Source organism: Paenibacillus sp. An7, from assembly GCF_009870785.1.
In the GTDB taxonomy this organism is placed as follows: domain Bacteria; phylum Bacillota; class Bacilli; order Paenibacillales; family Paenibacillaceae; genus Paenibacillus.
The window spans coordinates 1-57671 of record NZ_WTWX01000016.1; the positions used below are offsets into that span (position 1 = coordinate 1).

The 57671-nt window shown below is 41.9% G+C and carries 50 protein-coding genes and 1 riboswitch (1 of these 51 running past the window's edge); of the genes, 42 read left to right on the forward strand and 8 right to left on the reverse strand.

Features of this window, described 5'->3' with window-relative positions; translation table 11 throughout:
* Window positions 1-340: 340 nt before the first annotated feature.
* The 7 genes from GQY27_RS15920 (at window position 341) to GQY27_RS15950 (ending at window position 7730) form a co-directional block, all read left to right on the forward strand.
* Window positions 341-1285 carry an aldo/keto reductase gene (locus GQY27_RS15920; protein WP_160036190.1) on the forward strand — a complete coding sequence of 315 codons (945 nt, stop codon included), beginning with the start codon at window positions 341-343 and terminating at the stop codon, window positions 1283-1285.
* 15 nt (window positions 1286-1300) lie between these two features.
* Complete coding sequence (locus GQY27_RS15925) at window positions 1301-2317, forward strand: zinc-binding alcohol dehydrogenase family protein (protein WP_160036192.1); 1017 nt, start codon at window positions 1301-1303, stop codon at window positions 2315-2317.
* Window positions 2318-2507: 190 nt separating this feature from the next.
* Window positions 2508-3122 (forward strand): histidine phosphatase family protein, encoded by a 615-nt coding sequence (locus tag GQY27_RS15930; protein ID WP_236570628.1) that lies wholly within the window; start codon window positions 2508-2510, stop codon window positions 3120-3122.
* Window positions 3119-3481 (forward strand): MmcQ/YjbR family DNA-binding protein, encoded by a 363-nt coding sequence (locus GQY27_RS15935; RefSeq protein ID WP_160036194.1) that lies wholly within the window; start codon window positions 3119-3121, stop codon window positions 3479-3481. Before GQY27_RS15930 ends, GQY27_RS15935 begins: the two co-directional genes overlap by 4 nt.
* 555 nt (window positions 3482-4036) lie before the next feature.
* Entirely contained in the window at window positions 4037-4783 is a 747-nt protein-coding gene (locus tag GQY27_RS15940) for a DeoR/GlpR family DNA-binding transcription regulator (RefSeq protein WP_160036196.1), read from the forward strand.
* Between the two features lie 3 nt (window positions 4784-4786).
* The gene (gene pfkB / locus GQY27_RS15945; RefSeq protein ID WP_160036198.1) at window positions 4787-5701 is read left to right on the forward strand and encodes a 1-phosphofructokinase; all 915 of its coding nucleotides are present in this window, start codon (window positions 4787-4789) and stop codon (window positions 5699-5701) included.
* 61 nt (window positions 5702-5762) lie between these two features.
* The gene (locus tag GQY27_RS15950; RefSeq protein WP_160036200.1) at window positions 5763-7730 is read left to right on the forward strand and encodes a PTS fructose transporter subunit IIABC; all 1968 of its coding nucleotides are present in this window, start codon (window positions 5763-5765) and stop codon (window positions 7728-7730) included.
* A gap of 57 nt (window positions 7731-7787) precedes the next feature.
* Here the strand turns inward: GQY27_RS15950 and GQY27_RS15955 are convergent, their stop codons facing one another.
* Window positions 7788-8516, reverse strand: a complete 729-nt coding sequence (locus GQY27_RS15955; protein WP_160036202.1) for an MOSC domain-containing protein — start codon at window positions 8514-8516, stop codon at window positions 7788-7790.
* A 126-nt stretch (window positions 8517-8642) separates the two neighbouring features.
* Between GQY27_RS15955 and GQY27_RS15960 the strand changes: the two genes are divergently transcribed.
* The 5 genes from GQY27_RS15960 to GQY27_RS15980 all read left to right on the forward strand — a co-directional run bounded on the left by GQY27_RS15960 (window position 8643) and on the right by GQY27_RS15980 (window position 12026).
* Window positions 8643-9620, forward strand: coding sequence for a GNAT family N-acetyltransferase (locus GQY27_RS15960; RefSeq protein ID WP_160036204.1), 978 nt, complete (start codon window positions 8643-8645; stop codon window positions 9618-9620).
* A 377-nt stretch (window positions 9621-9997) separates the two neighbouring features.
* Window positions 9998-10444 (forward strand): GNAT family N-acetyltransferase, encoded by a 447-nt coding sequence (locus GQY27_RS15965; protein ID WP_236570629.1) that lies wholly within the window; start codon window positions 9998-10000, stop codon window positions 10442-10444.
* A 109-nt stretch (window positions 10445-10553) separates the two neighbouring features.
* The gene (locus tag GQY27_RS15970) at window positions 10554-11039 is read left to right on the forward strand and encodes a hypothetical protein (RefSeq protein WP_160036206.1); all 486 of its coding nucleotides are present in this window, start codon (window positions 10554-10556) and stop codon (window positions 11037-11039) included.
* 25 nt (window positions 11040-11064) lie between these two features.
* On the forward strand, window positions 11065-11544 hold the full coding sequence (locus GQY27_RS15975; protein ID WP_160036208.1) for a hypothetical protein: 480 nt from the start codon (window positions 11065-11067) through the stop codon (window positions 11542-11544).
* Window positions 11545-11567: 23 nt separating this feature from the next.
* The gene (locus GQY27_RS15980) at window positions 11568-12026 is read left to right on the forward strand and encodes a hypothetical protein (protein WP_160036210.1); all 459 of its coding nucleotides are present in this window, start codon (window positions 11568-11570) and stop codon (window positions 12024-12026) included.
* Window positions 12027-12129: 103 nt separating this feature from the next.
* Here GQY27_RS15980 and GQY27_RS15985 read toward each other — a convergent pair whose 3' ends face one another.
* Window positions 12130-12813, reverse strand: coding sequence for a hypothetical protein (locus GQY27_RS15985; protein WP_160036212.1), 684 nt, complete (start codon window positions 12811-12813; stop codon window positions 12130-12132).
* Window positions 12814-13049: 236 nt separating this feature from the next.
* On the opposite strand from GQY27_RS15985, the gene GQY27_RS15990 reads away from it, so the two are divergent.
* The 4 genes from GQY27_RS15990 (at window position 13050) to GQY27_RS16005 (ending at window position 16695) form a co-directional block, all read left to right on the forward strand.
* A complete protein-coding gene (locus GQY27_RS15990) occupies window positions 13050-13724 on the forward strand; it encodes an SOS response-associated peptidase (RefSeq protein ID WP_160036214.1) in 675 nt (224 codons plus the stop codon).
* Window positions 13725-13914: 190 nt separating this feature from the next.
* Entirely contained in the window at window positions 13915-15051 is a 1137-nt protein-coding gene (locus GQY27_RS15995; RefSeq protein ID WP_160036216.1) for an NADH-dependent flavin oxidoreductase, read from the forward strand.
* Between the two features lie 105 nt (window positions 15052-15156).
* Window positions 15157-15606 carry an OsmC family protein gene (locus tag GQY27_RS16000; RefSeq protein ID WP_160036218.1) on the forward strand — a complete coding sequence of 150 codons (450 nt, stop codon included), beginning with the start codon at window positions 15157-15159 and terminating at the stop codon, window positions 15604-15606.
* Window positions 15607-15621: 15 nt separating this feature from the next.
* Window positions 15622-16695, forward strand: coding sequence for a lactonase family protein (locus tag GQY27_RS16005; RefSeq protein WP_160036220.1), 1074 nt, complete (start codon window positions 15622-15624; stop codon window positions 16693-16695).
* Window positions 16696-16781: 86 nt separating this feature from the next.
* On the opposite strand, the gene GQY27_RS16010 is transcribed toward GQY27_RS16005, so the two are convergent.
* Window positions 16782-18623, reverse strand: a complete 1842-nt coding sequence (locus GQY27_RS16010; RefSeq protein WP_160036310.1) for an LTA synthase family protein — start codon at window positions 18621-18623, stop codon at window positions 16782-16784.
* 437 nt (window positions 18624-19060) lie between these two features.
* On the opposite strand from GQY27_RS16010, the gene hxlA reads away from it, so the two are divergent.
* From hxlA to pdxK, 6 genes are all read left to right on the forward strand, one after another.
* On the forward strand, window positions 19061-19693 hold the full coding sequence (gene hxlA, locus GQY27_RS16015) for a 3-hexulose-6-phosphate synthase (protein WP_160036222.1): 633 nt from the start codon (window positions 19061-19063) through the stop codon (window positions 19691-19693).
* Between the two features lie 9 nt (window positions 19694-19702).
* The gene (gene hxlB / locus GQY27_RS16020; protein WP_160036224.1) at window positions 19703-20254 is read left to right on the forward strand and encodes a 6-phospho-3-hexuloisomerase; all 552 of its coding nucleotides are present in this window, start codon (window positions 19703-19705) and stop codon (window positions 20252-20254) included.
* A gap of 69 nt (window positions 20255-20323) precedes the next feature.
* Window positions 20324-20725: a winged helix-turn-helix transcriptional regulator gene (locus GQY27_RS16025; protein ID WP_160036226.1), complete on the forward strand. Its 402-nt coding sequence runs from the start codon at window positions 20324-20326 to the stop codon at window positions 20723-20725.
* Window positions 20726-20891: 166 nt separating this feature from the next.
* Complete coding sequence (gene pepF, locus GQY27_RS16030; protein ID WP_160036228.1) at window positions 20892-22691, forward strand: oligoendopeptidase F; 1800 nt, start codon at window positions 20892-20894, stop codon at window positions 22689-22691.
* Between the two features lie 42 nt (window positions 22692-22733).
* Window positions 22734-23192: a DUF2500 domain-containing protein gene (locus GQY27_RS16035; RefSeq protein WP_160036230.1), complete on the forward strand. Its 459-nt coding sequence runs from the start codon at window positions 22734-22736 to the stop codon at window positions 23190-23192.
* A 204-nt stretch (window positions 23193-23396) separates the two neighbouring features.
* Complete coding sequence (pdxK, locus tag GQY27_RS16040; protein WP_160036232.1) at window positions 23397-24209, forward strand: pyridoxine/pyridoxal/pyridoxamine kinase; 813 nt, start codon at window positions 23397-23399, stop codon at window positions 24207-24209.
* Window positions 24210-24311: 102 nt separating this feature from the next.
* Here the strand turns inward: pdxK and GQY27_RS16045 are convergent, their stop codons facing one another.
* Both GQY27_RS16045 and GQY27_RS16050 read right to left on the reverse strand, forming a co-directional pair.
* Window positions 24312-25184, reverse strand: coding sequence for an alpha/beta hydrolase family protein (locus GQY27_RS16045; RefSeq protein WP_160036234.1), 873 nt, complete (start codon window positions 25182-25184; stop codon window positions 24312-24314).
* A 110-nt stretch (window positions 25185-25294) separates the two neighbouring features.
* The gene (locus GQY27_RS16050; protein WP_160036236.1) at window positions 25295-26119 is read right to left on the reverse strand and encodes an alpha/beta fold hydrolase; all 825 of its coding nucleotides are present in this window, start codon (window positions 26117-26119) and stop codon (window positions 25295-25297) included.
* A 319-nt stretch (window positions 26120-26438) separates the two neighbouring features.
* On the opposite strand from GQY27_RS16050, the gene GQY27_RS16055 reads away from it, so the two are divergent.
* From GQY27_RS16055 to GQY27_RS16130, 16 genes are all read left to right on the forward strand, one after another.
* Window positions 26439-28508, forward strand: a complete 2070-nt coding sequence (locus GQY27_RS16055) for a bifunctional aldolase/short-chain dehydrogenase (RefSeq protein ID WP_160036238.1) — start codon at window positions 26439-26441, stop codon at window positions 28506-28508.
* 51 nt (window positions 28509-28559) lie between these two features.
* On the forward strand, window positions 28560-29780 hold the full coding sequence (rhaI, locus tag GQY27_RS16060; protein ID WP_160036240.1) for an L-rhamnose isomerase: 1221 nt from the start codon (window positions 28560-28562) through the stop codon (window positions 29778-29780).
* Window positions 29777-31255, forward strand: a complete 1479-nt coding sequence (locus GQY27_RS16065; RefSeq protein ID WP_160036242.1) for a rhamnulokinase — start codon at window positions 29777-29779, stop codon at window positions 31253-31255. Before rhaI ends, GQY27_RS16065 begins: the two co-directional genes overlap by 4 nt.
* Window positions 31256-31299: 44 nt before the next feature.
* Window positions 31300-32028: a (Fe-S)-binding protein gene (locus GQY27_RS16070; RefSeq protein ID WP_160036244.1), complete on the forward strand. Its 729-nt coding sequence runs from the start codon at window positions 31300-31302 to the stop codon at window positions 32026-32028.
* Window positions 32025-33536 (forward strand): LutB/LldF family L-lactate oxidation iron-sulfur protein, encoded by a 1512-nt coding sequence (locus GQY27_RS16075; RefSeq protein WP_160036246.1) that lies wholly within the window; start codon window positions 32025-32027, stop codon window positions 33534-33536. The genes GQY27_RS16070 and GQY27_RS16075 overlap by 4 nt, the downstream gene beginning before the upstream one ends.
* Window positions 33529-34254 (forward strand): LutC/YkgG family protein, encoded by a 726-nt coding sequence (locus tag GQY27_RS16080; protein WP_160036248.1) that lies wholly within the window; start codon window positions 33529-33531, stop codon window positions 34252-34254. Before GQY27_RS16075 ends, GQY27_RS16080 begins: the two co-directional genes overlap by 8 nt.
* A gap of 404 nt (window positions 34255-34658) precedes the next feature.
* Window positions 34659-37850, forward strand: a complete 3192-nt coding sequence (locus GQY27_RS16085; RefSeq protein ID WP_160036250.1) for a bifunctional cytochrome P450/NADPH--P450 reductase — start codon at window positions 34659-34661, stop codon at window positions 37848-37850.
* A 163-nt stretch (window positions 37851-38013) separates the two neighbouring features.
* Window positions 38014-38502 (forward strand): hypothetical protein, encoded by a 489-nt coding sequence (locus tag GQY27_RS16090; protein WP_160036252.1) that lies wholly within the window; start codon window positions 38014-38016, stop codon window positions 38500-38502.
* A 316-nt stretch (window positions 38503-38818) separates the two neighbouring features.
* Window positions 38819-41515 carry a pyruvate, phosphate dikinase gene (gene ppdK / locus GQY27_RS16095; protein ID WP_160036254.1) on the forward strand — a complete coding sequence of 899 codons (2697 nt, stop codon included), beginning with the start codon at window positions 38819-38821 and terminating at the stop codon, window positions 41513-41515.
* 27 nt (window positions 41516-41542) lie between these two features.
* The gene (ccpN, locus tag GQY27_RS16100) at window positions 41543-42181 is read left to right on the forward strand and encodes a transcriptional regulator CcpN (RefSeq protein WP_236570630.1); all 639 of its coding nucleotides are present in this window, start codon (window positions 41543-41545) and stop codon (window positions 42179-42181) included.
* Between the two features lie 18 nt (window positions 42182-42199).
* Complete coding sequence (locus GQY27_RS16105; protein WP_160036256.1) at window positions 42200-42988, forward strand: pyruvate, water dikinase regulatory protein; 789 nt, start codon at window positions 42200-42202, stop codon at window positions 42986-42988.
* A 74-nt stretch (window positions 42989-43062) separates the two neighbouring features.
* Window positions 43063-43983, forward strand: a complete 921-nt coding sequence (locus GQY27_RS16110; RefSeq protein WP_160036258.1) for a GNAT family protein — start codon at window positions 43063-43065, stop codon at window positions 43981-43983.
* A 20-nt stretch (window positions 43984-44003) separates the two neighbouring features.
* The gene (locus GQY27_RS16115) at window positions 44004-44774 is read left to right on the forward strand and encodes a DUF3891 family protein (protein WP_160036260.1); all 771 of its coding nucleotides are present in this window, start codon (window positions 44004-44006) and stop codon (window positions 44772-44774) included.
* Window positions 44775-44930: 156 nt separating this feature from the next.
* The gene (locus tag GQY27_RS16120; protein WP_201450740.1) at window positions 44931-46820 is read left to right on the forward strand and encodes an LTA synthase family protein; all 1890 of its coding nucleotides are present in this window, start codon (window positions 44931-44933) and stop codon (window positions 46818-46820) included.
* A gap of 78 nt (window positions 46821-46898) precedes the next feature.
* On the forward strand, window positions 46899-47369 hold the full coding sequence (gene infC / locus GQY27_RS16125; protein ID WP_160036264.1) for a translation initiation factor IF-3: 471 nt from the start codon (window positions 46899-46901) through the stop codon (window positions 47367-47369).
* 134 nt (window positions 47370-47503) lie between these two features.
* Window positions 47504-48430, forward strand: a complete 927-nt coding sequence (locus GQY27_RS16130; protein WP_160036266.1) for a manganese-dependent inorganic pyrophosphatase — start codon at window positions 47504-47506, stop codon at window positions 48428-48430.
* A 61-nt stretch (window positions 48431-48491) separates the two neighbouring features.
* On the opposite strand, the gene GQY27_RS16135 is transcribed toward GQY27_RS16130, so the two are convergent.
* A complete protein-coding gene (locus tag GQY27_RS16135; RefSeq protein ID WP_160036268.1) occupies window positions 48492-49835 on the reverse strand; it encodes a hemolysin family protein in 1344 nt (447 codons plus the stop codon).
* A gap of 247 nt (window positions 49836-50082) precedes the next feature.
* Here GQY27_RS16135 and GQY27_RS16140 point away from each other — a divergent pair, with 247 nt between their 5' ends.
* From GQY27_RS16140 to glgD, 4 genes are all read left to right on the forward strand, one after another.
* Complete coding sequence (locus GQY27_RS16140; RefSeq protein ID WP_160036270.1) at window positions 50083-50817, forward strand: DUF1836 domain-containing protein; 735 nt, start codon at window positions 50083-50085, stop codon at window positions 50815-50817.
* A 191-nt stretch (window positions 50818-51008) separates the two neighbouring features.
* On the forward strand, window positions 51009-52883 hold the full coding sequence (locus tag GQY27_RS16145; protein ID WP_160036272.1) for a PAS domain-containing protein: 1875 nt from the start codon (window positions 51009-51011) through the stop codon (window positions 52881-52883).
* Window positions 52884-53265: 382 nt separating this feature from the next.
* Window positions 53266-54420, forward strand: a complete 1155-nt coding sequence (locus GQY27_RS16150; protein ID WP_160036274.1) for a glucose-1-phosphate adenylyltransferase — start codon at window positions 53266-53268, stop codon at window positions 54418-54420.
* Between the two features lie 25 nt (window positions 54421-54445).
* Entirely contained in the window at window positions 54446-55546 is a 1101-nt protein-coding gene (gene glgD, locus GQY27_RS16155; protein ID WP_160036276.1) for a glucose-1-phosphate adenylyltransferase subunit GlgD, read from the forward strand.
* A 95-nt stretch (window positions 55547-55641) separates the two neighbouring features.
* Here glgD and GQY27_RS16160 read toward each other — a convergent pair whose 3' ends face one another.
* Both GQY27_RS16160 and GQY27_RS16165 read right to left on the reverse strand, forming a co-directional pair.
* Window positions 55642-56103, reverse strand: a complete 462-nt coding sequence (locus tag GQY27_RS16160; RefSeq protein ID WP_160036278.1) for a C40 family peptidase — start codon at window positions 56101-56103, stop codon at window positions 55642-55644.
* Window positions 56104-56107: 4 nt separating this feature from the next.
* Window positions 56108-56248: riboswitch (cyclic di-AMP (ydaO/yuaA leader) on the reverse strand.
* A gap of 285 nt (window positions 56249-56533) precedes the next feature.
* Window positions 56534-57671 carry the 3' portion of a COG1361 family protein gene (locus GQY27_RS16165; RefSeq protein WP_160036280.1) on the reverse strand. The gene runs 578 nt beyond the window's last position, so the window shows 1138 of its 1716 coding nt (coding positions 579-1716); its start codon lies beyond the right edge, outside the window; the stop codon is at window positions 56534-56536.

A 57671-nucleotide genomic window follows, 5' to 3' on the forward strand; every position in this document is an offset into this window, starting at 1 on the left:
GAAAAGGTCTTCCTTTTTGCTATTTATCTATTTACACAAAATATTTTACGCTCTCGTTTCTACAGTCTGAGATGAAAAGTAACCTTCAAATGTATTGCTTCTTATCAGGAAAAAATATATTTTGTGTAAAGGAAAATATCCTAAACTTATAGAAGATATTGGTATAGTCTATGCTTCTTATTAGCTGATTAGGGTCAGTAATTGTGATGACTGTTTATACTTTTCCTGAAAAAGAGAGTGCGCTAGAAAGTGAACCTATGTTCAGCCCGAAAATTTTCTGAACAATGTAAAGAGCAGATAAGATACATAAATATCATTAGGGAATGGAGTTGGTATTATCATGAAATACCGGAAATTAGGAAGAACGGGACTTGATGTATCCGTACTTAGTTTCGGTGCTTCTTCGCTTGGCTCTATTTTCCGTCAGACAGATGACAATGAGAGTATGCACACTGTTCATGCAGCTATTGATGCGGGTATTAATTATATTGATGTATCCCCCTATTACGGACATACCAAAGCAGAAAGTGTGCTCGGCAAGGCATTGCAGCAAATTCCTCGGGATACATTTTTGCTCTCCTCTAAGGCCGGACGTTACGGTGAGAACAGTTTTGATTTTACATCAGCGAGGATCCTAAGAAGCGTAGAGGAAAGTCTGGCGCGTCTACATACCGATTATTTAGATATACTTTTCTTGCATGATATTGAGTTTGTTCCTGCTCAAATCATTCTCGAAGAGGCGGTTCCTGCTCTTTATAAGTTAAAGAATCAAGGGAAAATCCGTTACTGCGGGATCAGTGGGTTGCCGTTGAAGCTCTTTAACACAATTCTTCCGCAAATTGAAGTTGATACAATCCTGTCATATTGTCATTATTCATTAAATGACACCTCATTGTTGGATTTACTCCCCCTCTTAACTCACAGAAATATAGGACTTGTCAATGCCTCCCCGTTATCCATGGGTTTGCTAAGCAACCGCGAGACTCCGGATTGGCATCCGGCCAGCAAGGAACTTAAAGCAACATGTTGTAAAGCGGCAGAATACTGTGCATCTCACGGCGTTGATATCGCCAAATTGGCCATACAGTTCTCAACAGAAAATGAAGACATTCCTACAACGCTCGTAAGTACTGCGAATCCAGATAATATTGTGAGAAATGCAGTATGGACTGAGGAGCCCCTCGACCGGTCCCTCTTAAAGGAAGTTCTTGAGATACTGAAACCGGTTCACAATCTATCTTGGAAGAGTGGACTAGACGAATACAATGAAACAGCTCTAGATTAAAGGAGGAACCGTGTAATGAAGGGGATTGTATGTGAAGAGATCGGAACATTAACATTCAGGGATGATCTAGAAGAACCTGTATTGAAACCAGGACATGCAATTGTACATGTTCGGCGAATTGGTATCTGCGGTACCGATTATCATGCATATTTAGGTAACCAGCCTTTCTTTCATTATCCGAGGATACTTGGTCATGAACTAGCTGGAGTAATTGAAGAGATTGGAGATAATGATTTTGGGCTTCGGCCCGGCGACCAGGTAAGTATTGTGCCCTATATGCACTGTGGCTGCTGTATTGCTTGTCGAAACGGCAAAACCAATTGCTGCCAGAACATGAGAGTACTTGGTGTTCATATTGACGGGGGAATGAGAGAGCGGATCTGCATTCCGGTCGAACATTTAATCAATACAAACAGTATGACCTTGGATCAGTCCGTTATCCTCGAACCTTTGGCCATTGGAGCTCATGCGGTACGAAGATGCGGGGCGACTGCGGGCAGTACAGTGCTGGTCATTGGTGCAGGTCCAATAGGTCTTGGGGTCATGGCCATGGCAAAATTCGCGGGTGCCCGTGTATTTGCAATGGATGTGAATGAAGAGCGTCTGGCTTTTTGCAAGTCCTGGGTTAAGGTTGAAGATACGCTGAATGCTATGCAGAATCCTAAGGAGAAACTTGCTGAAATGACAAATGGTGATCTTGCTCCTGTCATAATCGATGCTACGGGCAATGCAAAATCTATGATGAATACATTTGAGATGGTATCGCATGGCGGATCAATAACCTATGTGGGTTTGGTGAATGGTAACATTTCCTTTCATGATCCGGACTTTCACAGTCGTGAAATTACTTTGATGGGAAGTAGAAATGCTACCATGGAGGATTTCGATCTTGTAATTCAGGCGGTATCAACCGGATATATTAATCCCGGCGGTTATCTGACACATCGCTCCAGCTTCGAGAATATGATTGGAGAATTTAATAGTTGGCTTAAACCTGCATCGGGCGTCATTAAGGCAGTGGTTGAGTTATAAGCAACGGGGAAGTTGTTCTTACAAGATTGAGTTTTGTGGACGATCTTGTAAGTAATGGTATAGGCAAAAGCAGAAGGCAGTCCCATCTGAACTTCAACCCCTTGCGCGGTTAAATACTTGATACAGACCCGATGAAACGAGAAGAAGTCGTTAAGACGATCTTGGATTACATCAAAGGAGGGCACCTGACATGACATCTACCGAAAGGCATATTTATATGGTTAGACATGCAGAATCTATGTATATTCATGGAGAGGAACGTTCACGAGGCCTTACGGAGCAAGGTTTAGAGTACGCGAAGTGTGTTGCAAATGTGTTCGCCGATATTAAGGTAGATGCTGTGGTCTCAAGTCCTTATAGAAGAGCCATTCAGACGGTTCAATATGTAGCAGAGCAAAAAAGGCTTCCGATCGTAGAATACGAAAATTTGCGTGAACGTTTGATAACAGGACCCCTTTATGAGGAAGAATGGGAAGTTGTTCTCCAGGCCATCAAAAAGTCATTTGAGGACAAGGATTACTCGCTGCACGGAGGAGAGTCGACAAAGCAGGCGCAAGAGCGGTCTATTCCTGTTCTTGAACTTCTGCTGGAACAATATGCGGGAAAGCAAGTTGTCATTGGCACGCACGGGAATATTATGACCATAATAATGAACTATTATGATTCAAATTATGGGTTTTCTTTTTGGAAACAAACCACGATGCCGGATATCTACCATTTAATTTTTCGTGATATGAAGCTGACCAAAGTAGAGCGCATATGGAATACCCCTATACAACAAGAATCAAGGAGAACGATTTTATGAAGAACGATACCATTAAAGCATATTGTCTTTCTAAAAAGGGGGCAAAAGAAGATTACCCTTTTGGTCCTGCGCCCCTTGTTGTCAAAATCGGAGGCAAGATGTTTGCCTTAATAACGTTCAACGAGAAACAGGAAGCTACTGATATTTCTCTCAAATGTAATCCCGTGATTGCTGAAAATTTACGAGAACAACACGAAGAAGTAGTTCCCGGCTATCATCTCAACAAGAAGCACTGGAATTCAATATCTCTTCAAGGAAGTTTATCGCTTGAAGATGTAACATCAATGATTGATCATTCCTATGAGCTGGTACTGAACAGCCTGACGAAAAAACAACAAGAGCTAATCCTTACTTTGTAAATGGTAATTCTTTTTGCAGAAACTTTGGAGAAAAGGATATCCTCCTGATTCGCTTAAATCTTTCACGTACATCAGTTTCACGTAGACACCTAATTCGCATAGATCATTCATGTAGACCTAATTCAAGAAGGCTTGCTCCAAAACCAAGGGGTAAGCCTTTTTTTTGCTTTTTCAGCCAGAAATCAAGAGGAAATATTAATGTAATAAAATTTTTATGTACTGAACTAGATAATGCTCTGAGCACTGGTGGTAATCCTTAAGACGTCAAATATTAGGAACAGAGTCAGTGAAAAGAATAGGCAAATAATAAAATGCAATCCTATGGAAGATAAAGAACAGATCGACTAGAAAAAGGGTAATGATTATAAAAGTAAATAGTGGAAGAGAGCCGTGAGGTAGATCTCATGTTCGATTGATATTTTTGGTTGATATCCTTATTTTTTAAATAATTGTGACAGAATAAATGAGCTATGATAGATTTTGATTTTTTTTGATAGAAAGTGATTGTTTTTTGATGATTTTATGATACTATAAGAACTGTCAGGAGGAATGGGAATGCTTACTGAAGAACGATACCGTTTGATTTTAGAACGCTTACAATCACGCGGCGTTGTCAAACTGCAAGAGCTTGTAGAGTTGCTAGGTGCTTCTGAATCAACAGTTAGAAGAGATCTTATTGATCTGGAGGCAAATCGTCTGCTTAAGCGAGTCCATGGTGGTGCTTCACTAATTACACAAAAAAGTACCGAACCAGGTATGGATGAAAAAACATTCAAAAACATTCGTGAAAAAAATAAAATTGCCAGGCTCGCAGCAATGCAATTGCAAAATGGCGATTGTATCTATCTAGATGCAGGTACAACTACACTTTCCATGATTCCTTATATAGAAGCACAGAATATTACAGTAGTAACGAATGGATTGTCTCATGTGGATGCGTTAGTCTCCAAAAATATCCGCAGTTACTTGCTTGGCGGCTTGATGAAAACGCATACGAAAGCAGTCATAGGGAGTATCGCACTTCAAAATATGAATCAATTCCGTTTTGATAAATCGTTTATTGGTACGAATGGAATTGATGTAAAGATGGGGTATACTACTCCTGACCCGGAGGAAGCCTTAATAAAACGGAATGCGCATTTGTTGTCTGGTGAAACTTTTGTGCTAGCTGATTCCAGTAAATTTGGTGAAATTGCGTTTGCTAAGTTGTTTGACTTGAATGAAGCAACGCTAATTACCGATATGGTGCCTGAACCATATAAAGTTCCCATTAGTCAGAAATATAAAGTAATCGAGGGATGAACAATGATCTACACAGTGACACTGAATCCTTCCATTGATTATATCGTGGAAGTTGAACAATTACAGCTCGGTCATTTAAACCGAATGAAACGGGATTTGAAGTTACCTGGAGGAAAAGGGATTAACGTTTCTAGAGTTCTTACCCAGCTTGGTGCGGAAAATACAGCGATGGGATTCCTTGGCGGTTTCACAGGTGAATTCATTCGTGATTTCTTATCTAAGAGCACGGTTGCTTCCGACTTTGTATCGATTTCTGATGATACAAGAATTAATGTGAAGCTGAAGCATGGCGATGAAACGGAAATTAATGGACTAGGACCTGCAATTACGAATGAAGAAGCGCAAGCTCTTGTAGCAAAGCTCTCTCATTTGAGAAAAGGCGATATTCTCGTTCTTTCGGGCAGTGTACCTCCTTCACTTGGCAGTGACTTTTATGATCGATTAATTCAGGTTTGTAAAGAAGCAGGGGCTGACTTTGTTATCGATACAACGGGAGAAGCCTTGTTACAAGCACTGAAAGATAAACCTCTGCTTGTAAAGCCGAATCATCATGAACTGGCAGAACTATTCGGCGTTACCATTGATACGAAAGAGGATTTGGTGAAATATGGCCGGAAACTACTGGAAAATGGTGCTAAGCATGTGCTGATCTCTATGGCGGGTGAAGGTGCATTGTTAATTACGGATAATGAGGTGTATCACGCTAATGTTCCTGCTGGTAAAGTGAAAAATTCAGTAGGTGCTGGAGATTCCATGATTGCTGGCTTTATTGGAACGTTTGCTCTGACAGGCGATGTACTGAAAGCGTTCCGTACGGGTGTTGCTTCAGGTAGTGCGACTGCGTTCTCCGACGATCTTGCAGTGAAAGAACAGATTGAAGCACTGATCCCTGAGGTCCAAATTAATGAGTGGAAATAACATACAACATGGGTAAGGAAATTCGATTTTTCATACTTGTCTAAGTAAAGGAGTGCATACTGTGAGAATTACAGATCTAATGATCAAAGACGTAATGATAATGGATTTAAAGGCAACAACAAAGGCCGAAGCCATTGATGAACTGATTGCGAGCCTTAACAAAAGCGGAAGAATTAACGACCCGGACTTGTTCAAGGAAGCGATCTATAAGAGAGAAGAGCAATCAAGTACGGGGATTGGTGGAGGTATTGCGATGCCGCATGCCAAAACGAAAGCCGTAAATGAACCAACGGTTGTTTTTGCAAAAAGCAAAGCAGGGATTGACTATGATTCTTTAGACGGAGCACCAGCTCATGTATTCTTTATGATTGCTGCCCCGGAAGGAGCAGGGAATACGCATCTTCGTACGCTTGCTGCTTTGTCTAAGCTGTTAATTGACGCTGACTTCATTGAGCAATTGATGAATACGAAAACACCAGATGAAGTAACTGCGTTATTCGATGATAAACAACAAAGTGAAGAAGAAGAGCAAGCGAAAAAAGAAGCAGAAAAGAAAGCTGCATCTGAAGCAGCTCCTGCAGAAACAAAAGAAAAAGCAGATACAAAATCAAAAACAGAAGCAGAAACCAAAGCAGATTCTTCCGAAGATTTTGTTGTAGCCGTTACGGCTTGCCCGACGGGTATTGCTCATACTTTTATGGCAGAGGATGCATTGCTTAAAAAAGCAAAAGAGATGGGAGTAAGTATCCGGGTAGAGACAAACGGAGCAGAAGGTGCAAAGAACGTTCTGACTGAAGATGAAATTCGCCGGGCAAAAGGAGTCATTATTGCAGCTGGTAAAAAGGTGGATCTGGACCGTTTCCATGGAAAACCTGTACTTCAGCGCCCTGTAGCGGACGGAATTCGCAAGCCAGAGGAACTAATTACTAAGGCTTTAAAAGGTGATGCACCTATACTTCAGGCGGATGCAGGGTCATCCACTTCCTCTGCGGACGAAGAAAAGACAAGCATAGGAAGTACGCTCTATAAAAACCTCATGAACGGGATTTCGCATATGCTTCCATTCGTGGTAGGTGGAGGTATCCTGCTTGCTATCTCATTCCTCATTGAACAAGCAGCTGGTTCGGAAAGTCCGCTCTTCCAGTTACTACAGACCATTGGAGGCGGAGATGGAGCATTCCACTTCCTGATTCCGGTCCTTGCTGGTTTTATTGCGATGAGTATTGGAGATCGTTCAGCTCTTATGCCTGGTATGGTCGGCGGTTTAATGGCAGTAAATGCAAACGCTGGGTTCCTTGGCGGTCTTGCAGCCGGTTTTCTAGCGGGTTATGTAATTCTTGGTCTGCGTAGAGTGTTTAAATATTTACCATCAGCAATTGATGGACTGAAATCCATTATGCTATATCCTGTTTTTGGTCTTCTGATTACCGGTGCATTAATGTACTACATTCTTTCACCGATTTTCAGTTGGATTAACGTAGGTTTGGTAGACATACTGAATAACCTCGGTACAGGGAACATGGTGCTTCTTGGTGTCATTCTTGGAGGAATGATGTCCGTTGATATGGGTGGTCCGTTTAATAAAGCAGCATATACATTCTCCATTGGTGTCTTTACTTCCAGCGGGAACGAGAATGGGCTGATGATGGCAGCAGTAATGGCTGGCGGTATGGTTCCGCCGCTTGCAATTGCCCTAGCTACAACGTTCTTCAAGAACAAGTTTACGGAACAAGAACGTAAATCAGGGGTAACCAACTACGTGCTGGGACTTTCCTTCATTACCGAAGGTGCGATTCCATTTGCAGCAGCTGATCCGCTTCGTGTTCTGACTTCCTGTATTATTGGTTCCGGTATTGCAGGCGGACTAACACAATTGTGGGGAATTAACCTTCCCGCACCGCATGGCGGTATTTTTGTAGCTGCACTTGCTAACCATGCACTGCTGTTCTTACTTGCTGTAGCGATTGGTGCCGTTGTGTCTGGTTTGATTCTTGGACTTTGGAAAAAGCCAATTGAAGTAAAAGCATAAGATATGAATGATGAAACCTGGAAGGGAATAACCTTCCGGGTTTTATTATTTATAAGGCTAATCCAAAAGTACGACTTCATCCCCTTCGGTAACAATACCCGTCTGCAGTACAGAAGCATAAATACCAAACTGGTTATTCCGCTCTGTAACTACCTTCTTCAGCAGAGAGGGGTCACGCTCGGAACTTTCTGGATCAACATTAATAATGGAGCAACGCTTACAAGGACGTTTAATAAGTAAGATAACGCTCTCTCCAATCTGCATCCTTTTGCCAAACCATTCATCCTCAATAAAAGGAACCTGATGGGCAAGCGACAATACGAAGTTGGGCCGAAATCTACGTGAATCCACTTCATTATTTGCCCATAGTTTCTCAAGTTCTGAAATGGAAGCATCTGTGACAAGTTGAATCGGTTCTTCTTCGATCGCTCCTAAGGGCACATGAGCAGGCTCGAACTGGATTGGCACGATTTCTTTTTTATACAGTTCTTCTAATGTTCGATTCAGTTCCTCATCACCAAAATAATATTTCTGTCCCTGAGGGGTAATGACTTCTACACGAGGGAAATGTTCTTGATCTTCTTGATCAGTAAAATGTGCCTGAAAACTAGCCATTTGCGGCAACTGAGTAATCGTTACATATTGATTTTGATTTGATTTGTGTACAAAAGCATGACTGCGATCCCCATAGAGTCCATATTCCATCACTTGAGTACGGGGTACCCGTTCTCCTTGGAACGATTTTATAGGATGACGTACAATTTCTTTGATCCGGCCGACATACATAGCGCTTCACTCCTTCGATTTCATGAAAAGGTAGAGCAGGTGGTAGATAACACTTATAGATATATAATAACTTGATAATGGCACTTTTTGGGGTAACATTAGAAAAAACAGGGAAAGAGGATGCGAATGGGACAAATTGTCTTAAAACCATATAATGATTCATGTCATGAACAAGTTGTACAGTTGTATCTAGCGGTAACAGCAAAGTTTAAACATGCCATTTTTTGGTGGCCAGGTCCGGAAGAGAATCACAATAACGTGTATTTGGCCTTTCACGGAGAGATTCTTGTTGGCAAAGGACAAGTAGAAATTATAACCATTCAATCTCAGGATGGGGCCGGTGAATACGAAGGAACGAAAGACGGTATAGTGGCGAACTACCACCAAATCTATATGAATATAAAGGTCAGGCCTGAGGTATCTAATCAGGAGGAAGTGTTTCATTTACTTTACGGTGCATTATATGAACGTGCGCTTGTCCTCGCTCAAGATCTTCCTAAGACGCATTCTGTACAGATGTGTGTAGGAAATCACCAGGAAGAACAAGAAAATTCAGCGTTTTTTGAGAAACGTGAATTTACGCCGATGTATCGACAGTATGAAATGGAAAAAGAGCTGAATAGTGTACAGGAAGCTCCCAATTTACACATCCCTGAACTTCGGTTTATCCAAACTGCACTTGAATCTTCTGATGAAGAACAACGTTATCTGCGTACAGAAAGTACGATATGGCCGGAAAATCCAATTGGGCTACATCGTCTGCGCCGGTTAAAAGGAAGCACTGATTTCACTAGCTTTGCTGCAATAGATCTGGATAGCCAGCTCGTAGCGAGCGTAATGGTGTGTCAAGAAGATGAAAAGACAGGTTCCATTGAAGAAGTCTTTGTCGTACCGGCTTGGCGAAAAAAAGGAATTGCAACACATCTTATCCGCTATGGATTGCAATACTTACAGAAAAAAGGGTATGCTGCAGCAAGACTAAGTGTACTGACAAAGAACGAAAAAGCATTGGAGCTTTACCAATCTCTCGGATTTATGATTTCAGGTGAAGAGCATCGTTATGGAAAAGAGCTGATCAAGGCCGAATCCCTCTCACGCGGATAAGAAAATTCTTTCGTTCATAACTATCAAATTATATAATAGTAAAAACTGGAAGAACCCGAATTTCCCTCCTAGGAAAAAACGGGCTTCTTTATTTTATGGAGGAGGAAGCATGTATGATGTATACAAGCATGTAAACAAAACGCCTAGCATGTATTATCCTGAGGGGGGAAATATCATAGTTATTTCCTGTTTTCTATCCTCAAACATGAGTGTCTGGTTCTTATAAATCGATAAATGAGTGCGAGTTTTTACTCTTTTCATCAGGAGTTTCCCAAGGTTCCTGACAAGAAAACATAAACTTTGTCAAAGAAAATAATATCCTGCGATTACCCGAGAAATAACAGGGGTTACTAGCAAGAGATCGGGAGGGTAAGTACATGATGAGGGACATCGAGATTGGTGATCTACGATTATCAGAGCTTCGAGAACATCCTGAAGATTACCAAAATATTTGCCGTAAACTGTACGGGGATAATGTAAGAGCGAGTAAGGGGCTTCTGCAGAAGCCAGGGCAAAACATCCACTTGTATTTGAAAAATGCCAGTTCAGAAGTCGTGGGAGGTATTTTTTGTGAGTCATGGTTATACGGGCTGTACATTGATGTGCTGTGGATATCAGAAGATTACCGAAGAACGGGGTACGGCAGGGAGATGCTGCTTGAGGCAGAGCGAAGAGGGAAGGAGATGGGCTGCTTATTCGCACATACTTCTACGTTTTCTTATCAAGCTCCCTCCTTTTATGAGAAGAATGGATATGAAATCTACGGCGTAAATGATGAATACCCAGAGGGGATCAAACAGTATTTTTTGAAAAAAAGGCTGTAATGAATATGTAGATCTCCTCTACTGATGTTCGGTTTGGCTTTATTGATGCTCTTCGTCTATATGATGTTTCGAACCGGAATTAGGCGGGTGATTAGGAAGGGGAAACCGAGTGAGTGAACAAATACATGTGGTAAGAAGAAAAAGAGATATAGCAGTAATCATATTTACGATCCCGTTACTTTCCTCTTATATTTATTTTCTGGTCAGAAATAGTACGCTTGAGATTCCGCTATTTCTTTATGTCCTATCCGTATGTTGTTATATGTATGTTATCGGATTTTTCTCATATAAACTATTTCTAATCCTAAAGTATAGCTTTAGATACTATCCACTTCGCTTCGTTGAACTTGAATTATTACCCGGGTCATTTCGTCTAGGCTCTTGCAGTGTGAAGACTTCGGAGATTGAAGCCATTCGGATCGATGGGTACTGGAATTCCACTATAGGGGTTAAGCTGAAGGGGAGAAAACAAATTCCTCTTCATTTAAGGATGAAATATCAGAATACGTTGCAGGAAGATGAAATTATGAAGGAGCTGCGAACCTGGTCCGAAATCCACCAGATTCCTATCCAGTACAAACGCATATTTTACTAAGTTTGCAGAGAGGAAGGATACAAAAATGGAGCAGAAGCAATATGTAATTACGAAAAAAGATCGCAAATCACAGCTGGCAGCTACGATATTATTATTTTTAATGCTGTTAAGTATTAGCGTTCTTCAGTGGAAGAGTGATCATGTGTTGCTGCACGTTCTTTTATTCGCATTGATTATGGTATATATCGTGCTTATAGGGTATGAGCTTTATTATTACTTTACCTATACTCGTACTCGAAGAGAACAGTTACTGATCATCAAGGAAGATCGGCTTATATTGCAAGAAGTGGTGGTATTCCCTCCTCAGATCGATCTGATTGTCTCAGAAGGATATATCAATTCATCGATAGAAATTAAACTAAAGAAGCGCAAATGGATTCCTCAGCGTCTACAATTTATCTTTGCAGATCCTAATAAGGAACAAGAAGCGTTTGATCAGTTGCAGGAATGGGCAGATACATATCAGATTAAAATCCGGGAGGGAAAGATCAGATCGATAATATAGCATAAAAGAAAGTGGGATGATTTATGAATGAGCCTCAGATTGAAGTGATTTCGAGGAGAAGATACAGGAATCTGTTCGCCATGGGGATGTACCCCTTATTAATGGGGGGATACAAAGCCATTGCTCATATGGATCGAGATTACATAAACGTTTTCATAGTTATGACCACTGTACTATTTCTTTTTGAACTAGGACTGCTGCTATATCAATGGTCTGTCAAACCTAAAACCATCCAACTTCATGAAGGACGTCTTATCGTAGGTAACCGTATATTTCATACTGATGAGCTGAAGTCCATTATTATAGAAGAATATTATGGGCCGCATATTGGAATCAAACCTAAAAATAAAAGACTCGTACCCTTATGGCTTGCATTTCGGGTGCTGGATAAGCAAAAAGCAGATCATGCCTTCGATGAAATACATGAATGGGGAGAGCGAAACGAAGTTCCCGTACTCACCCAGCGAATGTGGACACTATAATTAGATTCGATAAAAACCTCCCGAACCTGCTTTCATAGCAACTTTAGGAGGTTTTTTTGATGGGATTAATAGTTAACAACATGAAATATAAACAGGATTAAATTCACCTTTTAAATTGGCGAGCATCACTCTTCTGATCTTGGAACCAAATCGTTATCCATAAAGAGATGATCAATAGGAGCTCAAAAATATTGGTGGCTGCAGAACTTTCGAAAGGAAGGGGAATCAGTTGTCCTATAAAAAGTAACGCAGTCCCCACAAACATCCAAATCCATTTTTGCCGGAAGATTAAGATGATGCCGATGATCAGCAGTATTATACCCACCACAATAACCATGATAGGTGGTCCAGAGGTGCCTTCTGCAGCGTAGCGTAGAACACCGTATTCCTTAGCGAGTTGCAGATTTTTTACTTCATGTAAGGTCTGTGCAAAGGTCTGATACAGTATCAATGCTAATGTTAAAATCCAGGCGGAGATCCGTATGTATGTTTTTGAAGCAATAGCTGCTCCTGATCTTTGAAGTATGTAATAACCTACAAGGACAAGACCTGGTGTGACAAAAGCATGAATCCAAAAACGAAGACTGCTTAATACCATAAGAGTCTTACCTTCGCCAATGGCATTGCCAGCTGCAATGATTCCGTTATCGTAAGCAAGGCCGAGTGCCAAGATCACGAGTAAAATAGGGTAATGAAACCACTGCCTTGTCTGTGACAAATGGGTGAACATGAAAAATAACAAGATGATGTAAGCAATTGTAATGATTGAGTAAATCCAGAAATCCATGCAATCCCACCTTCTATTCGAGTTTTTAATCTTCTTTTTACCATAAGCCTATTCACCAATATGTATAATAATGAAACGAGTGTAACTTCTGAATCGGTCAAAATAAAACATATAAGATCATGCTGAATATAGCACAGAGTAGTATACATAATCCAATAAATCTTTAACCAAATATTTATGCATAATTTTACCTCCTGCTGCAAATAGTAAAGGAAAATTCAGGGGGGTTACAAAGGATGTGTAGACGTTATTCGCTTGCAGCAGATTTGGATGAAGTTCGTGATCATTTTGGTGTGCAGCGGGTTATGTATTACTACAAGAATCGTTACAATATTAGCCCGACACAACATGCTCCGCTCATACTTTATGAAGATGGGGAACGTATCATGGACGAATATCGTTGGGGATTTATTCCTTTTTGGGGCAAGGATGCTGTTAACGCAGACTTGATGTCTGTTCATAATAATGTGACTTATCGGAGAATGGTGGAAACGAAACGGTGTATTATTCCTTGTAATGGTTTCTTTTACTGGCGTCAGGATGGCAAACGAAAATACGCCGTTCGCGTAGTTATGCCGGATCGGTCTATGTTTGGAGTTGCGGGTCTCTATGAGATCTGGAAAGATACCAATAAGGTTCCACTTCGAACCTGCACCATGCTGATGTCGAGTGCTAATCTAACAATTCGAGAATTTGATACCCGAATGCCGGCGATTTTAACCAAAGAAGCGTTGGATGCCTGGCTTGATCCAGGAATTACGGAAGTACATCAATTACTCCCTTATCTTACATCTTATCGGGATACGCCGATGGAAGTCTATCCTGTATCATCGCTAGTGGGCAATGACAACCATGATTCACTGGATTGTGTAAAAGAAGTAGATATGCGAATGGCTATGATCAAACCATAACACGGTTATATCGTTACTACACATGACCATACCAGGACGGCTGCTACGCCGTTTTTGGTATGGTCATGTGTATTTTTACATTCTTATTATTGATGATGGCTTGCATAGAAACTTTAAAGTAACTATACTTGTTTCAGTAAGCAAGGAAAAGTTTACTAATTTTATAGCTGTAAATGTGGGAGTGATAGAGATGAATTCAAAATATAATCTTCTTTTTGATCAAGTTACTTTACCGAATGGAATGATCTTAAAAAATAAAATCATGATGGCACCGATGACGAATTGGTCTTCTAATGAGGACGGGACTGTATCGGATGCAGAACTGGAATATTATGCTCGCCGCTCTAATGGAGCGAGTGTTGTTGTTACGGCAGTTGCGTATGTAACTGATAACGGTGTAGGTTTTCCAGGTCAGTTTTCGGTATCGGATGATTCTTTTGTGCCAGGTCTTAAGAAACTGGCGGATACCATTAAAAAACAAGGCGCAAAAGCGGTGTTACAGATTTTCCATGCGGGCAGATTGTCTCCCCCTGATTTGGTAGGCGGAGATGTTGTAAGCGCGAGTGCAATTGCAAGTGAAAGACCAGGATCGCCTGAACCGCGTGAACTGCAGGATGCTGAGATCGTTTCCATTATTGAGGATTTTGGAGAAGCGACTCGCCGTGCAATCGAAGCAGGTTTTGACGGGGTTGAGATTCATGGAGCTAACGGTTACTTAATCCAGCAGTTTTTCTCCCCTCATTCCAACCGTAGAGAAGACCGCTGGGGTGGAGATGTAGAGAAACGACTTACATTCCCGCTTGCTGTGATCGATTCGATTCAATCCGCAGTTAAGAAATATGCAAAAGGACCGTTCATTGTTGGATATCGTTTTTCACCAGAAGAACCGGAGACACCGGGACTGACAATGGAAGATACCTTTGTATTAACGGATGCGCTGCTTGAGAAAAACCTAGATTATCTTCATGTTTCGCTTACCGATTTCTGGTCCAAACCAAGACGCGGAGCTGATGATTCCAAAACTCGACTGGAATGGATTGCAGAGCGTACCGGAGATAGAGTTCCGCTGGTCGGAGTTGGTAACATTCATACAGCGGATGAAGCACTGAGTGCACTGAATACCAATGTATCCATGATAGCACTTGGCAGAGAATTGATTATTGAACCCGACTGGGTTGAAAAGATTGAATCCGGCAATGAAGAACATATTGCTGTGCATTTAACAAAAGAAGATCAGGAACGTCTTGTTATTCCAGATCCGCTGTGGAATATGATTCTCGGAGTTCCGGGCTGGTTCCCGGTACTTGATTCAGAAGAATCAAAATAATATGATGAGTGTAAGGTCGGAAGCTTCCCGAAGCTTTCCGGCTTTATTGCTTTTTCTTAAGTGCTTTATAATATAGTAAAAAACAAAAGAGAGGATGTTTGCAGCTTGAAGCACCCATTTGTACTCGAAGCTGTATGGAACGGTGGACGTAACAGTACCGGCACGATTGAAGCAGGACAGCTTCAAACCAAGATCTCGATTCCTAAAGAGATGGGAGGACCGGGGATTGGTACGAATCCGGATGAGATGCTGCTTGGAGCAGCTGCGACCTGCTATCTGATCACTCTTGCAGCAATGATGGAGCGTTCTGAACTTCCTGTAGAACAGCTTACCTTAACTTCAGAAGCAACCGTCGATGTAACAAACAATATATTTACGTATGAAGCAATTACTCATCGGCCGGTAGTTACTTTAAAGCATGGCTCAACAGATTCGAATGTGGAAAAAGCACTTCTTCTGTCGCATAAAGCAGAAATTTCTTGTATGATTTCAAGAGCTGTTGCAGGAAACGTTCAAATAAAAACAGAGCCAAGTGTGCTCGTAGCCAGTATGTAAGGGAGGAAATACAAGATGACAACTTCAAAATTATTAGTGTTTACAGGTTCTTATGCAGAAAAAGAAAATCCAGGAATTCATGTATATGAACTCGATGAGAATACATACGAGCTCTCTCTGCGCAGTAAGCAGGAAGGTGTGAAGAATCCAACCTTTCTCCAAGTCGATTCGGATTCAAAACAACTTATTTCCATTGGTGAAATGGTGACAACCGACGGCTTGAAATCAGGAGAAGCGTTAGCTTATCAGATTTTACCGGAGACGGGTGAACTGGAACTTATCAATCGGGGTCAGTCTGCTTATGCACCTACATGCCATGTTCAAAAAGATCCTCAAGGTGAGTATCTTGTGATCTCAAGCTACCATGGAGGCACAGTAAGTCTAGTATCTCTAAAAGAAGATGGAAGCATTGGTAAAATGCTCGATTCCAAGCAGCATAAAGGTCATGGGACACATCCAGAACGTCAGGATCGTCCTCATGTTCATTCTGCTTTCTTCTCGCCAGATGGAAAGTTTATCATGGTTCAGGATTTAGGCCTGGATACGATTTTTGTATATCAGATCGACCGGGAAGAGAATAAACTTGTGCTGCATCGTGAAGTGCATACGCATGACGCTGCAGGTCCGCGCCATCTCGTATTCCATCCCAATGGCAAGTATGCCTATGTAATTAACGAAGTAGATTCTACGATAACTTCTTATGCATATGACGTTGAAGAAGGCAATTTAACAGCAATCCAAACGTTACCTACGTTGCCAAGTGATTTCACAGGGGAAAATACGTGTGCAGAAATTACAATTTCCAAGGATGGGCGCTTCGTATATGGGTCTAACCGGGGGCATGACAGTATTGTTGTGTATGCCGCTTCGGCAGACGGAACACTTGAACATGTACAGCATATCTCTACGGAAGGTGCTCATCCAAGACACTTTTCACTTACACCAAAGGGTAACCTGATGCTTGTCACAAATCGAGATACGAATAATATTGTTGTATTCGAAGTGAACAAAGAGACAGGCCGATTGACTTATACAGGCAAACAAGTAGAGTCACCTAAGCCAGTCTGTGTATGGTCCGTATATATGTAGTGTAGACACAGGAAATGTGGCTGCAAAAATAAAACAGCACCCCATGCTTCACGATTTTATCGTGAGGACATAGGGTGCTGTTTTGCTTATTGTTTAAGAGGAAGCTGGGATACATAACTATGTGACAGATCGAGGAGAGAAAGAGCTTGATAGAATTCGTTCTCTGTCGTTACATGACCCGTTTCCATTATATTCTTCAGTACATGATGTTCTCCATCATCAAATCCGCTGCCGGAGATGAAGACTTCATTGCTATTTATAAACGAGCCGGTAGGCAGATAATAGCGTTCAGGCAGTAAATTATAATCTTTTTGATTCAGTAAATCTTGCCCGAAATGAATATGATCCTCGAGTGAAATACCAAGCAGACCTGCTACCGTAGGCAAGATATCCACCTGTCCGCCAATTTGTTTTTGCTCTCCCACAGGTGTGACACCGGAAGAAGCAATGACGAGAGGAATATTGATCATATCCGTGTAATCATAAGGAAGCCCGAGTATTTCATTTAGCAATAACAAGTCTTCATTATCTAGTGATGTAGTCGGCAGTCCAACATGATCTCCATACAGGACAACAACACTGTTATCCCATATCCCGCGATTTTTCAAATCTGCAATGAATGTCCCAAGTTCAGCATCTGCATAATGCTGTGCACGAATATAGTTCCCAACAAAAGTATCATCATAACGCTCAGGAAGAGGTAATGTCATTTTCTCTTCGGGAAGCGTAAACGGATGGTGAGCAGACATGGAAATGACCTGGGCATAAAATGGATTTGCTTCTTGATCCATCTCCTCTAGTTTTTTCGCTGTTTTTTGATAGAGTACATGGTCAGAAGCTCCAAAGAATACCGTATCTTCTTCGCCAAAGAATGACTTGTCATAATAGTGATCGAACCCGAGTGATGAATAGAGTTCCCCGCGATTCCAGAATTCAACGACATTGGTGTGGAACGTAGCTGTATCGTAACCTTTATCTTTCAGAAGTCTTGGCAGGCTCGGCAACACTTTGTCTACGTAAGTCTGGACAGCCGCTCCCTCAGGTGGGACATAATAGGAAGTGTTTACTACAAATTCAGCATCCGATGTATTCCCTTGGCCGACCTGATGATAAAAATGAGAGAAATAAGTATGATCTTGAACCAGCTTATTTAAGTTCGGTGTAATCTCTTGACCATCGATTTTTAGATGAACCAAAAAATTTTGAAGGGATTCCATCTGAATGATAATGAGATTTTTACCTTCTAAAGCTCCGTGCAGTTGTAAATTGTCAGCTTTATTTTCTGATAATCCTTTTAATTCATTAATCCGTTCTTGTGTGATCTCTTCTGATGGAATAAGTTCCGCTTTCTTTTGGTTAAGCAAAGTGTACGCTTCGTAATTGAAAATCCCCATTTGTTCTGCTTTGACTACTTCATTAAAACTGCCGCGGTTTGTATAAATATTCAGTGATGTAATAAGGAGCGAGATCGAAAAAAGACAGGCAATGATTTTTTTATTTGCGGGTCTTCGTATCGCTTGTTTCCAGTTTTCCGCCGATTTATTCCTGAATAGTAAATAGCCAAATACGAGAACATCCGTGAAGATCAGCAAATATTGCGGGTCAATTAGTGAGAATACACTGTTGCTGACTGCGGTTACCTGATTCACTTGTTCTAATGCTTTGTAGGTGACAATAACTCCATAGTATTTGTAGTAAATAATAACGGCAAAGAAAATAGCGGTTAGAAGCAAATTCAAAATAGTATATATCATTAATTTTCGTTTGGTGGCAAACCATTCAATAAGACAGAATATGAGCAGGATGAAAGGTAATTCTTTGAGCATAATGGCCCAAGAAGGTCCATCATCAAAAACGCCAAACCAAGCTATATAACTCTTAAACAGCATAATTAGAGAGAAGAACAATAACGAGCGTGTGCAGATCATGGTGAGGACATTTGAAGCGTTGACAAAAAATGTAGACTTTTGCTCAGGAGAACCTGGATCGTAGCTTAATAATGCTTCGTCCTGAGTTTTTACTTTCTCGAGTGGTGGTTTCATCAATTGTACTTAAGCCGGAATTTCATCTGCCGGACAAAAGTTTTCCCTCCCTGCTAGATTCTATCGTTTTCCAGATATTTATCATATCTTCTAGCATTATAGTATAGGTCTTACTGGCTAATCAATTGTGCTTAAACCTTACAGTTCAAAAGTTGCATTGTTTATATAAAAAATCAACATACTGCCCATTAGTATACTCTAGGTAACTACCCTACTTTAAAGTGCGTACTTCCTATTTGGATCTCTAGTATTTAGTATAGAGGGGAACTGACAAACGGAAGCCAGCTTGTCATGAAAACGAACTATAGAGGAGCGAATGATATATGAAATTACAATTAGCACTTGACCTTGTAAATATCCCAGAAGCAATTGAATTGGTAAAAGAGGTTGAATCTTATATTGATATTGTAGAAATAGGAACGCCGATCGTCATTAACGAAGGACTTCATGCAGTGAAAGAAATGAAAGCAGCATTCCCTAATCTTACGGTACTCGCAGATCTTAAAATTATGGATGCGGGTGGTTACGAAATTATGAAAGCATCCGAAGCGGGCGCAGATATTATAACTGTACTTGGGGCTACGGATGATATGACAATCAAAGGTTCCGTAGAAGAAGCAAAAAAACAAGGCAAAGAAATCCTCGTTGATATGATTAATGTGAAAAACATTGAACAGCGTGCGAAAGAGATCGATGCTCTTGGTGTAGATTATATTTGTGTCCATACTGGATATGATCTTCAAGCCGTAGGCCAAAACTCATTTGAAGATTTGCAAACGATTAAGAGAGCTGTAACCAATGCAAAAACAGCAATAGCGGGTGGAATTAAGCTGGAAACTTTGCCAGAAGTAATCAAAGCTGGACCTGATCTCATTATTGTGGGCGGGGGAATCACTACCCAAGATGATAAAAAAGCAGTAGCAGCTGAGATGCAAGAAATGATTAAACAAGGGTAACCAAAAGCGATGGTCAAAAATGATGTAGTATCTATTCTTAGGGAACTTGAGACGGCAGCAGCTCTTCTTAGTGAAACCGAGCTAACGGAAGCGATGAATCTAATCGCAGGAGCAGGTCAGGTGTTCGTAGCGGGTGCAGGTCGATCTGGTCTGATGGGAAAATCCTTTGCCATGAGATTGGCTCATTTAGGTAAGCCTACATTTGTAATCGGAGAAACAACGACCCCTCCCATATGCAAAGGAGACGTTCTGATTCTTTGCAGCGGGTCAGGCGAAACGAAAAGTTTATTATCCATGGCCCAAAAGGCAAAAGGAATGGATGCTTCGGTCGTGGTTCTTACAATTCACCAGCATTCTTCGATTGGGCAGCTTGCGGATGCAATCATTCAAATTCATGCGGTAGCGAAGGAAGATGAAGGTAATCGGCAATCGATTCAGCCGATGGGTTCATTATTTGAACAAAGCCTAATCATTACGCTCGATGGAATCATTCTATCCTTAATGAGAAAGATGGACCAGGATACAGCAATGATGTTTGAAAGACATGCCAATCTTGAATAGTTTCTATTCCCCCTTTTGCTGCGATATAGGAAATTATAGTAGACTTAGGTGGAGGGGGCTTGGTATCAAGTGGCAACAGAAATAAAAGATCGCATTAATCTGAAAGAAATTAATTGTGAGAAAGAACTGACGCTTGCTGTCATAGGCGGAAAGTGGAAGCTAATTATATTGTGGCACTTGGGACTTGAAGGGACCAAACGTTTTAGTGAACTAAAAAAGATGATCCCTCATATTACACAGAAGATGTTGACCCATCAGCTGCGCGAACTAGAACAAGATCTTCTTGTTCATCGCAAAGTGTATGCAGAAGTTCCTCCACGCGTGGAATATTCTTTGACAGATCATGGACAAAGCCTGATGCCTGTTTTACAGGCGATGTATAATTGGGGCAAACAATATGGTGAGAACGTGATATGGAAAGACGAAAGTGAAAAGATGCCAGATACGGATCATAAGCTGGTAACCGAATAATTTGTTGATCGCTGATAATAGAATACGGAGTCTCACCCTAAGGACTCGCTTCTGGAAACAGAAGCGGGTTCTTTTTTGTTTTTTTTAAAAGGGACTCAAGATATTTTATGATACAATTACATAAATTAGGAAGAGTATAACAGGAACAGAGGGGAGAAGGAACAATATGTCCAAAATTTTATCTAGGTCTGAAGTTCGAACAGAAACCACTTGGAATCTGGATGATATATTCGCTACGAAAGAAGCTTGGGAGGAAGAGCGCAAAGCCATCGAGATGGATATTTCTACCGTTACACAATATGAAGGAAAGCTGGGAGAGGGTGCAGAAGTACTGCTTGCTTGTCTGGAGGCTCAGGAGAAGCTTCAGGGAAGACTGCAGCGAATGAGTGCTTACTCCTATCTGCATCAATCGGGCGATAGTATGAACCCTCAGAATCAAATGGATGCCGCTAAGGCGAGAGATGTATCTTCTGCGGTAAGCTCTGCACTCTCGTTTGTACGTTCAGAGATTTTATCCCTTCCGGATGGGAAAGTGGAAGCCTACATAGAAGAAGAGCTCGGACTTCAAGTGTTTGAAAGAAGTTTGAAGTTGCTGCTTGAGACCAAGCGTCACCGGCTTAGTGCAGAAACCGAAAAAGTACTTGCCTCTTTTGGTGAAGTGTTAAGTGCACCTTACCGTATTTATGAACGAAGCAAGCTTGCTGATATGACCTTTCCTTCCACTAAAGACGGACGCGGTGAAGAAGTCCCCGTATCCTTTGCACTCTATGAGAATAAATATGTAGAGTCTGCTGATCCTGTACTGCGCCGAAATTCGTTTAACGTGTTTAGTGAAACGTTGTATAAATATCGAAATACGTTTGCAGAAGCGTATGGAACAGAAGTAAAACGCCAAGTCATTGAATCTCGTCTTCGGGGATATGATTCGGTAACAGACATGTTACTTAAGCCTCAGCAGGTAACTACAGCGATGTACAATAATATTCTTGATATTATTCAGACAGACCTTGCACCACATATGCGGAGATATGCAGCGCTGAAGAAGCGCGTACTCGGTTTATCTGAGATGACGTTTGCTGATTTAAAAGCTCCGCTCGATCCTGATTTTAGCCCCGGTATTTCATTTGAAGAAGCAGGTGAACTGATCAAAGAAGCACTGCAAATTCTCGGACCGGAATATGGAAAAATTGTCGATGACGCTTTCAGTGATCGCTGGATTGATTATGCAGATAATGCTGGAAAACGAACAGGTGCTTTCTGCATGTCTATTCCAGATGTCCATTCTTACATTCTCATTAGCTGGTCAGATAACATGAGAGGTGCCTTTACCCTCGCTCATGAAGTGGGTCATGCAGGACATTTAATGCTTGCTGGGAGAAATCAACGTCTTACCAATGCCAGACCCTCACTTTATTTTATTGAGGCTCCTTCTACATTGAACGAGCTGTTGCTGGCAGATCATTTAATTAAGGGTTCTAATAATCCGCGAATGCGACGCTGGGTAATTTCTCAGCTGTTAGGAACGTATTTCCACAACTTCGTTACTCACCTGTTAGAAGGAGAACTGCAGCGTCAGGTGTACGAACTCGCCATGAATAATGAGCCAATTACTGCTGTGAAGCTGTGTGAGCTAAAAGGCAATATCCTATCTTCATTCTGGGGAGAGGATGTTGTCATTGATGATCATGCTGCCCTTACATGGATGCGTCAGCCGCATTATTACATGAGTCTCTATCCTTATACTTATGCAGCAGGTCTCACGGCTTCGACTGCTGTTGCTGAGCAAATTCGAAGTGAAGGACAGCCTGCGGTTGATCGCTGGTTAGAAGTACTAAAAGCCGGTGGAAGCAAAAGTCCCTTGGAACTCATGAAGCTGGCTGGTGTGGATATGTCGAAGCCGGAACCAATCCGCAGTGCGGTACGTTATGTGGGTGAACTGATTGATGAACTGGAGAGTTTATACTAATTCGTACAAAGGTTTTTATGTCCACCAAGGGAGAGAAACGTCATGAGCGTTCCATTTTATTTGTTTGGAAATGGATTTAACGATGGAGATATTTTTTTTGATGAAGAACCTGGTTTCTTCTCAGGATTAGGCAGTTTTTTTGTTGGTACACCTCCTTTATTCACCTTTTTCTTCTCAGCAATTTTATTAATGATTCTCAGTGTTGTTCTTTATTCTATTATAAATGGAGTTACCACCTATACTCGTAATAATGCGGCTGAACGTTTGACCGAAGGCGCACGTGTGTTAACCAAAAGAACCGAAGTGAGCGGAGGTTCTGGTAACAGCAGGGCATATACTAACTATTATCTAACCTTTGAATTTGAAGATGGTCGTCGAACAGAATTTGAGGTGCGGGCAGAAGAATATGGTCTGCTGGTTGAAGGTGACGAGGGCAGACTTACTCATCAAGGAACTCGGTATTTAGGATTTGAACGAATGGCAAGTTCGCTTAGGCTCTAAAAAACACATCATTATTCAATTATTACTGAGTATTGTTGCTGATTCATTAGAGAACTGTCTGATTATCTCGGTAGTGGGGTGATTAGGCAGTTTTTTATCATGAAATATCGTTTTATATGATAATCTTACAAAATGGGTATGGATTAAGGCCATTCACTTATTTTATAATAGAGAAGTTATCTACAAGCGAAGGGAATAATGAACATGACGATAAGAAAAGCATTAACGGTAGCAGGCTCGGATACAAGCGGAGGCGCTGGAATTCAGGCTGATTTGAAGACATTCCAAGAATATGATGTATACGGAATGACGGCTTTAACCACGATTGTATGCATGGAACCAAAAACATGGGATCATCAAGTATTTCCTGTGGATCTTGGGATTGTGGAGACGCAGCTTAAAACGGTAATGGAAGGTATTGGTTTTGATGCTATGAAGACAGGGATGCTGGGTTCTGTTGATATTATTGAACTCGTGTCTCGTTATATTGACCAGTACAAGCTAGATCGAATTGTTATTGACCCTGTTATGGTCTGCAAAGGTACAGATGAAGTACTGCAGCCAGAAAATACAGAAGCAATGATCGAATTCCTTCTTCCGCGTGCGGATCTTGTAACTCCAAACATTTTTGAAGCTTCACAACTTGCTAAAACAGGTCCGATTACTACACTGGAAAAAATGCAGGAAGCAGCAACGATCATTCATGATCTCGGAGCAAAACATGTTCTGATTAAAGATAGAGGGAAAATCCGTCCAGGTAAAGCAGTGGATCTGCTATATGATGGACAAACTTATGAATGGTTTGAGGCGGATGCGATTGAAACCCAGTATACGCACGGTGCGGGCTGCACATCTTCGGCTGCAATTACAGCAGGGCTTGCAAAAGGACGTTCCGTTCGTGAATCCGTATCTGGAGCGAAAACGTTTGTAACACAGGCGATCTCAAATGGATTCCCGCTTAACCAGTTTGTTGGCCCGACAAGACATTCTGCTCACCGGATCCCGTCTGCGAAATAATGCTCAGGCACGTTATCTCAGTAACACTAAAAAAGAAACACGAAAAAGAGCTGTCCCATGATGTAGCGTGTGATTCAGGCTACATCATGGACAACTCTTTTTTCATGAATATATAGAAGTGGACTCAGCATCTCCTGTGCTCTCTGTTATCCATTCGAACATTCGAGTAATCGCCGCACGGTGCGTTTCCTGCGGGAAATGATGACCAAGACCTTCATAACGATGGAAGTTCACATCTGCTTTTGCTTTGCTTAACGAGTTGTACATTTTCTCACCTTGACTGTAGGATACCTGGACATCCTTCGTACCATGGACGATAAGCACAGGACAACTGAGCTCTCCAGCAATCGTGACGGGTGAGCGATCTTTATATGCTTCCGGTACTTTTGTTGGAGTACCCCCGATGACGCGTTTAAACGTACGGCGCAGATCAATTCTTTCCTCATAGGTCTGAGCCATATCGGATACACCGCTCCAAAGCACCAGTTTATGAATATTCGGAAGAGTATGCGCTGTATAGGCTGCATTAATTGAACCTCTCGAAAAACCCATAATACTGATTCGATCGGAATCAACAAAAGGCAGTTCTGATAGAAGTTTTACGGCAGCATACACGTCTTCTTTATCATCTCCGCCAAATAGATCCCGCCCTTCACCGCCTTCCGTCCCACGATAGGAGGGAGCAAACACGATATGATCATGCATCGCAAATTCCTCGACCCATGGAGTACGGACCTTACCAAAATTACCAATTCCACCGCGGCAATAAATAAACACAGGCCACTTTTTAGAGGTGAAATCTTGATCTGTAGTATGGAGAGGAGTATTTAGTTGTACAGCGGGATATGTATCACTGCTGAATTTGCCAAGCAGCAACTGGCTAACTTCGTCTTCTGGAAGCTGGTACCCGTAGGGCAGACTAAGATAACCTTTTACATGAAGTCCTTCAGATGGATAGGTCACATGATAAATCATAGTACATGCTCATCACCTTTGGTCATAGTTGTTATTTTACGTTTGTACTATTATACCCCACAGTCAATGTACATCAAACGCAAGGTCACTTTTATCATCTTCTTATACGGTTACGTATTTTTAATAAAATCTAGTAATGTGGCCTGAAAGCGATTCTTCTCTTCGTATAAAATCCCATGGCCGCTTTCCTCAAAACGGTATAACAAAGAACCGGGGATAGCCTGCTGAGTAGCAACTGCACCTTGAAACTGGGCGATCTGATCATGAGCTCCGTGGAAAATACCAGTCGGTATTTGAATCTGGGTCAGATCGGAGGAAACATCTTCGTTTCTGAGTGCAATTCCGCTTTGTAAAATGGCGTGGGATGCACCTTCGAGGCACATTTGCTGAAACCAACTTTTGTATTCCGGGCTGATATATTGATAATAGAAAGTACCACCAAAATCTGAGATCGCTTGAGGCATATCAATCTGCATTTGCTGAAGTAAATGATCGATTTGAACTAAAGGCAGACCAAAAGTAGATTGATTTTCTTTATTTACGAGAAAAGGGGTGGTTGCTCCGACAAGGACGAGTTTTTCCACTCTAGCTCCCGTATCATATTTCGTAATGAGACGACTACAGATGGCTCCACCCATGGAGAATCCGACAAGCACTACATTTTCGAGATTAAGTACATCCATTACGAAAGAGATATCTTCAGCAAATCGATCATAATAATATCCATGCCATGGTTTATCAGACTTCCCAAACCCTCGAAGATCAAGAGTAATACAGCGATATCCCAAGTAGGGCAGCATTTGCATCTGGTAATCAAAAATCCGGTGACTTACAGGCCAGCCCGCGACAAAAAAGAGGGTTTGTCCATTCCCTCCGTCCACAGGACGAAGATCTTCTACGTACAGCTGAACTCCATTTTCAACTTCAATCATCATATGCCGCTCCTCCTTTGTTGCTGTATTGCAACATATCGTTCCCATTCTACATTTCTATTGTCATTATCATATGCAGCTCGCACAGATGGAATGTCCTATCTGCAAAAGAAGATGTTTCAAAGAGAGAAAGAGATAGTTATGCGAGATTTAAATTGACAACGTTTTATTTGTTTGAAACAAAGATATATAACTGTTTTTCTATTGTTTTTTCTGCAAAAAACAGAAAAATACATACTCAAACCCAAATAAAAGTGGTATACTCCCGTTAAGTAATGACAAATTATCCTAAATATAGAACCTCTGGAGGGTTGGTTACACTATGGTACAAAACTTATGGGACAACGAGAAAGCGAAGCAACTGAATAAAGGGCTTGATGAACTTGTGTATCGCTCCAATCTTATTGGAACGGATCGCCGTGTATGTAATTGGGGCGGGGGAAATACGTCAACGAAAACGGGGATTAAGGATTTTCGAGGAAGAGATATAGAGGTCATGTATGTAAAAGGCAGCGGATCTGATCTTGGCACCATGCAAGCAAAACATTTTACGGGACTTCGGCTTGAAGATATCAATCCTTTGTATGAATTAGATGAGATGCCTGACGAAGAAATGGTGGCATACCTCAGCAATTGTATGATTGATTCAAAACATCCAAGGGCATCGATTGAAACTTTGCTTCATGCATTTCTGCCATTTCCACAGGTTGACCATACACACCCGGATGCCATTATTAGTATCTGCTGTGCAGATAACGGACGCGAAATCGCCCGTGAAATATATGGAGATCGATTCGTGTGGGTTCCTTATATTCGGCCAGGTTTTACGTTGTCAAAAATGATTGCAGAAGGTGTCAGAAATCACCCTGATGCGGAACTAGTGCTTATGGAGAAACATGGATTGGTTACATGGGGAAACACTTCTGAAGAGACGTATGCGAAGACAATTCGCGTGATTCAAGAGGCAGAAGACTATATTGAACGCCTGGCACAGGAGAAAAAGACTTTTGGAGGAGCACGCTATTCATCGCTTAGTGAGGAAGAACGCCGCGCAGCAGCAACAGCGATCATGCCTTTGATTCGAGGAGCTGTCAGTGATGAGAAGAAAATGATTTTGACGTATGACGATGGAGAGGATGTATTAACCTTCGTCAATGGAATCAACTCGAAAGCTTTGTCACAGGTCGGTGCAGCATGCCCTGATCACTTGGTACATACCAAAGTGGTTCCTTTATTCGTGGAATGGGAACCGAAATTAGAAAATATAGACCAATTGAAACTAATCTTATCTGAAGAAATCCAGCAGTATAAACAGAATTACAAAGCCTATTTCCAGCGTAATAAACAGGAAGGAGATCAGATGTTTGAAAGTGCACCGCGCGTCATTTTGATTCCGGGTATCGGGATGATTAATACAGGAAAAAGCCATGCTCATTCACGAATTAGCGGTGCACTTTACCATAGGGCAATTGCTGTAATGAGAGGCGCTACTGCTCTGGGAGAATTTGTATCTCTCAGCGAAAATGAATCGTATAATGTGGAGTACTGGCCGCTTGAACTGTATAAATTATCACTCGCACCAAAAGAAACCGAATTCTCGCGTCAAGTTGCGCTCATTACAGGTGGTGCGGGCGGAATTGGCAGTGAGACGGCAAGGGTGCTGGTATCCGAAGGGGCACATGTGGCTATTGCTGACCTGAACTTTGAAGGAGCTCAGCGTGTGGCTGCAGAGATTAATGCGGAGTACGGAGACGGCAGGGCTCTTGCTATACAAATGGATGTGACAAGCGAAGAGCAAATTAAAGAAGCCTATTCTCAGTGTGCACTGACTTATGGCGGTGTTGACATTATTGTCAATAATGCAGGACTTGCAACCTCAAGTCCGTTTGATGAAACCTCCTTACAAGAATGGAATTTAAATATAAATGTGTTAGGAACAGGATATTTTCTAGTTGCCCGCGAAGCTTTTAAGGTAATGAAAGAGCAGGGGCTTGGAGGCAGCATGGTCTTCATTGGTTCTAAGAATTCAATTTACGCCGGTAAAAATGTGACCGCTTACAGTTCTGCAAAAGCACTTGAAGCTCACTTAGCTCGGTGTATTGCGGCAGAAGGCGGGGAATACGGAATTCGCGTAAATACGATTTTACCGGATGCCATCTTACAAGGTTCTGCGATATGGAATTCCAACTGGCGTAATGAGCGAGCTGAAGCTTACGGAATCGAACCGGACCAGCTCGAAGAACATTACCGCAAGCGGACAACACTGCTCGTTAATATTTATCCAAGAGATATAGCGGAAGGTGTTGCTTTCTTTGCTTCATCCAAAGCAGAAAAAACAACAGGGTGTATGTTGACAATTGATGGCGGAGTACCCGCAGCCTTTACGCGTTAAATCGGTAAGAGTCATTTGTTTTGTGCTTCATATTCGAAGGAGGGAACAGATTTGAAGGATAAAGCCTATGCACTATTCGAAGAGCAACAGTTAGCCAGAGGAATCGATGTGAGTTATGTAAAACAAAAGCTAGCCGAGCTAAAAATTGAAACTCCTTCTTGGGGTTATGGAGATTCCGGTACACGTTTCAAAGTATTCCAGAAAGAAGGAGTTCCGCGCAATCCTTTTGAGAAAATGGAAGATGCTGCTGTGGTCCATAGGCTGACAGGGCTCGCTCCGACTGTGGCCATTCACATCCCTTGGGATCAAGTGGATGACTATAGTAAACTGCGCTCTCACGCGGAAAATCTCGGACTGCACATTGGAGCTGTTAATCCGAATTTGTTCCAGGCAGATGAGTACATGCTGGGAAGTGTAACGAACAGCGACAGCAGAATTCGGCGCATGGCAACCGATCATCTTCTTGCCTGTGTAGATATCGCGAAAGAGACGGGTTCGAAAGATGTATCTTTGTGGTTTGCCGATGGAACCAACTATCCAGGTCAAGGCGACATTCGTAAGCGCAAAGGTTGGATGCAGGAAGCATTACAGGAAATGTACCAGGCACTAGCTCCAGATATGCGGATGCTGATAGAGTATAAATGTTTTGAACCTGCTTTTTATCATACCGATCTGGCAGATTGGGGCATGGCTTACAATATGGCGATGAAGCTTGGGGATCAGGCCCAAGTGCTAGTTGATACGGGACATCATCTCCCTGGAGCAAATATCGAACATATTGTAGCTTACCTGCTGGATGAGAAAAGACTAGGCGGTTTTCATTTTAACAGCCGTAAATATGCCGATGATGATCTTATCGTTGGTACCGTCAACCCATATGAATTATTCCTTATTTTTTATCAGATTCTGCAAGGAAGCATGGATGATGATGAAGGAATACGAAGCGGTGTAGACCATATCGCTTATATGCTGGATCAATCTCATAACATTGAACAGAAGATTCCTGCCATGATTCGTTCCGTACTCAATGTTCAGACACAATACGCTAAAGCACTGCTTGTAGATCATGAGGAAGTAGCAGCTGCTCAAAAAAATAATGATGTACTTGCTGCTGAACATGCAGTAAGAAAAGCATTTGAGTTCGATGTTACTCCATTACTTCATGCTGTGCGTGAAGAACAAGGACTTCCAGTGGATCCTATGGAAGCCTATCTAAACAGCCGTTATACTGCAGAAATTGCTGGGCGCGGCAAAGGAGGGGCTAGCTGGTGAGTGTCCTAGCCTTTGATTTGGGAGCCAGCAGCGGGAGAGCAGTCCTTGGACTGCTCCGTGACTCTCGCATGGAGATAAGGGAAGTGCATCGATTTAGTAATAATCCGGTTTTTACTGGGGAACACATGCACTGGGATATTTTGCGAATTTTGCATGAAATCAAACAAGGGTTGCTGAGAACAAAACAAGCGGGAGATAAGGTAAGCAGTGTCGGTATTGACTCGTGGGCTGTTGATTTTGGGATTCTTGGCAGGGACGGCGAGCTGCTCGGAAATCCATACCATTACCGTGATACGCAGACAAACGGTGTAATGGAAGAAGTGCTGAATACAATACCAGCAGAACATATTTTTCAAAAAACAGGGATTCAATTTCTTCCGTTCAATACCATTTATCAGCTTGCTGCCTTGAAAAAACGGGACTCTTATCTGCTGAGAGAAGGGGCGCACCTGCTGATGATTCCAGATTTACTCCGTTATTTTCTGACAGGAGAAAAACAGCATGAATTCACAAACGCCACGACAACCCAGCTGTTTAATCCCGTCATGAATGATTGGGATAGGGAACTAATCAAGCAGATCGGCATACCGGAAGAATGGTTTGGCCCCATTGCTCTGCCAGGCACGGAAGCAGGGATGCTTCGTTCTGAAGTGACCAAAGAACTCGGCATACTTCCCCTTCCCTTCATTGCGGTGGCAGAACATGATACGGGCTCAGCAATTGCTGCGGTCCCAGCGACGGATGGTCCTTTTGCTTACTTAAGCTGCGGTACTTGGTCTCTCATGGGTACTGAGGTAAAAGCACCGATCATTAATGAACAGACGCTTTCAAGTAATTTTACGAATGAAGGCGGTGTAGGTCATACTTATCGTCTCTTGAAAAATATTATGGGATTGTGGATTTTTCAAGAGACGATAAGAGAGTGGGAAAGAGAAGGGCATGATGTGAATTATGATAAACTTCTTCATTTAGCTGAGCAGGCTGTTCCTTTTCAGCAATTTATAGACCCAGATCATTCCATGTTTCTTCCAGCAGGGAACATGACTTCGAGAATACAAGAATATTGTATAAAGACCAATCAACGTCCGCCACAAACGCAAGGAGAGATCATTCGATGTATACTGGAAAGTCTCGCAATGAAATATCGGTATGTATATGAGCTGACAGAGCAGGTGTCTGAACAATCTTTCGGCGGGCTTCATATGGTCGGCGGAGGTATTCATAATCAGCTTTTATGTAAGTGGACTGCGAGTGCCCTTGGCAAGCCTGTATATGCTGGGCCTGTAGAAGCAAGCGCGATTGGAAATATTATTGTACAATGGATAAATGAAGGCGTTTTCAAATCCCTGAATGAAGCGAGAAAGGCAGTAAAGGAATCATTTCCAGTACTTACGTATGAACCGGAGAACGCAGAGGCTTGGAAAGAAGCTTATCAGGGATATGCAAAATATACAAACTTAGCTGCCTATGTATAGACCTAACAATAAGATGAGTTTCTCTAGATAAGAGGTGTACGCTGATGAAAGTCTCCCTATTTATTACTTGTTTGAGTGATGCCATCTATCCAGCGGTGGGAGAGGCCATGGTACGTATATTGGCTAAATACGGTGTCACTCTTCAATTTCCAAACGTGCAGACCTGCTGCGGTCAACCGGCTTATAACAGCGGATATTTTGACCAAGCAAGAACAGCGGCCAGAACGATTCTGGAAGCATTTGAAGATAGTGATTTTGTAGTCTCACCTTCGGGTTCCTGCACTTACATGATTCATCACTATAAAGACTTATTTAAGGATGATCCTGTTCTAGCAGATCAAGCAAGACGCCTTGAAGCGAAAACCTATGAGTTTACACAGTTTTTAGTTCAGGTGATGGGGATTACCGATATAGGTGCTAGATTCCCTCATAAAGTAACGTATCATCCCTCTTGTCATGGCAGTCGTTTATTAGGGGTGAAGGAAGAACCGATGGTACTTCTGGCAGGTGTCAAGGATATCGAGTTTGTTCCTCTTCCTTTTGCGGAGGATTGCTGCGGGTTTGGCGGGACCTTTGCTGTGAAAATGGCAGATATTTCAGGTGCGATGGTAACGGAAAAGGCAGAACATGTCGTCGAGACAGAAGCTGAAGTTCTAGTTGGTCTAGATATGGCATGTCTGATGAATATTGCCGGTCAGCTGCGCTTTCAAAATCAGCCGGTCCGGGTTATGCATCTTGCTGAGCTGCTATACGAAGGGGTGAAGTCTTCATGAGCATGGGAGCAGGAAAACATGCCGTTAGAGAACGCGCGGAAATTGCGCTGCATGACGAATTTTTACGCAGGGCGGTACGATTTACGACAGAAAGGCTTCGTGGTGGCAAAAAGCTGGCATCCGAAGAGCATGGCAGATGGGAAGAATGGAGAGAGCGCGGAAGACAGATCAGGCTTCATACCATTGCTCATCTGGATTATTATCTGAATCTTTTTACAGAGAATGCGAGAGCAAACGGAGTTCATGTCCATTTTGCCGAGACCGGTGAGGAAGCCGTCAAGATTGCCTTACAGATCGCCAAACACCGGGAGGCTCATTCTGTCGTAAAGTCAAAATCCATGGTCACAGAAGAACTGCATCTGAATCATGCATTGGAAGAAGCGGGAATCGAAGCGATTGAAACGGATCTCGGTGAATATATTATCCAGCTTGCCGGTGAGATGCCTTCTCACATTGTTATCCCGGCTATTCATAAGAATAGATATCAGATTGCCGAACTATTATCCAAGGTTGCAGGAGAAACGCTGGCTCCGGATACAACCATTCTCGCAGGATTTGTGCGAAAAAAATTACGGGAACGGTTTCTGGATGCCGATATCGGCATGACGGGATGTAATTTTGCAATTGCGGAGACAGGTTCCATGGTTCTCTTCGAAAATGAAGGGAATGCACGGATGGTGAGCACGCTGCCGCGAACGCAGATTACACTGATGGGCATGGAGCGAATCATCCCGTCATGGGCTGATCTAGAGGTTATGGCAACCCTGCTGCCAAGATCAGCTACAGGTCAGCGTATGACGATGTATATGTCAGGTATAACGGGTCCTAAAAGGACCGAAGATGCCGATGGACCCGAACAAATGCATATCATTATCGTGGATAACGGACGTTCTTTGCAGCTTGGTGACCCAGAGTTTCAGGAACTGCTGAACTGTATCCGCTGCGGTGCATGTCTAAACGCTTGCCCCGTTTATCGCCATATTGGAGGTCATGCTTACGGAAGCACGTATAGCGGACCGATTGGGGCTGTCCTAACACCAGCACTAAATAAGAATGTCGCTGAGTGGGATGATATAGCCAGTGCCTCAAGTCTCTGCGGAGCGTGTTATGAAGCTTGTCCTGTGAAAATCCCTTTACATGACATGCTTGTTTCTCTTCGCAGACGTAAAGTCGAGCAAGGGTATGGAAATAAAGCAGAAACCGCAGGAATGAAGGCTTTTGGAGCGGTCGTTAAGAAGGCTAGCCGCTTTAGTACAGCGATAAAAATGGGACAAATTGGTCAAAAACTAGTTGTGAAAAATGGCGAAATCACCTTAAAGGCAGGACCGCTTAAGGGTTGGAACAGTTACAGAGTAGCTCCATCGCTTGCAAAACAGTCTTTCAGACAGTCATGGAAGACGCTGGAATCTGAAATCCGGGCAGAGCATGTGGAGATGAACAACGATGTTCGCATACGAATGCAAGATATACTTAACCGTAGACAACAGGGGGACTTGCGAGATGAGTAAATATGGCGAAACTTGGCTTGCGGAACTTGAACAAGAATCCCGGCGCAAACAGGATGCATTTATGCAGCATATTGCTTCTAAACTACAACGACCACAGATAAAGGAACGACCCGCCAGACCCTTTCGAGGTTCACCTGATTTTTGGAATGAAACGAATTGGGATGACGAAAAGCGGGTTGAACAATTTTCTCTTCACTTCGAGAGTGTAGGGGGGCATGTCGCCCTCGTTTCTAACGAGCAGGAACTTCGTGCATGGATTGAGGAAAAAGCAGAAGAGCTGGAACCTAAACGGATTGTTTGTCAGGATCAAGAAGAGCTAAGGGCGCTCCACTTAGAAGATTCCATCCCCTACGCCAAAATTACCTTCTGGAATATGGAGGAAGGAAGGGATGAGAAAGTTCTGGCTGCTGAAGCGGATATTGGGATCGTGGTTGCAGATGGAGCAGCTGCCTATACCGGATCAGTGATGGTGAAGTCTTCCAAGGAAAAGGGAAGATCGGTAAGTTTACTGCCCACGGTACTGTTTCTTATTATTCCTAGAGAACGAATTCAAACGAGAATGGGCGAACTGCTTGTAGAACTCGATGAACAAGGCCGAGAAAACTTACCGGCAGGGGTGCATTTTATATCCGGACCCAGTAGGTCTTCTGATATAGAGAATGATCTGACCATTGGAGTTCACGGTCCTGGAATCGTATATGCGATTATATTAGGTTAAATCAAAAACAAGTGAAGACCTCCGAAGCTAAAAGATTGGAGGTTTCTTCACTTTTTATGTTCATCAAGCAATGGTTTGGGTAATGAATAAAACAGGGGATTAATATTTCACGTGATAAATGATGTAGGTATTTAACAATGTAAAGAGAATTGCTGTGATAAAAGTACCAAGAAAAGGTAGAAAATTCGATATTTTTCTAAATAAATATGGAACTTTTGACGTAAGGAATTATGACCTTATACCTGTTGTGCCACATTTTTCATCGTGATAGTGTAGATATGTAGGAGAGATTGAATAATCAAATCCACTTTTTTTTACATCAAAATGACTGGTTTACTATTATAGTCAGTTAGTTCTAGGGAGCAAGAATGAATTATTAATGAAGGATAACGGAGGGAAATGTAATGACAGAATCTGTTCAAATACCACAACCTAAAACCTATGGTCCGCTTGGAAATTTACCAATGATTGAAGGAACGGCTCCGATACAGTCACTATCTAAAATTGCAAAAGAATATGGTCCGATCTTCCAAATGCAGTATCCTGCTGGACGTAAGGAAGTATATATATCAGGTCATGAATTTGTGAAAGATGCGACAGATGAGAAGCGCTTTGATAAGAGAATATGGGCTCCGCTGCAAAATGTACGGCCGTTTACGGGTGATGGTCTCTTTACGAGTGCTACGAACGAACCTAACTGGAAAAAGGCTCATAACATTTTGTTATCTAGTTTTAGTCAGCGTGCCATGCAAGGGTATCACACCAAGATGCTTGATATTGCTTTTCAGCTCGTCCAGAAATGGGCGAGATTAAACCCTGATGAAACGGTGGATGTTCCGGCTGATATGACTAGACTTACGCTCGATACGATTGGGCTGTGTGGATTTGATTACCGTTTCAACAGTTTTTACAGAGAAGATAATCATCCATTTATCGATGCCATGGTTCGTTCTTTGGACGAAGGAATGAATCAGCTTCATCGATTAGGTATTCAAGATATGTTTATGGTGAAGAGAAAAAAACAATTTCAAGATGATAAACAGTTTATGTTTAATCTTGTGGATGATCTGATCAAGGAACGAAAAGAGCGGGGCGGGGGGAATAGTGGAGATTTACTTTCCCACATGCTCGAAGGTGTTGATCCGGCAACGGGTGAAAAATTGGACGCTGAAAATATACGTTTTCAAATCATTACTTTCCTGATTGCAGGACACGAGACAACAAGCGGGCTTCTGTCATTTGCAATCTACTACTTAATGAAGAACCCAGACAAGATGAAAAAGATTGTAGAAGAGGTTGACAGGGTCCTCAAAGATCCGGTCCCTACGTACAATCAGGTTAGAGAGCTCAAGTATACTCGAATGGTATTGAATGAAGCACTGCGTCTATGGCCTACTGCACCGGCATTTTCTCTTTATGCGAAAGAAGACACACAAATTGCAGGTAAATATCCTATCAATAAAAACGCCAGCGTAACCGTACTCATTCCGGCATTGCATCGAGATACTCGGGTATGGGGAGACGATGTAGAAGAGTTCAAACCAGAACGATTCGCAGATCCAAGCGCAGTACCGCATGACGCTTATAAACCATTTGGTAATGGACAAAGAGCTTGTATTGGACAGCAATTTGCCCTTCAAGAAGCTACTCTTGTTCTTGGTCTTGTTGTAAAACATTTTGAATTTATCGATGTTAATAACTATGAGCTTAAAGTAAAAGAGACGCTGACTATGAAACCGGATGATTTCCATGTAAAAGTACGCAGCAGAGGAAACTTATCCGCAGCGCTTATGATTCCTGGTGCTTCGGCAGTTACCGCACAAGAACAAACGTCAGAAGTGGACACAGCTGAATCATTGCCGGAGAATGCGCATCATACTCCGATGCTTGTACTTTACGGCTCTAACCTCGGTACCGCAGAAGGGATTGCTCGTGAGGTAGCAGACCGGGCTAAATATCAAGGGTTTGATAGTAATGTAGCCCCAATGGATGATTATGTGGGCGATCTGCCAAAAGAAGGCGTCGTGCTTATTGTCACTGCTTCTTATAATGGTCAGCCGCCATCCAATGCAAAATCATTTACGCAGTGGATTGAATCAGCAGAACCAGGCGAATTCGAAGGTGTTCGTTATGTTGTATTTGGTTGTGGTGACCATAACTGGGCCAGCACCTATCAGCGGATTCCAAGATTGATTGATGAAACTTTGGAAGCAAAAGGAGCGACGCGCCTGCTTGGAAGAGGAGAAAGTGATGCAAGCGGTGATTTCGAAACCGATGTGGATGATTGGTCGGAAGGACTATGGCCTGATCTGATGCAAGCATTGGATCTGAAGCTTGTAGAAAATGGCAAGAAGAAGGGTACTGGACTGAAAGTGAAATATGTCAGCGGAGTAGCTGCTGTACCACTCGTAGAGACGTACCATGCTGAACTTGGTCATATCGTTAAAAGTGAGAATTTACAACATGCAGAAAGCGGCAGAATTACTCAGCATATTGAGATTGCTCTTCCAGAAGGAGCGTCATATCAAGAAGGAGATCACTTGGGCATCTTGCCTGTTAATCCTGAGTCGCTCGTACAGCGCGTGCTAAAACGGTTTGCTCTTCAAGGAAGCAGCCACCTGGTTCTATCCGCGAGCGGAAGAAGCAGTGCGCATTTACCAGTAGGAACTCCCGTACGTCTTGATGACCTGCTTGCACGCAGTGTAGAACTGCAGGAACCGGCAACTCGTGCACAGCTGCGTGAGCTTGCAGCTTATACCGTATGTCCTCCTCATGCAAAAGAGCTGACAGCTATGCTGGATGATGAGGTATACCAAACCGAAATTAGAGCTAAGAGAATTACCATGCTCGATTTGATTGAAAGATATGAAGCTTGCGAAATTCCATTTGAGCGGTTCATGGAATTACTGCCTGCACTGAAACCAAGATACTATTCGATTTCAAGTTCTCCTAAAGTGAGTGAAAATATCGTAAGTATCACAGTAAGCGTAGTAAGAGACGCAGCATGGAGCGGCCAAGGGCAGTATAAGGGCATTGCATCCAACTACTTGGAAGGACTCGAAATAGGCGCCGAGGTATTCATGTTTGTACGTACGCCGGAATCTGGATTCCATCTTCCTGAAGAGGCGGAAACCCCAATTATTATGATTGGCCCAGGTACTGGAGTAGCTCCATTCCGCGGTTTCATTCAAGCGAGAAAAGTAATGAAGGAGCAAAATATGAAACTGGGCGAAGCCCATCTATACTTTGGCTGCCGGAATCCAGAACACGACTATCTATATAAAGAAGAGTTAGTCGCTGCTCAAGAGGAAGGCCTGGTTACGCTTCATACGGCTTTCTCGAGAGTGAATGGACAAGAAAAATGTTATGTACAGCATCTAATGAAACAAGATGCCGAACATCTGCTTAACCTACTGGAACAAGGAGCTAAAATGTACATTTGCGGTGATGGTACAAAAATGGCACCGGATGTAGAACAAACCTTGATTGCAGCTTATCAGTCTAAACATGGGGTTAGTGAAGAAGAGGCATTAGCTTGGCTGACCGGCCTTGAATCAGCTGGTAAATATGCGAAGGATGTATGGGCAGGAGCTTGATCTAACTTTGAATAGGAGAGCTAATCTCAGTGGTGTATTCACTGGGATTAGCCCTTTTTTTTATAAATTGCTGATTTGGAAAAACCTGTACATCCTTTACTATAGGCAAGTACAATGTGGATAGAGATTCGAAGACTATTAGCAGCCGCAGGGAGTGGAGTACATGTTATCGTTTCAAGTCATCAGTTTGATCGTATATTTAGGTTTGTCTGCTGTCATTTTTTGTCATAGTATATGGCTACGTGGGCGGGTGGGACAAATTAGGTTTGATGGCCAGGGAAAACAGCAATCCTTTCTTACTCTAGTCGTGTTTATTTTAGGCGGTGTTTACCTCATTTCAAGTACAGGTATCTTGAGATACGGACTCTTTATTATCGCTTTTATCGTGCATTACTTTGTAACCCGGTTCTATGTAGGAACAAAGGGAATAAAGTACGGCACACGTTTTTACTCTTTCGACCAGATCCGTTCCTATCGTGGGTATAACGATACAAATGAGATATCCCTCTACTTATATGGAAAGACGAATGATATTTATTTACGGCCGCGTATGTCTTATCATAGCAGTACCATTCGTCAGATTTTGGACCAAGCAGGAGTTGAGAGTGCTAACGATTCGGAAGATACTACCGAACATGGAGCCGTGAAATAAGACGTATGATTGCGTATGCTGTTTTGGATGTAAGACGTAATCATGCCACGACAATTGGACCTTTGCCCCATACTACATAAATCATAAACACTCTAGCCGCCCTTTAGCGGCTTCAGACTGTGAGGAAACTAGCTTACACTAGTTTTTTCTGCAGTCTTTTTTATTTCATATGCCAAAATTTTTATGATGAGGAAAAAAGGACCTGCAATCCTTTTCATCGTGACGTATTATATATTGACCAATTGTCCTTCATGACGTATTATATTGGCTGAGTATAAATTGAAAATATTGGTAATTATGACAAGGAGAGATAAAAATGAAGAACAAGCGGGTGTTTTTGTTTCATGAAGGAAATGCGTCTATGCGTGAGCTGCTCGGCGGTAAAGGTGCAGACCTAGCCGAAATGACAAAAGCTGGTTTACCAGTTCCCTATGGATTCACGATCACTACAGCTTCCTGCAGAGATTATTATACTCACCTTGGTCATATCCCGCTTACACTCATTGATGAGATTCGAACAGCACTTCGGTCTCTTGAACAAACGTCAAACAAGCGTTTCGGTGATCCGCTGAACCCTCTTTTACTTGCGGTACGCTCAGGAGCGGTTACTTCTATGCCTGGCATGATGGATACCATTCTTAATTTAGGCCTCACGGATGAAACCGTAGAGGGTTTTGCGTTAGCTACAGGTGACCGAAGATTTGCACTGGAATGTTATGCAAGATTTATACAGATGTATGGTCATGTCGCTATGGACATCGAAAATAATGCGTTTTCTAAAATTCTTCAGCAGTTAAACCGTGAATCGGAAGCAGAACATATCGGACAGTTACCTATAGAAAAACTGGAAGAGTTGATTAGCCAATATAAACAAGTGATTCTTCATCGTGCCAAAAAGTCGATCCCGCAAAACGTAGAAGACCAGTTAATTGATGCGGTACGGGCTGTTTTCCGTTCCTGGTCAAATCCAAGGGCTAAGGTCTATCGCAAAGTTCATAAAATACCAGAAGATCAAGGCACGGCTGTAAGTGTACAGGAAATGATTTTTGGGAATCGGGATGAAACGAGCGGTACAGGGGTTCTGTTCACGAGGAATCCTTCCACCGGCGGAAATGAGATGCTCGGTGAATACTTGCCTGCTGCCCAAGGAGAAGAAGTTGTATCCGGTACAAGAACTCCTTTTGGTATAACTTATCTCAAACAAACGATGCCGTCCGTATACGAACAGCTTCATGAAGCAGCTTCTTTATTAGAAGAGCTATATGGCGATATCCAGGATATTGAATTCACGATTGAGAAAGGTCAGCTCTACATATTACAGACGAGAAATGCAAGACGAACAGCACAAGCTGCTATGAAAGCAGCCGTTGATTATGCGGAAGAAGGGATTATTACTAAGGAAGAGGCACTGATTCGTATAGAGCCCGAACACTTGAATCAACTGCTTCATCAATCGATTAAGGTTAGAGAAGAAGATGAGATTATAGCCAGCGGACTACCTGCTTCTCCTGGCGCAGTAAGCGGACAGCTCGTATTTGATGCAGAAACGGCTGAATCCTGGGCATCTCTTGGAAAAAGAGTGATTCTCGTGCGCAGAGAAACGACTCCGCAGGATATTCACGGTGTTATCGCAGCAGAAGGACTTCTTACGCTCCGCGGCGGAATGACAAGCCATGCTGCGGTCGTGGCGAGAGGAATGGGGACCCCTTGCGTATGTGGTTGTGAAGAACTAGAACTGCGAGAAGATACCAAAGAGCTGATCTGTAGTAACCAAATCTTCCGCGAAGGAGATGTCATATCGATTGATGGCGGAACAGGAAAAGTGTATGCCGGAGAAATCGAACTGAGGGAGCCTGAAATCTCTGAAGAATTAACACGGATGCTGGATTGGGCAGATGAAGTGAAACGAATGAAAGTCTTTGCTAACAGTGACCACCCTCATGAAGTGAGACTCGCTCGTAAATGGGGAGCGGAGGGAATTGGATTATGCCGTACAGAGCATATGTTTTTATCTCCATCAAGACTTCCGCTAGTACAGAGAGTCATTGTCGCAGGGAGTAATCAAGAGCGTCAGGAAGCACTCCAAAGACTACTACCTGTACAGCAATCGGATTTTGTGGAAATTTTTATGGAGATGGATGGACTGCCCGTGACAATCAGGCTGCTTGATCCGCCGCTCCACGAATTTTTGCCTAAACTTGAAGTGCTTGAAGGAAGAAGAGAACATCTGAAGATGATTACTCTCGATGGGGATACAGATGAACTTGAGAAGGTAGATCGTGTAATGCAGAAGGTGAAAGAATTGAAAGAGTCGAACCCCATGTTAGGTCAAAGAGGAGCAAGACTTGGCATCGTCTTTCCCGAAATCTACGATATGCAGATCGAAGCGATATTCAGAGCCGCGCTGCAATGTATTCATCAAGGGATCAAAGTACTGCCCGAGATCATGATTCCACTGATTGGTCACGCAAATGAGTTATCTGTCCTGCGTAAATTAGTTGATGAAGTAGCAGAGCAGGTACTTAGGGAAGAACGAATCCATTGTCCTTACCGTGTAGGTACGATGATTGAGGTTCCTCGTGCTGCACTTACGGCGTCACAAATAGCAGAGCATGCCGACTTTTTCTCGTTTGGCACGAATGACCTGACTCAGATGACACTGGGATACAGCCGAGATGATGCAGAGCGGAAGTTTTTAAACCATTATGTAGAACAAAAGATTCTTCCTGCGAATCCATTTGAAGTATTAGATCAAGAGGGAGTGGGTGAACTGATTCGCATTGCACTTGAACAAGGAAGGTCCCTTAAACCAGAACTTGCAGCAGGAATCTGCGGAGAACATGCAGGGGAGCGAGATTCTATTTTCTTTTTCCATAACGCAGGACTGGATTATATTAGCTGCTCTCCTTACCGTGTGCCGTTTGCACGGATCGCTGCTGCCCAAGCACAAATTCAAACTTCGAATATAACGAAGACATCACAGGGTGAGAATAAGGTATCTTCTACAGCATAAGAGATAGTTAACAAATCACGCTGGAGGGTGAATAAAATAGAACTTACCGCACGCCAACAGCAAATTATTGACATTGTGCAGAAGAAGACACCGATTATTGGAGATCAGATCGCTGAACAGCTGGGCTTGCCTAAACCAACGATACGCAGCGATCTTTCTCTTCTTGTCATGACACAGTACTTGTCTGCAAAGCCCAAGGTTGGATATTTTCCTGGTGAGCGTCTGACGACGAAGGAACCGCTTCGAACTGCGTTAGTGAATATGAAAGTTAAAGATATTCAAAGTGTTCCGGTCGTAATTAATGAAGATGCAACGATTCACGAAGCTGTCGTTGCTCTCTTTTTAGAAGACGTGGGGACTCTATTTGTTATTAACAAAGAAGGTAGACTTTCTGGCATTTTATCTCGAAAAGACCTCCTGAAGATGACGCTTGGGAACCAAGATCTATCCGAAGTGCCTGTATGTATGCTGATGACGAGAGCCGTACAGATCATTGCCGTTACACCAGAAGATCATGTCGTAGAGGCTGCACAGAAAATGATTAATTATGAAGTGGACAGTCTTCCTGTCATTCGAACGTGGAATCAAGAGGATGGGTATGAAGTCGTTGGCAGAATAACGAAGACCACCATAACCAAGCTTGTCGTTCAGATCGCAGTAGAATAGGCCGCTGGAGGAGAAAATATGCAATTTGTTGCTATATGCTCGGATTCACTCGGGGAGACTGCAGATCTTGTTGTGAGAGCTGCATTGCACCAATTTGAATCCTTGCAAATTCAGATTAAACGTTATCCCCAAATTCGCAGTGAGGAAGAGATCCGCGATCTAATGGAAGAAGTTCATCGAATGTCAGGGTTTGTTGCTTATACTCTTGTGCAGCCAGAACTTCGTGAACTGATCAAAGAAGAGTCCATTCGGCTGAGTATCCGAACAGTGGATATTATGGGGCCCATGATGCAGGCATTTATTGATACATTTCATGATTCTCCTACGCAAAGACCAGGGGTGCTCCATCGCCTGGATGAAGACTATTTTCGCCGGGTAGAAGCCGTTGAGTTCGCAGTAAAATGTGATGACGGCAAAGATACCAGTGCAATTCGAAAAGCGGATATTGTCCTTCTTGGTGTGTCCCGAACTTCGAAAACGCCGCTCAGTATTTTTCTGGCCCATAAAGGGTATAAGGTCGTAAATTATCCTGTCGTGCCTGAGATCAAACCCCCTGATCCGCTTAATGAAGCGATCAAGGGTCAAGTCATCGGTCTTACGATGGACGCAGAACATCTGCTCAAAATTCGCACAGAACGTCTAAAAGTCATGGGTTTGCCGCATGGTTCTAATTATGCTTCGCTTGCTAGAATTGTGGAGGAACTCGAATATGCATACAACCTATTTGATCGGTTAGGCTGCCCGGTTATTAATGTTACAGACAAAGCGATTGAAGAAACAGCGGGAATGATACTTGGTTATATATGAAACCGCCTTCTGGCGGTTTTCTGCTTCTTTTGATACGATAATAGATAAGACAAATGCGTATAGGGGGGAGCCGCTTGTTAACAACAACGGAGTACCAGAATATTACGATAGAACCTTTTGGGGAAGAGCATGAACATTTTTATATGAAGTTAAAAGAGCTATCAAAAGTAGATGACCAGGAACATGTACACCCGGCGAAGTCAGAAGTTGCTTTTGTTGCGCTTGCTGATCGAGTTCCAGCTGGCATGATTTTTACCTATCATCGTCCGTTTCATCCCTATTGTACCTATATTTCACTTCTCGTCTTACCTTCAAGTGATCGAATGCTGATTGCATCGAGATTGTTAGATTCTTTATCAGCGCACAGAATGGTATACCCGCTTCAAATCTCGGTTTGGGAAACCGACTTTGCGATGAAGCAGGCACTAGTTAAGCAAGGTTTCTATGAAATTAGAAATACATATAACGTACATATTGCGACGTCTCAGTGTGGATTTATCAGAGATGAGGAGTACTTTATGAACCGCCGCTCAGATTATGAGCTGTTATCACTGTCAGAATTTCTTGCGAGAGAACAGGGGGAAGAAGAACTAGTACATCTTGTGAAAAAAACTTATGAACATACGCACCGGGCGAATCCACCGGGTTTGTTCGATCGATCACGCTGGAAGGCATTCCTCCATGGACAAGATTTGGATTCACAAGGTTCTTATGTTGCTCTCAATGCCACGAACGGTCATTGTGCCGGATTTGCCTTGCTTCATTCGACTTCAGAGAACGGAGTGGCGGAAATGGGTTGGAGAGGTGTGGCATCTTCTGAGCCAATGGATCTAATTATGCTGCTTACGAGAGAACAAATGAGATACGCCGCTGATAATGGAATCAAGCAGCTTACTTGCGAAGTAGACAGTACAGATCCTTACCAAATGGAGATGCTGCATGTGTATCCGTTTGAACCTGCTCCCGCATGGGTTACTTATCATAAACAAAGATAATGACAGGAGTTGAATTTCTCATGGTGATAAGAGAACAAGCAGAACATTTTATTATGATTGAGCAGCATGAACATGCTAGATTAAGCGGAGAGATTGCCAAGCATTTGAAATCAGAATATTTCATACATGAGAAAGATAGACAAGATGTCATTTATGCAATCACACAGCACGATCGTGGGTGGATACGGCTTGATGCACACCCCATCTGGAACGAAGTCACTAACGCTCCTTATTATTTCGTTGATTACCCTTATGCGGTTAAGCTTAAAATGTACCAAGTTGGAATTCAGGAAGTAGAATCCGTGAATCCTTATGCTGGTTACTTAGTAAGTCACCATTTTTCCACCTTTCCTGATATTAATAATGGAACCGATCCATTCAGTATTTCTTTTAATCAGGAGGAGAAGCAGAGACAAGACCAACTGAAACAACAACTGGGCTTGATTCAAGAGACTGAAATGAAACAACATTATCACTTACTTCAATTATGTGATGATCTCTCTCTTTACGTATGTATGAATGAACCAGGGGTAAGCAAAGAAAAGGAACATCCTTGGTTCCAGAAGGGGCTCGGATCCGCTGCGGTTCTTTTTCAAGAAGGATCAGAATCCGTCCAAGCATGTTGGAAAAATGAAGATACGGTGGAGGTGCAGCCTGCTCCATTTAGTGAGTCTTTTGAGGCGGATTTATTGTACCGAAAGGTAGCAAAAAAAGAGATTCGAGATAAAGGACTAAACAAAGCGTATCACGAAACAGAGCCGGCAGTTCAAAAAATCACGTACACATCGTAAAAATATAAAGCTTATAGAAAAGAAACAGCCCTTCAGCGGTCGTTTCTTTTTTGTTTGTTAATTTTTTTCTTTCTCCGAAATGGAAGGCGGATCAAATCAGTGTTATAATGAATCAAGAATTTTGTAAAATAGAAATCAATTTTGATAAATGGGGTCATGATTTTGAAAAAAACGATGAAGGGGCTTCAGGGGTCCTTATTTGTTGTTGTATTTGTTTTACTTTTGGCAAAGTTTGCCTTATTCCGTTTCTTCGTTTTTAGAGATTTATCACTGGACCGTTTAGGTGCAGATGCCCTAGCGATTCTCGTTATTCTAAGCCTATGGGAACTGATTAGTCCGCGCAAATGGAAAGGCAGTGCTTATTTCGTACTAAATACACTCTTTTCTCTCATTTTGTTCGCAGCAACGCTGTATAACGTGCAGTTTGGCTCTATACCTACTTACACAACGCTACTCAGCTTGAATCAGATTCCGCAAGTAGCAGGAAGTATTGGTATGCTCATTAAACCGATCCATTTCTTATTTTTCGCTGATGTAATCTTAATGGCAATTTGGTGGTTCTACCAACGCATGCAAGGCAAACGCCGATTGTATACGAAACAGCTTTCCCGGATCTCTATAGTTGCGGTCGGAGCCATTTGTGTTATTCTCTCCGGTTTAACGATTGCGAAAGATGGTACGATCGAGAATGAAACCGTTCGTGCAGATGAACTGGGATTTCTGAATTATCAGATTGCTGCCGCGATTCATGCGAAAGCAGAGAATAAGGCAATCGCTGCTGGGAATCTGGAAGAGACCATTAAGAAAGTTAATGATCTGAAGTCATCTTATCCTTATCAGACCTCGGAGAAGGATCCTGATGTGAAACCAGAAGGATATGGAGCGATGAAAGGTAAAAATGTCATTGTCGTGCAGCTTGAATCTTTCCAGCGTTTCCCGATCGGGCAATCGGTAGAAGGTCAAGAAGTTACACCGGTTCTGAATGAACTTGTAAAAGATAGTCTTTATTTCACAAATGTCTTCCAGCAGATTGGGCAAGGAAATACTTCGGATGCTGAATTTATCTCAAATACATCGATTTATCCGCTTGGCACGATTGCCATGTCTACCGGGTATGGAGACCGCGTACTTCCGAGTCTGCCGAGACTGCTGCAAAATGAAGGATATACAGCCGAAACATTTCATGTGAATTCGGTTAGCTTCTGGGATCGAATTAAGATGTATCCTGCACTGCATTTTGATCAGTATTTTGATAAGCCCTATTACAATAATGATGATTATAATGAAATGGGAGCTTCCGATGAAGAACTATTCCGTGTTGGAGTTGAAAAACTGGCAGAGTTAAAAGCACAGAACAAACCTTTTTACGCTCAGTTTGTAACGGCTTCGAGCCATTCTCCATTCAAAGTGAAACCGGAATTTGTGAAGTGGAATACTCCTGCTTCTATCGAAGGAACAGCGCTTGGGGAATATTTGACTTCACTGAATTATGCGGATTATGCGCTTGGAACGTTGATCGATGGTCTAAAAGAACAAGGATTATGGGATGAAACAGTGCTTGTTGTATATGGTGACCATTTCGGATTACAGAATCAAAGTACTTCCCCAGAAGAAGTCGAAGCAGCACTTGGTATTCCGTATCATGAACAGGTAAGCAGGTTTAATATTCCTCTAATCATTCATGTGCCAGGGATGGAAGGGCAAGAAATTGAGACGGTCGGCGGACAGATGGATATTCTGCCTACGGTCAGCAATCTGCTCGGTATTTCACTTGAGGACACGAAGTTTACTGCATTCGGTCAGGATCTGCTGAATGTGGATCAAAATGTGATTGGAATGCGATATTACTTGCCAACGGGTTCTTTCTTCAATAATGATATTATGTTTGTTCCAGGTACTGGGTTTGAGGACGGAACTGCTATTTCACTTGAAACCCTGACTCCTGTGGAAGACTTTGAAAAATATAAGTCAGACTATGATTACATTATGCAGCTCATGAAGTTGTCTGATGAATATGTGAAGCTGCTTCCAAAACGCGGATTATAAAAATAGAATCGCAAAGGCACCGTATGATGATACGGTGCCTTTTGGCAGGAAAAATGAAAGACAAGAGGAGAAGAACTGATGATCAAAAATGAAAAGATAAAAGCATCAGAAGTACATGTGACAGGTCTAGCTGGAGAAGATTTCGGACTTATGTCTACATCAGAAGCGTTGAAGCTAGCAAAGGAGTTAAAAGTGGACTTAGTATGCACCTCACTCATGACAAGTCCGCCGCCTTGTAAACTGATTGGGGCGGGTGCAGCGAAACAGGAAGCACTTGCTGACAAACGTAAGGACAGAGCGCCAAAGACGAAGGAGATCAGGCTGACACCTCATATTGAGGAGCATGATTATGATACCAAAAGAACACAGATGGAGCGGATTCTAAAAACCGGTGATATTGTAAAGCTGGTTGTGAAGATTCAAGGAAAGCAAGGAGAGGCAGCTAAGAAATTACTTGAAGACTTCATTCGGGATTTAAAACCATTCGGGAAACCAAGTACAGGAATCCAGCTTAGCGGTAAACAGGCAGTTGTGGAATTACATCCTTAAAAAAATGTTGTTAAATTCAAGGTAGAGTTATTGGAATACAGATGATTTAACGCTATAATCTTAAAAGGACTTACATCCTTAACGGATGATCTAAAATATGAACTTACTCTAACAATTATCGGAGGTTACTTTTCATGGAGAAAACTTTAATCTTTGGCCACAAAAATCCCGACACGGATACGATCTGCTCTGCACTCGCATATGCTGATCTGAAAAACAAACTGGGCTTAGAAGCAGAGGCGGTACGTCTTGGCGAGGTGAACGGCGAAACTCAGTATGCTCTTGATTACTTTGGCGTTGTTGCACCGCGTCTAGTAGAGACTGTTGCGAATGAAGTAAACAAAGTTATTTTGGTAGACCATAATGAACGTCAGCAAAGTGTAAGTGATATTGATCAAGTACAAGTTACTGAAGTTATTGATCATCATCGTATTGCAAATTTTGAGACAAGCCAGCCGTTATACTATCGTGCGGAGCCTGTGGGCTGCACAGCAACCATACTTAATAAATTGTATAAAGAAAATAATGTGGAGATTTCAAAGCCCATTGCTGGTTTGATGTTGTCTGCTATTATTTCAGATTCACTTTTGTTTAAATCTCCTACATGCACAGATCAAGATGTAGCTGCTGCAGAAGAACTCGCTGCAATTGCTGGCGTAGACGCTAAAGTATATGGTCTGGACATGCTAAAAGCAGGTGCTGATCTGAGCAAAAAATCAATTCCTCAACTGCTGACACTCGATGCAAAAGAGTTCCAAATGGGCAGCTCCAAAGTGGAAATTGCACAAGTGAATACAGTAGACGTTAATGATGTGCTTGCAAAACAAGAGGAACTGGAAGCAGCCATTTCAGCTAATGTTCAAGAGAAAAAATTAGATTTGTTCCTTTTCGTAATTACGGATATTCTGAATAATGATTCCGTTGCTCTTGCAATCGGTGAAAAAGCAGAAGCTGTAGAACGTGCTTATGGTGTACAACTTATTGAGAACAAGGCATTACTCAAAGGTGTAGTATCTCGTAAATCTCAAATTGTTCCTGTTCTTACAGAAGCATTAGCATAACACTTGAAAATACACAAAACCCTCTGACAGCTGTCAGAGGGTTTTGTTATGTCTACTCTATTTAGAACGAAACCGTAGGTTCATGTTCCATGCTATTCTCCGTAATTTCTGGTGCTTTCTTAAACTCGACTTTCTTCACTCGGTTGCGTCCTACTTCTTTGACGGTAAAGAGGAGACCTTGATGAAGATGCGTTAGACCTGGTTTTGGGTTAAGCAAGATGGTATACAACCATCCACCAATCGTATCCGCAGTTTCCAAATCGAAATGTATTCCCGTCATATCTGCGATTTGATCAAGCTGAATTTTTCCATCTACGATGTAGTGAAGCTCTCCAAGTTGTTCAATTTCCTTGCGTTCTTCAGAGTCAAATTCATCTCGAATTTCGCCGACGATCTCTTCGAGAATATCTTCGATAGTGACAAGCCCGGCTGTTCCACCAAATTCATCTACTAAAACAGCGAGATGGACTTGTTCTTTCTGCATGCGTTTTAACAGATCATTAACCGCTGTAGCTTCAGATACGGTAAGAACAGGATGCATAAACTGTTTGAGATCAAGACTTTTACCTTCCTCATAATTAAGGAACATTTGCTTCGTATTAATCATTCCTATAATCTGATCTTTGCCTTGATCGGCAACAGGAAAGCGTGTGTATTGTTCTCTACGGATAATTTCCATGTTCTGATCAAACGTATTATTCGTATATAGACAAACCATATCGGTACGAGGGATCATAATTTCTTTTGCTAATAATTCGTCAAAAGCGAAAATACGATTTACATATCCGTATTCTGTATTATTAATTTTCCCGCTTTGATAGCTCTCAGATAAAATAATTTGTATCTCTTCTTCAGAGTGAGCATCTTCATGTTCACTTGCTGGTTTCAATCCGAAAATTCGAACCAAGCCATTGGCCGATCCGTTTAAAAGCCATATAAAAGGATACATGATTTTATAGAACAACATAATGGGTCTTGCAACCAGGAAGGTCACAGTTTCTGCTTTCTGAATAGCCATTGTTTTCGGAGCGAGTTCACCCACAACGACGTGCAAGAAGGTAACGATAGTAAAGGCAGTAATGAAGGAAACGATGTGGCCAATTTCTGCAGCGATGCCGAATCGTTCAAACAACGGTTCAACCATTCTTGCTACAGTAGGCTCACCGAGCCATCCAAGTCCTAGAGCTGTTATCGTAATACCAAGCTGACACGCAGACAAGTATCCATCCAGATTGGATGTCACTTTCTGTACGGCAAGTGCACCTCTGCGTCCTTCCAGTACTAATTGATCAATTCGGCTCGGTCGCAACTTAATAATGGCAAATTCAGTAGCTACGAAGAAAGCCGTAAGTGCAATTAATACAACAAACAAAAACAAATTCAGTCCTAGTCCTATGTCATCCATTAGACATCTTCACAATCCTTTATAATAAATTTTAGGTTCATATGAACTAGTATACAGAACTTATCATAGGGAGAGCAATGGTCAATATCGTCTTGTTTAGCTGATTTATGGCGTTTTAGGTCAAAATTGTTTAACAATATACACTTTTGCGCTCGCTTGCACACCTTTACAAGGGATAGCGGGTCACGTAATATTAGTCCATATGATTTAATAGGACTAGTATACAATAATATAGGAGGTCCGTGAGATGACAGAGTTATTCACCCTTACTCGCAGCGAAATGGCACAACTGCTGCTGTCCATCGAAGGACACCATAAGATAACACCGCTCGAACTGCTGCAGAAAGCATGGACGGAGCACCATAGATCTGACGTCGATCAGGGAAACACCTATGCAGCCTTCTTATCTACTTCGCTTCCTCCCATCTTAGAGAAATTAATTAAAGGCAATCGAACGGCTGGTTTCTCCCTGCAAGAGATTGCGTCACTCGCACAAATGATTGAATATTCAAATACATCCCTTACTTCAATGCAAAATTGGGTGAAGCGGGATTTCAAAGAATATTTTGTTTCACCGAAGATCGGGAAAAAATATTCCATTCATCAAGCAGCACTTCTTTTTATTATAGATGATTTAAAAGCACTTCTTGACTTCGATTCTATCCGTAATCTGTTCAAAGGAATTTTTATCGATCCAGTGCGTGATGATGATGATTTATTAAATCCGCTGATCTTATATAATACGTATGCAGACCTGTTTGAACAGTTAGACTGTGAGAAAGAGCGTCTTATTCACACGGATAGGGAGACAGAGTCGCAGGTACTGTCAGCAGTGGACAAGATGGTACAATCCTTCTCTTATTTAACGGAAAGACAGCACCTTATTGTGAGAAATATTATATTTATTGCCATCTTATCGGTACAAACGACGTATCTGCACTCCCTTTCAAAACGATATTTAAATGCAACCTTATTTCTATAATGTTATAAATCCTGAACTGCACCTCCAGTTGTTAGACACAATCTAGTAACTGGAGGTGCAGTTTTACATATGCAAAAAGAGTAAGAAGGATAAATTAAAAAAGATGAATCTTTTGTAACCTTAGTTTGGAGTAAGGCAAAAAGAGGTAACTATTAAAGTAGATACAATTGGTAGGTGAAGGAGGCGGCCACATGTCAGGGCCTTTAACAGACAGTAAAGTCTGGAAGAGCATCTTTCAGAATGCACCCATTCCGATGGCCATGGTTGTTGGTGATAAGGGAATCATATGTAAAGTGAATAAAGCGTTTGAGAAATGGACTGAACAGTGTTCAGATGAACTGCTCTCTAAATCTTTTATACATATAGTAGGTTTACAAGACGTAGAACATATTAATTTTAAGCAGATTGCTTATGAATTGGAGACAGGCAGCGAGGATTCGGTTCATTACAAAGTTCTACTAAACAAGGAGCGTATCAAGTCACAAGAAGTACAGCTTCACTTCTCGCTGCTAGAAGATTCAGAACAGGAAGACCATTGTTTTATTGTTCAGGCAGTTAATCCAATTAAAGACTTGGCAGCGGAAAGAGAATGGGAAGAATCTAAATCTCTATTTAAATATAATCCATTAGGTGTAGCTTCTATGGATCTAAGCGGCCATTTACTGCGGGTAAATGAAGGGCAGTGTAAGATAACAGGTCATACAGAAGAAGAGCTTCTTATGGACCGATACACTCATCTAATTCATCCCGATTATATAGCGAAGACCAATTATCACTTTTCTATGGCTTCCAAAGGGATTCCGCAATCGTACCATATACATATGCTTCATAAAGAGGGTCATTCCATTGAAGTAAATGTAATCAATGTTCCTACGATTTTGAACGGTAAGGTGGTAGGTGTTTACGGTATTACTAGCGACATAACAGATAGCAGACGATATCTTCAGGAAATTGAGAATCTCAGCAACCAACTTGAACTTATTTTCAATGCAGTCGATGAATGTATATTTGGTGTAGATCATGCAGGTCATCTGACTTATTTGAATAAAAAAGGAGCTGAGTTGCTCGGCATATATCAAGAGGAAGCAATCGGACTTAAACTGACGAATCACTTTTTGCAATTTAATGAGAACCATTATCCATACGCACCACAAAAGATGCCAATATATCAAAGCATTCTGTCTGGGGAGAGTCACTGTGTGAAAGAAGAGATCTTTGGGCGCAAAGATGGAAGTACATTTATTGCCGAGTATCAAGTTACTCCGCTAATCGATCAGGGTGAACGTAAAGGTGCAGTAGTGGTGATTAGAGATATTACTTCGATTAAAGAGATTATGAAGGCAAAAGAAGAAGCGATTCATGCAGACCGGGCTAAATCCGAATTTCTTGCGATGATGAGTCACGAACTGCGGACGCCGATGAACGGGATCGTGGGGATGACTTCATTATTAATGGATACAGACCTTGATGAGGAGCAGAAGTCATATACAGAGATTATAGCGAACAGCAGCAATACACTCATGCAAATGTTTGGAGAACTGCTTGATTTTAGTAAAATTGAAGCCGGAAAAATAGAAGTTGTGCATGAGCCATTCTCCTTAATTGAAGCACTTCATGAGGTGCATGATTTATTTATCGCTTCAGCAGAAGAAAAAGGGATTCGGCTTATTCTGAATTATGATGAGAATATTCCAGAAACCTTCTTAGGTGATGAAACGAAGATCAAGCAAATTTTAATTAACCTCATCAGTAATGGAATTAAATTTACGAATGATGGTGAAGTAGTTATACAAATTGAACAGATGAACACACATCTCGCACATCGAAAACTCCTCGTATTTCAGATCCAAGATACGGGTATTGGAATTCCACTTCATAAACAGAATGAATTGTTTCAATCATTCTCGCAGTTAGATACTTCCATTAATCGAAAATACGGTGGAACTGGTCTTGGACTAGCCATTTCAAAACGTTTGGTTGAAGTTATGGGGGGCAGTATCAGCGTCAGCAGTGATGAAGGGAAGGGAGCAACCTTTCAATTTTTACTGGAGCTGGATGCCGTATGAAAACATTAAAAAGGACAGTCTTGACCTTGTTCTCGGTAGAGAAAAGAAGGACTGTCCATTTCTTTTTTTATTATTCGTTCCAACCGCCTATAATATTACCTCCGAATGCAAGACGAAAAGAAGGAATTTTGATGATTATAATGAAATAGAACTGTGTATACATAAATTAACAACATAGAGAGTTTTTTCTTCTAAAACACCCTTTATAAGTTTTCACCTCTCTACTAACCATCTTCTAAGACCAACCTCCATGGTGTTACCTCAACTCTACAAGTGTTTAGCCTTCTAATGTCCAGTCACAGGCATCTTCAATATGTTATTTGCTTATTTCTACTCACTTAAGCAGCTGTTATACAATTTTACATCTTGAGGAGGCTATTTTATGAACAAAAAAGAAGTGGTAGCTATGTTACTGGCCGGAGGTCAGGGTAAACGATTAAAAGGGCTGACGAAGACTTTAGCTAAGCCCGCTGTTTATTTTGGGGGAACTTACCGCATTATTGATTTTCCGCTGAGTAATTGTGCAAATTCGGGAATTGATACGGTAGGCGTATTAACACAGTTTGAGCCTTTGGTGCTCCATTCGTATGTGGGGATCGGCAGTGATTGGGATTTAAATCGCCGAAATGGAGGTGTGTTTGTTCTTCCGCCGCATGAGAGAGAGGGGAGTAATAACTGGTACAGAGGTACAGCAGATGCCATCTATCGGAATTTGAATTTTGTTGATCAGTTTGAACCAGAGCATGTACTGATCTTATCAGGTGATCATATCTATAAGATGAATTATGATGCCATGCTTCAGTATCACAAAAACCAAAATTCGGATTGCACAATTTCGGTCATTGATGTTCCTTTACAGGAAGCAAGCCGATTTGGCATTTTGAATACAAATAACAATTATGAGATTTATGAGTTTGAAGAGAAGCCTGAACATCCAAAGAGTACGCTGGCATCGATGGGAGTATACATGTTTAGATGGTCTGTTCTGAGACAACACCTTCTTGAAAGTGAACAAGATCCAGACTCTACCTATGATTTCGGTCATGATATTATTCCACTTCTCCTCAAGAATGAGAAGAAGCTGTATGCTTATCCATTCAGCGGTTACTGGAAAGATGTAGGAACGGTTAAGAGTTTATGGGAAGCAAATATGGATCTGTTAAGTGACGATCCTCCCTTGAATTTAAATGATCCACAGTGGCGTATCTATTCCCGTAATCCGAATGAACCAGCCGGCTATATCGGTACAAAAGGAAAGGTTCGTAACAGTATCGTGAATGAAGGATGCATTGTTGAAGGCGAAGTCAGCAAATCGGTATTATTTTATGGGGTTGAGATTGGGGAAGGAAGTGTAATTACGGATTCTGTGATTATGCCTAAAGTGAAAATAGGAAAGAATGTGAGACTTCACAGGGCGATTGTAAGCGAAGGTACAGTTATTGAAGATTATTCTGTGGTTGGGGGTACTGGAGACCAGGAAGATGACATTTTACTAATTGATGAGACCTATAGGCAACATACGTATGGACTTAGCTAAATAACAGTGAGGACGGTGACCTAGTATGCAACATCTCATGGGTGTAGTGAACCTGGATCAAGAACTTGAGTTAATGAATGAATTAACGTATTTTCGCTGTGGTGCTGCCGTTCCTTTTGCGGGTAGGTATCGTTTGATCGATTTTGTATTGTCCAATTTAATGCATTCTAACATTCATCATACGGCACTTTTTGTACGCAGGAAGTATCGGTCGCTGCTGGATCATTTGGGGCAGGGGGCTCCTTGGGACCTAGATCGCAAACACGGGGGGCTCTTTATTCTTCCGCCAGACTGGAATGATCCTACCGACCGTTCGAGAGGCGATCTGCAGCATTTTCATAATAATCGTGATTATTTTCTTAGGGCCAAAGGGACTCATATTATTCATACCGGCAGTCAGCATATTTACTCCATGGATTACCGGGAAATGTATCAGTTTCATATCTCTCAGCAAGCTGACGTTACTCTTCTTTATAAAAAGGTAGATGAAATCCTTCCTGAACATGAATCCTGTGTACGGGTTGATGTAGACGGTGCGAAAGTGACTGGAATTCACCAAGAAGGAGATCATCCTAATATATATCTCGGTGCATTTATTATGGAGAAACAACTGTTTTTGAAATTGGTAGATCACTGTATCGCGCATGGTCAAGATTACTTCTTCCGTGATGGAATCCAAGATAATTTGGATAACTTAAACATTGCTGGTTTTGCTTTTGATGGATACCATACCGTTATTAACTCGGTAGAAAGTTATTATCGTAATAGTATGGATCTACTTCATCAAGAACAATATCAACGTTTGTTCAAACAAAATGAGATTCATACCAAAATCAAATATGAACCACCGACTAGGTTTCTGGGTGATGCGGAAGTAAGCAACTCTTTGATTGCGAATGGTTGTATTATTGGAGGACAGGTCGAGAATAGTATTATATTTAGAGGAGTCAAAGTTCACAAAGGGGCTCAAATTCGAAATTCGATCATCATGCAGAAATGTGTTATTGAGGAAAATGCCGTACTGGAGAATGTAATCCTTGATAAAGATGTGCATTTAGCAGCGGATTGCACCCTGATTGGTGATCCTAAGCAGCCTTATGTCATTGCCAAAAGCAGCCAAATCTAAATCATGAAAAAAAGGTCAGAAGAGTAATCCTCTGACCTTTTTTTATATGTGGCGGTTCTGAAGTTTCATAATCGTGGAGGCAGTTTATATGTATACTATAAGTCAGCTTTTTTTGCTGCGGAAGAACTAAGCACACGTTTTGCACCGTAATATTTTGAACTCCAATACCCCTTGTTAATAGGTGTAATGGCGATCCCTTTAGAGGAGGTAGCAGAGACAAACTTGTTATCGCTTAGGTATATTCCAACATGCGAAATGCCTTTACCGCTTGTATCAAAGAATACCAGATCACCTTTGGTTAGAGCAGATTTCTTGACGGATGTACCTTTTTTGTATTGTTGTTTCGAACTATGAGGTAAAGTTACCCCTAATTTTTTGTATACATAACGAGTAAACCCAGAGCAATCAAACCCTGTGAGTGTAGTACCGCCGTATTTATAAGGAACACCAACGGTGTTATTTACTGTAGTAGAAAGTACAGAAGCGGAAGCTTGCCCGAGTCCTGCGGTGAATAGTAATGTGAGTCCTAATGCTGCTGATGCGAGTTTCTTTTTCAAAATGTAATACTCCTTCCAATGCCTGCGAGGTTAGCTAAGGATTCGGTTGAAGGTACCCTATGATCACTCTGTTTCGAGATCAATTCACCCATGGTAGGCGGGTCCCCCGCTTCTTAGGTGCGTAAGAATTCGGCGGTTATCGTGATTGCACCTTGTATATTCATCTTAGTGATAACAATTAGTTACAATAATAATTACGAAAATGTTACTTTCTCTACATCGAATTTTAACATTGACAGAATGAATTATCAACCTGATTCTGCTAATTCCGCTATCTTTTTCTCAAATTTATTTCACCTTTGTGAACGCTAGTGTTGTTTATACCTTGTTATCTGAATTATTATAGATATATGATACCGACTAATTTACTAAACAAGACAATAAAAGAGGCCCAGCTGCTTAAAATAATGCAGCTGGGCCTTTCCATTTTTTATTCATCGTGCTCAGTAAAGATGATTTCATAGACATTAGATACCACTTCGAAGGAGTGTATACGATTATTAAAGTCATAAGTGCAAAGGGCCTGAATTGTGTCGGTAAATACATATTCATCCCGTTCCCGCGTAGGTCTAAAGAGTGGAAACACTTGCATACGCAGTGTGTAGATTATTTGGAATACTTCACCAGGCTGAATATGTGTAATTTGCACGGTCTGCTGCTCCATCTCAGAATCTGTTAACTCACGTTTATGAGCAGGCCACTGAATAAACCCATTTAGAATTGTAGACACACCCGGAGCAGGTAAGGGTAGAAATAAATCTGCTTTCGTATTTCCTGAATTCTGAATGGTTATCTCAAAAAGTATGTCGTCTCCTGGCTCCACGAACTTCGGTGTTGTGATGACATGAAGTGAAATGCGCGGGGCATAGAAAAAAACAGGAGTAAGATCTAGCGTTGTCAGTCGAACTGATCTTCCATCATTGATTCGAAATGTGTAAGTCAGCCGTGAACGGTTCACCCATTCTTCATCAGGGACAATGGAGTTAGGGACCATAGAAACTTTCGATTCAAAAGTAATGTACATGCTGGAGTTTGGAATTAAAGTGCCCAAAGGAAGTCCAGTCGCTAAAGAAACCTCAGGGCGAAGAATACCATTTATTTTTACTGTACCCGGAACCAGGTTGAGTTCTGGGGCTTGAAGCAAGTCATAGACTGCCTCTACGGGAATCTCACCTTCATTTTGGATAAGTACTTCATATTTGACCGTATCCTCATAGGTTACTTGATCAGGGGTTATCTTTACGGAAATTGTTAAAACCGGTAACAAATACGAGATAGACACTGGGTCTGAACGAATTGTAATTTCTTCTCCTTGATTGATATAAAGTAACGTTGCAACACTCGTAAGAGGAGTCGATGTTGTCCTTTTCCCTATTTTCACCTGATACGATATTTGGGTCGTTGAGTTTGAAGCAACAAAAGGTATTGTAATACCTGCGAATGGATCAAGATCAGGGGCGAGGAGACCATCAATCACCACACTGCCCGGAAGAAAAGTCATCTCACCCGACAATAATGTGCTAACTACGGCATTTCTGATATCTTCTTTTCCTGTATTTGTGATTTGT

Bases quoted from the DNA above. Each gene is read 5' to 3' on its own strand.
- GQY27_RS15920 (WP_160036190.1), top strand. From the start codon at position 341: ATGAAATACCGGAAATTAGGAAGAACGGGACTTGATGTATCCGTACTT.
- GQY27_RS15925 (WP_160036192.1), top strand. From the start codon at position 1,301: ATGAAGGGGATTGTATGTGAAGAGATCGGAACATTAACATTCAGGGAT.
- GQY27_RS15930 (WP_236570628.1), top strand. From the start codon at position 2,508: ATGACATCTACCGAAAGGCATATTTATATGGTTAGACATGCAGAATCT.
- GQY27_RS15935 (WP_160036194.1), top strand. From the start codon at position 3,119: ATGAAGAACGATACCATTAAAGCATATTGTCTTTCTAAAAAGGGGGCA.
- GQY27_RS15940 (WP_160036196.1), top strand. From the start codon at position 4,037: ATGCTTACTGAAGAACGATACCGTTTGATTTTAGAACGCTTACAATCA.
- pfkB (WP_160036198.1), top strand. From the start codon at position 4,787: ATGATCTACACAGTGACACTGAATCCTTCCATTGATTATATCGTGGAA.
- GQY27_RS15955 (WP_160036202.1), bottom strand. From the start codon at position 8,516: ATGTATGTCGGCCGGATCAAAGAAATTGTACGTCATCCTATAAAATCG.
- GQY27_RS15960 (WP_160036204.1), top strand. From the start codon at position 8,643: ATGGGACAAATTGTCTTAAAACCATATAATGATTCATGTCATGAACAA.
- GQY27_RS15965 (WP_236570629.1), top strand. From the start codon at position 9,998: ATGATGAGGGACATCGAGATTGGTGATCTACGATTATCAGAGCTTCGA.
- GQY27_RS15975 (WP_160036208.1), top strand. From the start codon at position 11,065: ATGGAGCAGAAGCAATATGTAATTACGAAAAAAGATCGCAAATCACAG.
- GQY27_RS15980 (WP_160036210.1), top strand. From the start codon at position 11,568: ATGAATGAGCCTCAGATTGAAGTGATTTCGAGGAGAAGATACAGGAAT.
- GQY27_RS15985 (WP_160036212.1), bottom strand. From the start codon at position 12,813: ATGGATTTCTGGATTTACTCAATCATTACAATTGCTTACATCATCTTG.
- GQY27_RS15990 (WP_160036214.1), top strand. From the start codon at position 13,050: ATGTGTAGACGTTATTCGCTTGCAGCAGATTTGGATGAAGTTCGTGAT.
- GQY27_RS15995 (WP_160036216.1), top strand. From the start codon at position 13,915: ATGAATTCAAAATATAATCTTCTTTTTGATCAAGTTACTTTACCGAAT.
- GQY27_RS16005 (WP_160036220.1), top strand. From the start codon at position 15,622: ATGACAACTTCAAAATTATTAGTGTTTACAGGTTCTTATGCAGAAAAA.
- GQY27_RS16010 (WP_160036310.1), bottom strand. From the start codon at position 18,623: ATGATCTGCACACGCTCGTTATTGTTCTTCTCTCTAATTATGCTGTTT.
- hxlA (WP_160036222.1), top strand. From the start codon at position 19,061: ATGAAATTACAATTAGCACTTGACCTTGTAAATATCCCAGAAGCAATT.
- hxlB (WP_160036224.1), top strand. From the start codon at position 19,703: ATGGTCAAAAATGATGTAGTATCTATTCTTAGGGAACTTGAGACGGCA.
- pepF (WP_160036228.1), top strand. From the start codon at position 20,892: ATGTCCAAAATTTTATCTAGGTCTGAAGTTCGAACAGAAACCACTTGG.
- GQY27_RS16035 (WP_160036230.1), top strand. From the start codon at position 22,734: ATGAGCGTTCCATTTTATTTGTTTGGAAATGGATTTAACGATGGAGAT.
- pdxK (WP_160036232.1), top strand. From the start codon at position 23,397: ATGACGATAAGAAAAGCATTAACGGTAGCAGGCTCGGATACAAGCGGA.
- GQY27_RS16045 (WP_160036234.1), bottom strand. From the start codon at position 25,184: ATGATTTATCATGTGACCTATCCATCTGAAGGACTTCATGTAAAAGGT.
- GQY27_RS16050 (WP_160036236.1), bottom strand. From the start codon at position 26,119: ATGATGATTGAAGTTGAAAATGGAGTTCAGCTGTACGTAGAAGATCTT.
- GQY27_RS16055 (WP_160036238.1), top strand. From the start codon at position 26,439: ATGGTACAAAACTTATGGGACAACGAGAAAGCGAAGCAACTGAATAAA.
- GQY27_RS16070 (WP_160036244.1), top strand. From the start codon at position 31,300: ATGAAAGTCTCCCTATTTATTACTTGTTTGAGTGATGCCATCTATCCA.
- GQY27_RS16075 (WP_160036246.1), top strand. From the start codon at position 32,025: ATGAGCATGGGAGCAGGAAAACATGCCGTTAGAGAACGCGCGGAAATT.
- GQY27_RS16080 (WP_160036248.1), top strand. From the start codon at position 33,529: ATGAGTAAATATGGCGAAACTTGGCTTGCGGAACTTGAACAAGAATCC.
- GQY27_RS16085 (WP_160036250.1), top strand. From the start codon at position 34,659: ATGACAGAATCTGTTCAAATACCACAACCTAAAACCTATGGTCCGCTT.
- GQY27_RS16090 (WP_160036252.1), top strand. From the start codon at position 38,014: ATGTTATCGTTTCAAGTCATCAGTTTGATCGTATATTTAGGTTTGTCT.
- ppdK (WP_160036254.1), top strand. From the start codon at position 38,819: ATGAAGAACAAGCGGGTGTTTTTGTTTCATGAAGGAAATGCGTCTATG.
- GQY27_RS16105 (WP_160036256.1), top strand. From the start codon at position 42,200: ATGCAATTTGTTGCTATATGCTCGGATTCACTCGGGGAGACTGCAGAT.
- GQY27_RS16115 (WP_160036260.1), top strand. From the start codon at position 44,004: ATGGTGATAAGAGAACAAGCAGAACATTTTATTATGATTGAGCAGCAT.
- GQY27_RS16120 (WP_201450740.1), top strand. From the start codon at position 44,931: ATGATTTTGAAAAAAACGATGAAGGGGCTTCAGGGGTCCTTATTTGTT.
- infC (WP_160036264.1), top strand. From the start codon at position 46,899: ATGATCAAAAATGAAAAGATAAAAGCATCAGAAGTACATGTGACAGGT.
- GQY27_RS16130 (WP_160036266.1), top strand. From the start codon at position 47,504: ATGGAGAAAACTTTAATCTTTGGCCACAAAAATCCCGACACGGATACG.
- GQY27_RS16135 (WP_160036268.1), bottom strand. From the start codon at position 49,835: ATGGATGACATAGGACTAGGACTGAATTTGTTTTTGTTTGTTGTATTA.
- GQY27_RS16140 (WP_160036270.1), top strand. From the start codon at position 50,083: ATGACAGAGTTATTCACCCTTACTCGCAGCGAAATGGCACAACTGCTG.
- GQY27_RS16145 (WP_160036272.1), top strand. From the start codon at position 51,009: ATGTCAGGGCCTTTAACAGACAGTAAAGTCTGGAAGAGCATCTTTCAG.
- GQY27_RS16150 (WP_160036274.1), top strand. From the start codon at position 53,266: ATGAACAAAAAAGAAGTGGTAGCTATGTTACTGGCCGGAGGTCAGGGT.
- glgD (WP_160036276.1), top strand. From the start codon at position 54,446: ATGCAACATCTCATGGGTGTAGTGAACCTGGATCAAGAACTTGAGTTA.